This is a genomic window from Pseudoalteromonas sp. MSK9-3, assembly GCF_003590335.1.
Lineage (GTDB): Bacteria > Pseudomonadota > Gammaproteobacteria > Enterobacterales > Alteromonadaceae > Pseudoalteromonas.
In genome coordinates, this window is sequence record NZ_MIET01000032.1 from 173,015 (window position 1) to 230,685 (window position 57,671).

The window sequence follows — 57,671 nt, forward strand, 5'->3', positions numbered from 1 at the left end:
TGTGTGGAGTCTTTAACAGACGCGATTGCCATTTATGACCGACATTTTAACTTGGTCGATTTAAACCCAAGCTATTTAAAGCTATTTGGGGGTATACGAGTTCAATATATTGGTCGACCATTTACGCTATCAGGTTATGACAATCGCTATATGAGCGAGATAAAAGCGTGCTTAAAAGACACTGAACATTGGCAAGAGGAGCTTAAATTACGTAATCACAAAGATATTCTGCTCCCTATAGAAATTACCATCGATGAAATTAAGAATAACCAAGGTCAAATAACTAACTATGTTGTGGTCTTTTCAGATTTAACAGAGCGTAAGAAAGCAGAGTCTCAGTTACATAACCTCTCAAATCGAGACCGTACAACTGGCTTGCCAAATCGAAATCTATTTTTTACTAATCTAAAAAAGCTGGCACAACAAAAAACCCACCACGCACTACTCGTATTTGACTTGGATAATTTTAAGAAAATTAATGACTCATTGGGCCACCAGCTCGGCGATAGCTTACTTGCTAAGCTCGCAATGCGCCTCAATAAGCTTGCGCGTCAACAAGACACGTTTTATCGATTAGGCGGTGATGAGTTTGCGTTAGTTATGTCTGGTACTAATGATATTCACACCATCACGCGTACCGCGAAGCAATTTCTTGCTGCGATAGCCACCCCATTCAAAATGGCAAACCATGAGTTAGTCATCACTTCATCCGTAGGTATTGTGCTTTTCCCTGAAGATGGCGCTACGCCAGAAATATTATTAAAAAATGCAGATACTGCGATGTACCATGCAAAGCAAAAAGGCAATCATTACTTGTTCTTTAATGACTCAATGAACGAGCAAGCCGTGAAGCGCCTACAAATTGAAAACCTGATGCGCTATGGGCTTAAAGAAGACCACTTTGTTGTGTACTATCAACCCAAAATGGATATAAAAACCGGTAAGCTCGTTGGTATGGAAGCCCTCGTACGCTTTATCACCCCCAAAAAAGGGATCATCAGCCCAGGTGTGTTTATTCCCATTGCGGAAGAAACAGGGCAAATCATCGAAATTGGAGAGGTCGTTCTAGATAAGGCTTGTAAAGACGTAAAAAACTGGATAGACCAAGACTTATTTAATGGTCGTGTCGCGGTAAATTTATCGGCAAAGCAGTTTAGCCTCCCAGACCTTACCACTCGAATTGATGTGATCTTGCAGAAAAATCAACTTCCGTCTTATTTCCTTGAACTAGAGATAACCGAAGGCACGGTGATGGATGATCCAAAAGAAGCGATTTCGATCATGCGTTCCCTCAGTGCCAGAGGGATCCACCTCGCCATTGATGACTTCGGCACCGGGTATTCGTCTTTAGCATATTTAAAGCAGTTTCCACTTAATACGTTAAAAGTAGATAAAGCCTTTGTTGACGACATGAATACTGAAAGAGGCCGTAATATGGTCGACTCGATTGTCACCATTGCGCACAACCTTGATTTACATGTCGTTGCTGAAGGCGTTGAACAGGCTGAGCAACTGGTCATTCTCGAAGATTTAAACTGTGAAACCGTTCAAGGATATTATTACTCTAAGCCTTTATCTCCCGATGAGTTTAGTGAATTCCTTAAAAGCCAGAAGCAACGTGAGCGAAACGAACAGCCTAGTTTGAAAGTCGTTAATTAATTTGCGCTAAAATCACGCCAACCAACAACATAGAGAACCGGCCGTTAAACGCCACATAGCCCTTCTGTAGTGAACTCTCATAAGCAAGATAGCTACAGGTCCAAAAACGCCACCACGGAACACCCAGCGTCTGATAGGCATACCTGAGCGTGTCGTTTCAAAAAACATGGTGCAAGCTCCTATCAATGACAACACTATAAACCACATATTACCCCCTGTTTACTGCGAGCGACGAGTGTACCCCAGGTCTTTTTTTTGTACAAAAAAACTTTAATTGTTGCAAAATATGGCATTATTTAATTTAATAGCAGCTCAATTAAACAGGGTGTTTTATTCCAACTGCTTAAATTTCATGTTAACACCATGAAAACATTAAAGTAATTGTCAACATGTAAAATTTTACAGGTTTAATTGAAGCAATAGTTATGGTTTGAAAGGTCATACTTTTTAAGTTTTAGTAGTGAAGTTTACCTGTAGAGTAGGTATTACCTGCTTTACAGCAATATGATTAAGTTTTGTAATAAAGAACACAAGCAAACAGAACCTTATATCGGTACAGGTGAGTTCGAGCGGTTACGCTCATTGAAATATCTTAAATTCAATACTCTAGATAGAAGACATTTATTTGCTTTAGTACATATTGGTCTAAACTATCTGATAGTTTTTACCGATACTGAATTACAGTATTATCACAATAGCTGCTAAAATTAAGCCATGTAGTTTTTAATTTATTAGTTACTTCAAGGACACGAGCTATGGATCAAAAGAGCGTACATAAATATTTGCAGGATAAGCCTGCAACTTTTATTACCCAGCCGTTTGCGCAAGATGTCGATGTCTACAAAGTACAGCACAAGATGTTTGCAACACTTTCGGAAGGGAAAGAAGGGCAAGTCAATGAGAGCGGAGAGCCAATTTGGTGGTTAAACCTAAAGTGCGATCCGGATGAAGCATTAGTGCTTCGGGAGCAATACCCATCGATTGTACCGGGTTATCATATGAATAAACGACTTTGGAATACCATTATACTTGATGGCTCCGTTCCTGAAATCGAAATAATTCGCATGATAAACACCTCGTATGACATTGTGGTAGATAACCTACCAACAGCTCAGAAAGAAGCGTTACAAAAGATGGCTCAATCTTAAGTTACTTTTATAACGTTGTGGTTTCCCTCGCATTCACTGCGAGGGCCATTTTCAAAACGGGTATAAATGCCTGTTAGCAATATCTATCTCGCCGTTCTCTTCAATAAAATTCACCATTAACTGTTCGCACCCATTAGGCATTCGAGTGGCATCTACTTCATAGTTCAATTGTGCTGCCTGCTTACTCGATAGCTCACACATTGCCAACTTACTGGGATCTCGCACATTGCGATTTATCTGTGCAAGACTTACCACACAGTGGCTTTTACTAAAGCGTGCGATCCCTCTGAATTTAAAGTTCTCTGCAATATATTGCTTGGATATTTTTAAAAGCCCTTCCATAAGGTCATAGTAAAAAGCATTTTCATCTTGCACCGAGCAAACAAGATGCACAGATGTGCTCTTGAACTCAGGCAGCTCATCATCACGGCTTGATAACGCTAGGCTTATCAATACTTTCTCATCGTCAACTTCGATATAGTTTTCTAGAATGAATGCTTGATCTAAAAAGCGTACTTTTTCCAATATCCGCTCAACGCTAGCTTTCGTTAAAGGATTTGCGTTACGAGAGAGTAGATGCGGAACTTTGACAATCAGCGGAAAATCTTGATGGTTATTCAATGGCGTAGTAACCGCCCCATCTACGCTAAGCGTGAAGCGCTCACGGATCTCATGTTCACGAGCAACGTATAATGCAAGTAATGCTGTTTGTAGTAATTCTGACGTAGGTAAATTTACCTCTATTGGCCAGCTCCGACCAAACAGCAGCTTTTTGTTTCCTGATTGATAATTGTCACTACTGAGCATCGCGACCTGCATGCGCAGCAACCCGTTATGCTCACTCGCCACCAACCGGTAACTGGTTTCAAACTCTATGTCGGCTAGCAACTCACGTACACTATCAAGGGTGTGATGATATTTAAAAAAGTGCTGTGGTGTAACCTCTATATTATCTGTCAGTAAAACTTTAGGCGCATTACTTATCGGTTGTTCATATGCGCTGTCTTCCTGATATTGTAAATTCGCAATCCCCATACTCTCCGACTCATTCAGTTTAGCTAACGACTAAAGTACGCAAATGTTCAGATAAAAAGATCAGTTCAAATGCGTTATTTTCAAACTTATTTTAAGTATTAACCGTCTAAATGACTGTTTCATTTCAAATGATACTTATGCATCATATTTTTTAAAGTGACAAAGCTACAGATCCAATGAACTTGGTAAGTAACCTCAGCTCTGGATAAGCGAATTTGCCCAATAAAGCTATTTTTCTCACTCTCGGCGTTGCTTTCATTTGTAATAGCCCGCTATTACTGCATAAAAGCGCCTTGATATTGAGCAAAATATCATCATTGGATTGTAGCTAAGTTTGTTTTCAAAACATTTTCTATTCCAAAGCCCTTATCCAAATCTGAGGTTAAGTAGATAGGAAAAACCTGTGACAGAAAAATATCGAGCAAGCAAGATCACAAGGGGCCTATTGCCCCCTTGTCTATGAGACTAAAAAAGCTCTGCGTTTAACCATAAATGCATGGCAATGCTAGCGGCGTAACCAAGTGCAATAACAGGCGCCCATTTCAAGTGACCAAAAAAGGTGTAATACCCTCTTGCCTGCCCCATCAATGCAACGCCCGCCGCTGAACCGATAGAAAGTAAACTCCCACCAACTCCAGCTGTCAGTGTAATTAACAACCACTGCCCATGGGACATATCTGGCTGCATAGATAAAACAGCAAACATCACGGGGATATTATCTATTACCGCTGAGATCACCCCAAGAAATATATTGGCTGCAGTTGCTGACCAACCGCCATACAATACTTCGGACATCAGACCCAAATAACCTAAAAAGCCTAAGCCACCAACGCACATGACAATGCCATAAAAAAATAACAAGGTATCCCATTCAGCCCGAGATACTTTACTGAATACATCAAATGGAACAACACTGCCTAATCTAACCAAGCGTTCTTTGTCACCAACTTGTTCAGCAATTGCCTTTTTCCGCGCCAAAGAGCCAGGCAATGTTACGCGCAAAAAATAGCCGAAAAATTGTAAATACCCAAGTCCCATCATCATGCCTAACACCGGGGGAAGATGTATAAACGTATGACACGCAACTGCGGTTGCAACCGTTAATAAAAATAACGTTAAAATGCGCAATGCTCCGCGTTTCAATTCAATCTCTTCGTACACTGCACTCGGTTGCTTATCTTCAACGTAAAAGCTCATGATTGCCGCAGGTACAATGTAATTGACCAATGATGGGAAAAACAAAACTAAAAACTCATTAAACTGCACCAAACCCGCTTGCCACACCATCAGTGTCGTGATGTCGCCAAATGGGCTAAATGCTCCGCCAGCATTAGCCGCAATAACAATATTAATACAGCTTAAATTAATAAAATGTTTATCACCTTGTGCAACTTTCATCACGACAGCGCACATCAATAAGGCTGTTGTTAAGTTATCGGCAATGGGAGAGATAAAAAATGCTAAAAAACCAGATATCCAAAATAGATTTTTATAACTAAAGCCTTTGCGGATCATCCATGCACGTAAAGCATCAAAAACTCTGCGCTCTTCTAACGCATTAATGTAGGTCATCGCAACTAACAAAAAGAGCATCAATTCAGCAAATTCAAGTAAGTTATGACGAAACGCTTCTTCTGTAATGTATGGACTTCCTTGCTCTACATAAAATGCACCTATTAAGATCCAAATTAGGCCAGCTGCAACCAACACCGGCTTTGATTTACGTAAATGTAATTTTTCTTCTAGCATGACTAACGTATATGCCGCCACAAAAATGACAATACACACGATCCCAATGTTCGAAGTCGTTAAATCAATTCTTCCATCGACTGCCCAAGCTGAGCTACAAAGCCCCAAGCTTACTGCAAGCATAATACTCAGTTTTAATCCCCAAATCCCCATCTATGTACCCATTATATTAATATTGAAAATATGTTAAATTTTGGAAACAAGAAGATAGCATAAATTTTAAACTAGCCAATTGTACACAAGTCTAAAGTTGGCTGTTTTTGAGAATAAAATGGGAATGAGTATTAAAAATAGCGGGCTTACTGAACAGCCCGCTCACACTATTTAGCGCTCAGCTTTTCAATACCTAATATAAGTAGTAAACCAAATAAAGCGAGTCCAATACAAAGCAGAGTTTGTGGATCATGACCGACTAAATTTGCATATTCCGCAGGCAAAATATTTTTTTGCATTAAGGGTTTCTCTACACCACTTGAACTGACATAAGTTGAAACCACCAACTTCCATGGCCATAGTAAGTTCAATGACCCCAATAAAAAGCCTGCCAACAGTGCAAATGTTATTTGTTGATATTGATTTAGCAACCATGAAAGAAAACGAGAAAACAGCATCAACCCAACGACACAGCCCAGTAAAAACAATGCAATTAACGACAGCTCTTTGTCAGTTATTGCTGTTAAAACATGACTATACATACCCAATAATAATAAAATAAAGCTTCCAGAGATCCCTGGAAGGATCATCGCACAAACGGCGATAGCGCCCGATACAAAATATAACCAAGTATGAGGCTCAGCCTCAGCGGGTGCCAATGACGTGATCAAATACGCGATAACAACGCCTATTAAACAACTGATCATGGTATGTAATCGCCATTGCTCTATTTGTTTCGCAATATAGATAAATGAGGCCAGAATCAAGCCAAAAAAGAACGACCAAACAAGTAATTGATGGTTAGCCAGTAAGTATGTAATAACTTTAGCTAAAGAAACTGCACTGGTTATAAGCCCAGCAAATACCGTTAATAAAAAAGTGCCGTCGATATACTGCCAACTTGCTTTACAACCCGACTTTCTCAGCAAGCGTAAAGCCTCTAAATTGACACTTTTAATTGCAGCTAAAAAGCGGGTATAAATCCCTGTTATAAAAGCAATAGTACCGCCTGAAACGCCAGGCACAACATCCGCGGCGCCCATACCAGCACCTTTAAGAAATAAAAATACATAGTCTTTTATTGAATCAGACTTTTTCGTCACAAATAGTACTCCATATCAAGTGAAAGGCGAGTGTATCCTAGAAAGTGTGATTGTGTTAGATCTCACAAAGATACTCAACTAATGAATAACAGGATGGAAGACATTCTTGGTATTTATTGTGTACTTAAGATAGAGGCTAGATTAAACACCAAGCTAGGATAGAGTTAAACCTTAAAACGGTTAACAGTTCATATTCTTATCTCAATGGTCAAAGATTTTAACCTGAGCTCCACCACGTTGCTTAGCGAAAGATAACGCCTCATCAACTAACACAAGAAGTTGTTGATGATCAGCCTGTGCATCTCCCCATACCGCGCCCATACTAATGCTCACAGTATGAGTGGATAGCGTAATATGCGTCGTTATACTGCTATACAATTCATCGACAAAACTTGGGAGTGTATGACGGTTAATATTTGGCACAATCATCATGAGCTCTTCACCCGCCCAGCGTGATAATAAACTATGCTCATAGCCTTTCAGTAATTCACTGGCGGCTCGCTTTAAGATTTCATCCCCCACTTCATAACCATATAACTGGTTTATTTGTTTAAAATTATCGAAATCGATAAAAACAACAGCTGATCCAGCATACTCCGCAGGTAAATGCGCCATTTTTAACTGTGCACCTCTTCGATTTAACAAGCCAGTCATACTATCGTGAAACGATAAATACTCTACTTCGGTATAAAATAACTGTGCCTCTTTCCAACGTCGAAAAGAAAATAGGGCAAAAGTAATCGTCAGCGAAAATAATAACGGTACAAACTCATCCAACTCATAGTGTTCATGATCGCGAGAAAAATGATATAGCCACTCCAAAGTGTCATAACTAGAAAAAACCAAAAAACACACGACATTTACACCAAAAAGCGCAAACAATTCTTGTCGATAATTCATTTTCAATGGCTTAATATGACCAGGCAACATAGAGTAACTCTCTCACGGTACGGCAATAGACTGGATGTGCATATAACATCTTAGACCCGCTAATAGAAACACACAAGTTATATAGATACAATGAATCATGTGGTTATTTTTATGCACTCGCGGGTAAATATTCAGTTACTTCTGCCGATATCTATAATCAGACCCGATGAGAGCTGTAAACTTATGAGAACTTTTTCCTATTTTCTATTCCTTTGGTCGCTGCTACTTAGTCCATGTTTAGCGGCTGCTGACTTTGTCATGCCTGAATCACGATTAGAAATAGAGAAACGAGACTTATCTAAATATTTCAATACCGAAATGCTCATTGATATTGAAACCGAAGAAGGAAAAAGCTTCGCCGTTTTTTCTCAGTATATGGCTCCACAAAAGCGCGGAGTGGTAATTTTACTCCCTGATATAGGCCATTCGCCCTTATCTTATAATGGCTTTAATTATCTATACCAAGCCTTAACGGATGACGGTTTTGACACCTACGCTCTACAAATACCAGAAATTACATATGAAAAGCCAAAAAATGCTGATGATGACCAAGGGGCTGAAAAAGAAAGTGAAGCAGATGACAGTGGTTCAATGGATGACAAAATGATGCCAGCAATGCAATCTGTTGTTATTGGCCTCCCAGAAACCGCGCTTGATGACTATAAGACACAGCTGGTTGCCATATTTAAGGCATTATATTCTCAGTTAACCATGCGACAACAAGAAAAGTTAGTTGTGATTGCGCAAGGTACCAGCGCCGGTATTTTTGGAGAATATTTGGCTGAGCTACCCAATATCAAACTAGATGCTTTTATTGCCATCAGTGCGCAATTGCCACACAGCGATAGGCAACGTCACTTACCCGCTAACTTCTCACTGATTAGTCCACCTTTGCTTGATGTATTTTATAGTAATGACAGCCCAATTGTGACCCGTAATATGGCCGAAAGGATACGCTGGGTAAAGCGTAATAGTAAATTCGATTACCGTCAGCGCCAATTATTTGGACTAACAACTGAAATTCGCCAACACCAAAGGTTACGTAAAGAAGTTGACGGTTTTTTGCGACAGCTGTAACCCCAAGCATGTATTGAAAGCAAGTATTGAAAGCAAGCATCTATATTAGACAGGTTTAACGCGCGTTATTTTAAAAACTCATAAGCGGCCTGAATTTCCTGACTTTTCTTTTTAGCTACTTCCATCATATGCTGTGGTAATCCTTGCGAAACTAACTTATCTGGGTGATGTTGCGCCATTAACTTTCGGTACGCCCGTTTAACCTCTTTTTCATTTGCAGGCTCAGCTAACCCTAATACAGCCAATGCTTGTTCCTTTGATATCCCAGCGTTGGCTTGTGGCGCACGATACTGATGTTCTCCACCTTGTCGAGCTCGTTGCTGACGAAATTTAAACTCAGCTTGGTAACGCTTTAAAATAAAATTAAAGTGTGTGTTAGACACTCCTAATAATTGACTCACCCTTTTTAATAGTTGTATCTCTTGAGGTGCCAAATGCCCATCTGAAAACGCCATCTGAATTTGGATTTCTAAAAAGAGCTGTAACAAGTCATAACGCCGAGAGAAAACCTCTTTGAAATCCTGCACTGCTTGTTTTAATTCAAAGTCGCTTTCTTTGCCTGCCCTAAACGCATTTTGGGCTTCTTGACGCTCTTCGCCATGCAGCCCCATTTCATCCATAAATAATGACGCAGCTTTGATATGAATTTCGCTTACCCTGCCATTCGATTTTGCAATATGACCCATAACGGCAAAACAACTAGAGAAAAATAGCGCTTGGCGCTGATGCAAATCATCTCCTTTGAAAAAACCTTGAAAACCACCTACTTTATCAAAATCTTGCTTTAAACTTTTATCAAATAAATGGCCTAGCCAAAAACCAAATATTGCTCCAACCCACCGCCCGAACATAAATCCGAAGCATACACCGAGTAATTTACCCCACATTATTCAACTCCTGCTGCGCATTAATATCTAATAGCCGCTGCGGCGTACCAATATCTGACCACTGCCCTAGGTATAACTCAGTAGACACCACACCAGCGGTTAAGCCATTTCTTAATAACGGTCCCAATGCAACAACCCCAGCGGCTTGCATGTCAAAAAAGCCTCTATTATACAAACCAATACCAGAAAATGTATATTTTTGAGTATTAACAACTTGATGAGCAAGACAAAAATCGCCATCTTCGTTATGTGGTGGATTTTCTACAAGCACAAGATGTGCTTCCCCTGCGTTGAGTTGAAGTTGCTTGAGTGCACTTACATCATAATCAGTAAATATATCACCGTTGATCACAATGAATTCTTCATATTGCTCAGTTAGGTAAGGTAGAGCGTTGATGATGCCTCCAGCGGTTTCTAGCCCACCTTCCTGCTCATGGCAATATTGAATATTAACGCCAAAGTCACGACCATCAGCAAAATGTTCAATAATTACCTCACCGCACCAAGCTAAGTTAATCACAATATCTATAATTCCCGCAGCCTTTAAACGCGCAATATGGTATGCCAGCAAAGGTTTGCCATGCACTTTTAACATCGGTTTTGGTAATTTTTCAGTAAGTGGCATCATACGTTTACCACGTCCAGCGGCGAGGATCATAGCTTTCATTTTAACGAGTTCAATTTATTATCAATAAGAGGCATTATCTCATTCACCAACCAAGTTGCAAGCCACTGCAATTCGTCATAACATTGTGCAACTTCAATAACATAGTTTAAAGTCGGTATTATGTTATTTAAATATCCAGCCTTATTATCTCGTAATAATAATCTGACAAATATTCCCGCAGCTTTTAAATGGCGCTGTAACCCAGTTAAATCAAAGCACTGTTGATACTCAGGATAAGACATACCATTAAGTAAATCAGCCCTTGTTAGCACGTGATAACTTTCATTTTGCAAAAGTGAAAATTCATCACCTGGCAACCTAAAGTAACAATCCCGCAGCAGCGACACCACATCATAAGTTACAGGTCCTTGCACGGCATCTTGATAATCAATTAATACCCATCCACATTCGTCTCGCATGATGTTACGGCTATGAAAATCACGGTGCATGGTACAATGCGGTTGCGATTGTATATTCTCGACTAACCGACGTTTACAAAGCTGCCATAGCCCCTTTTTATCGTTGTCAAACTCATAACCTAACCAACTGCCAAGCAACCACTGCTCAAATATCTCAATTTCTTGTTGAATGAATACGCCATCATAAGGCTTCATATGAGGTGAATTTTTAACTGCTGCTATAGAGGGAATAAGCGCTAAAATCGACTGATAATGCGCAAGCCTGTGGGGACTTTGTAACAGATCAGCCAAATGTTCGGAACCTAAATCATTTAGCAATAATAAGCCATACGCCATATCTGTTGCTAATATTTCAGGGACTCTCAAGCCTGCTTGACTAAAGCAAGCATTCAGTTCAACAAAAGGATCATTGTTCACTTTACTCGGATCAGAGTCCATCAAAATATAACTCGTCCCCCCTTGGTAAACCCTTAAGTAACGGCGAAAACTCGCATCCCCCGTCACTACATCAACTTGATATGGTCGCCCATTAAAAAACTGTGTTAAAAACCTAGCGATGTAGGTTTTTCTTTCTTTATTATTTGTCACAAAAATCCATTCTTAATTACTGTATTTAACTGAGTTTTACTTTATTATGTCGTGCTTAGATAAATATACTAGGCCAACAAGGTTATTAAATGAGAAAAACTTGGGGGGTCGCCTTACTGACACTCAGTAGCGCACCAGCACTAGCCACATCAGAGTCTACACCAATGCAGTGCAGTCAGTATTTTCAACCGAAAAACTGGCTACCTCTCAGTTCATTGCCAAAAAACGCCATTGATATTCAAGCAGATAACGTTGAAATGCAAGGTACCGCCAGTGCCGAATTCTCTGGTAATGTAGACATTAACACCACGAAAATGCGCCTCTCAGCAAGCTCAGCATTAATTGACAAAGAGCGCGGTTTACTCAACGCAACCGGGCCATTAACATACCAAGATGCATTTACGGTAGTAAAGAGTAGTGGTCTATATGCCGATTTAAATAATAATGATATCAGCTTACTCGGCGCTGACTACCAACTTACTCAACAAGTAGGCCGCGGTGGTGCAGAAAAATTATACGCCTCAGAAAAAGAAATTAGCTTATATAATTCCAGTTTCACGACCTGCCCTGTCGAAGCCCCTTTTTGGCAGCTTGAAGCCAGTACCATTACTTTGTCGAAACAAGATGGATGGGGAGAGTCTTACAACGCTGTACTTAAAGTCCTTGATACGCCTATTATTTACATTCCTTACTTTACGTTTCCCATCGATGACAGAAGAAAGTCAGGATTGCTAGCCCCTGTTCTATCGAGCTCAAGTAGTAAATATGGCTTCGGTATGGCCCTGCCTTTTTACTGGAATATTGCACCAAATTATGATGCGACAATTACGCCACGGTATATGTCGAAAAAAGGACTGCAGTTAATTTCCGAATTCCGTTATTTAACTGCGCAGCATCAAGGTCTAATTGGTGTTGAGTATTTGAATAAAGATGATGCTGAGCCGCAATTAGATAGCCGCTACCTTGTTCATTGGCAACAGCAGAGTTATTTTAATGAACAATGGCGTTTAAGCATTGATGTTACTAATGTCAGTGATGATGCATACTTAACAGATTTAGACTCAAAATATGGTAATCAGACTGAAACCCAATTAAATCGAACCGGTATTTTAAGTTACCTTGGTGACGATTGGTTAACAGATATAAAGTTACAAAACTTTGAAGTATTAGGTGACCATACAGAGTCCTATGCCGCACTGCCTCAGATTTCGTGGCGCAATCGCACACCTTATCAATGGCAAAATTTGTCTTTTTCGTTTTTAGGTGACTTAAGTCACTTCCGTAACGATAACTTGGTCATTACAGAAGCATCGCGATTGCATATTGAGCCAAGTGTTCACTTTTCAGTGGAAGACTATGCTTGGTCTTTTCTTGCCGAAACTAGCTTATTACACACCCACTACGAACAAGACGGTGATTTCAGCAATACGTCATACGAAAAAAGCGTATCAAGAACAATGCCTAAAGTCAGGATGCATACGCAGCTTAACTTTGAACGAAAGACCAAGCTATTTAACAACGCAGGTATCCAAACTTTAGAACCGCAGATACAGTATTTATACGCCCCCAAAAGAGAGCAAAACAATATAGGTTTGTATGATACAACAAGGTTGCAAGATGACTTTGCAGGGTTATTCAGAGAACAACGCTTTTCAGGTGTGGATAGAATTGCACAAGCAAACCAATTTACATTAGGTGCGACAACTCGTGTTTTTGATAACGATAGCACCGAGCGCTTTAACTTTAGCATCGGGCAAATCATTTACTTAAGTGATGATGTAAAGCCAAGTGCACAAGCGTCTAATGTAGAAACTAATTACAATGCATTGTTTGCAGCTGAAACCATGGTACATTGGCATCGACGTTGGTACTTTTCAGCCGGAATGCAATATGATGCCGATTCAAAAGATTTGATACAGTCTCATACCACCCTGAACTACAGAGGAGACAATAATAAACTCGTGCAATTGAACCATCGCTATGCAAATAGTGTCTCAGGATATGAGATTGACCAAATAGGTATTTTTAGTAGTCTACCTATTAACCAAAACTGGCAGTTTGTCGCGAGATACCATAGAGATTTAAATGCCTCACGAAGCGTGGAAGTTTTTGCCGGTATTCAATACGACAGTTGTTGTTGGGCAATTCAAATTACCGGTGGTAGACACATAGAAACAGATTTAAACCAAACCATTAATCATGATAATGCACAGTTTGATACCAGTATTGGTTTTAACTTTGTGTTTAAAGGATTAGGTGGTAAATCAAACAATGGTGCTAGCCAACTATTGCAACAAGGTATCTTCGGCTACCGTCGACCTTATTTTTTAAATAATTAATAAATATTAGAATACTATGAATTTTAAAAAGTTATTATTAGCCGCCCTTTTGGGATTAAGTGTTAGTCAAGTAGTACACGCCGAACGAGTGCAGATAGATAAAATTGTCGCCACCGTGAATGAAGGCGTTGTGCTACAAAGTGAAGTTGAACAAATTATTAACCGTGTTAAAGAGCAGGCAAAACAGCAAAGCACCGAATTACCATCAGATAGAACACTCAGGGTGCAGGCTATTGACCGGTTAGTAGATCAATCATTGGTGTTGCAGCTTGCTGAGCGCATGGGTATGGAAATTTCAGACTCTCAATTAGATCAAACAATCGCAAATATCGCTAAAGATCAAAACATGACGATTGCGGATCTAAGACGTTCTGTAGAGTCTAGCGGTGAAAGCTACCAAGCTTATAGAGAAGAGATCCGTAAAGAAATTACCATTAGCCAAGTACGACGTGCCAGTGTAGATCGTCGTGTTTATATTAGTACGCAAGAAGTGGCTAATTTACAAAAAATATTAGAACAGCAAACCGGAAACCCAGAAGAGTATGATATTGGTCATATCCTAATAAAGATCCCAAGCAAAGCATCACCTCAAGAGATTCAAGATGCTAGAGAACGCGCAGATAATGTTATTGATTTTTTAAATGACGGTAAAGAGTTTAAGCGTATCGCAATCGCTTCATCGAGCGGTGCAAAAGCATTAGAAGGTGGTCAGCTAGGCTGGATGAGTATTAATGAAATGCCGTCATTATTTGCTGAAGCTGTTAAAGGTAAGAAGAAAGATAATATTGTTGGTCCAGTTCGCTCAGGTGCAGGCTTTCACATATTAAAAATACAAGATATTCGTGGTCGCCAAGTGGTAGAGACTACAGAAGTACGTTCTCGCCATATTCTCATCAAACCTTCAATCATTCTGAGTGAAGAAAAAGCGCGTGATATGTTAGCGGGCTTCGCAAAAGACCTGCGCACTGGAGAAGCTGACTTTGCAGAATTAGCAAAAGAACATTCAGAAGATCCAGGCTCAGCACTTAAGGGTGGAGAATACGATTGGACTGATCCAACAACCTATGTACCAGCGTTTAAAAATACACTACTGTCATTAGAGCAAAATGAGATCAGTGAACCATTTAGAAGTACATTTGGTTGGCACATAGTTCAACTGTTAGACAAGCGAACAGCGGATAAAACGGATCAAGCGAAAATAAATCGTGCCCATGGACTACTATTTAACCGTAAGTTCAAAGAAGAAAGCTTTAAATGGCAACGAGAGATCCGTGAACAAGCCCATATTGACATTTTCCCAACAGAATAAATGGATCTAACATGTGTCTAAGAATAGCAATTACCCCGGGTGAGCCCGCCGGCATCGGCCCAGATCTCGTTATTAAATTGGCACAACAAATGTGGTCTGCACAATTGGTTGCAGTAGTCGATCGCACAATTATTGAAAAACGTGCGATCGAATTAGGTGAATCAATCACGTTACTCCCATTTGAGGCGAAAACTGAAGCAAAGCCAGCGTCTGCAGGCTGTTTGTATTACTTGCAAGTTGATAAAGGCACCCATGTACAAGCTGGACAGCTTGACGAGAAAAATGGCCAGTATGTACTTGAAACATTGCGCATCGCATCTGAAAAAAATATGGATGGTACATTTGATGCTGTCGTGACCGGTCCTGTGCATAAGGGAATAATCAACCGAGCGGGTATTTCATTCAGTGGGCATACGGAATATTTTGCTCTGCAATCTAATACATCTGATGTTGTTATGATGCTCGCAACTGAGGGATTAAGGGTCGCCCTCGTTACGACACATATTCCACTGGCTTATGTATCACGCGCGGTCACAACTGAGCGATTAACTAAAGTCGTCAACATTCTATATGATGATTTACAAAGTAAGTTTGGTATTGAAAAGCCTCGCGTACTCGTTTGTGGTTTAAACCCTCATGCTGGAGAAGATGGGCATCTTGGTAGAGAAGAGATTGAGACGATTACACCGGCACTGAGCGCACTGAATGCGCAAGGAATGAATCTTATTGGCCCACTACCCGCAGATACCTTATTTCAAGCAAAGTATTTGGATAATGCAGATGCTGTGCTTGCAATGTATCACGATCAGGGGTTACCTGTGTTAAAATATAAAGGATTTGGTAATTCGGTTAATATTACCCTTGGGCTACCCTTTATAAGAACCTCTGTTGACCATGGCACCGCGCTAGATTTGGCGGCTACAGGTAACATTGAGGTAGGTAGTTTTGACTTAGCTATCCGCGAAGCGATAAAGCTCGCCAACAAAAAAGCACTGAATTAATGACTGATAAAGTACACTTAGGGCATCGAGCCCGTAAACGTTTTGGCCAAAACTTCCTAAATGATGACATGATCATCGATAAAATTGTGACTGCAATTGACCCAAAACCAGCTGATAACCTTGTGGAAATCGGTCCAGGTTTGGGTGCTATCACTGAACCTGTAGTTGATCTAAGTGAAAAGTTAACGGTTGTAGAGCTTGATAAAGATCTCGCAGAACGACTGATTAAGCATCCTTTTATGGGCCCCAAATTGACGGTGCACCAAGGTGATGCCATGAAGTTTGATTTTGCCTCTTTAATTAAGGATGGTGAGAAGCTAAAAATATTTGGTAACTTACCTTACAACGTATCAACGCCTCTTTTATTTCACCTTTTTGAGTTTGCAGATCATGTTGAACACATGCATTTTATGCTTCAAAAAGAAGTTGTCAAACGCATGGTAGCAAACCCGGATTCTAAAGCATTTGGTCGATTAAGCGTCATGACCCAGTACTATTGCAACGCGATGCCCGTGATTGAAGTGCCGCCAGAGTGCTTCAAGCCGGCACCAAAAGTAGACTCAGCGGTTATTCGCTTGATCCCAAAAAAGCCAGAGCAACGTTCCGCAAAAAGTACAAAAATACTAAATACTGTATGTTTAGAAGCCTTTAATCAACGCCGAAAGACATTGCGTAATAGTCTTTCTAACTTGTTAACAAGTGAAGAAATGGCTGAAATTGGTATCGATGCGACAAAACGTGCTGAAAACCTCTCTCTTTCTCAATTTATAGATATAGCAAACTGGATTTATGACAATAAGCAGTAATATTGGCTCACCAATAAAAGTCTCTGTTGAAACTTTTTATGTAGAAGCGCAATCTCAGCCAGAAAAAGACAAATACGTATTTGCATATACTGTGACAATAAAAAATCACAGCCTGTGCAGTGCCAAGTTGGAAAGCCGTTATTGGCTTATCACAGATGCAAATGGTAAAGAGTCAGAAATAGAAGGCGAAGGGGTCATTGGTGAAAAACCATCAATTGCACCTGGTGAAAGCTATAAATATACCAGCGGTGCTGTCCTTGATACGCCATTAGGCACCATGCAAGGCCATTATCTTATGCGTAATGAGTTTGGTACTGAATTTGAAGCACCAATCCCTGTATTTAGCCTCAAAAGCTTAACCACGTTACACTAACGATATATGGCTCAGTACGCAATAGGTGATCTGCAAGGCTGCTTTAAGCCTTTTACTCAATTACTAGATATGGTGAACTTTAATTCTAGTAAAGATCACCTTTATCTAGTGGGTGATGTGATAGCCAGAGGGCCAGACTCTCTGGCCTGTCTTGATTGGCTATACATGCATCAAGATTCGATTACCATCACACTTGGCAACCATGATCTACACTTACTCGCCTGTGCTGAATTGAATCGTCGACCTAACCCAAAAGATAAATTAGAAAACGTATTTCAAAGCCCTCGCTTCTCAAAATATCTCTCTCTATTAAAGCAGCAGCCTTTAGCTATTTTTTTACCTGAACATAGAACATTTATATCTCACGCAGGTATTCATCCCACTTGGAGCATTAATACTGCATTGGAATACGCTCAATATGTTGAGCAACGTTATCGCGGTCATAGTGCCAAAGATCTCTTTAGTTCTATGTACTCAGAGCACCCAACAGAGTGCATTAATGCATTAAGCGAAGCTGAAAAATTTAGAGCAATTATTAACGTTTTCACACGAATGCGCTACCTCACAGCTGATAATGAACTAGACTTAACGAATAAAGGAGGTGTGGGTAGTTCTTCGACGCTGACACCTTGGTTTCATCGCGAACGCTTTCAAAAGTCAAAAACTTCCTTTATATTTGGCCATTGGGCTGCGCTAAAAGGCGTAACAAAAATGCAAAACGTCATTGCATTAGACACTGGATGTGTCTGGGGTGGGCCGATGACTATGATGAATATTGCAACGAAAGAACAATATTTAAGCAAATAATCTATTCTCGCCCCTTTTTACTGAATTTTTTAGTCACATCTGCTATAAAATACTTAACTTATCCGCAATAAAACCGATAAGTATTGAATCCTGCTAGTAAAATTGATGGAAATTGTATGAACTTGACTGTAAGCCAACGAATTTGGGGTGGTTTTATTCTTATCACCTTACTGCTCCTAATGATAGGTGGAAACTCTTTGCTAAGGATTGCAAATATAGATAGCTCAACACAACAAGTGAATAGCTTATCTCTCCCTGCGCTTGATAAAAGTTCAGAGTTACAAGTTGAGTTTTCATTAATGAGCAAAGTTGCTCAAGGCAGCTTTTATGCACAAACTCCCGCCGAGCTGAATGCACTGAAAGCAGAGTTTAATCAGCGCCAAACTGTTTTTAGCAATACGCATGCTGAATTAGAAAATGTCGTAAGTAGCAACCAGAATTTATCGCGTAGCGCTCAAGATGTGGGCAATACATATGAAGACTTCGTGAGCTCAGTAAATAACTTATTAAAAGATAAAGCGCTCGAGCTGCAATTAAGAAAGTCTATCACTACTCAACTAGAAAATATTGAATTAAATGCTGAAGATGCGACAACCGTTGTGCTTGATATTATTGATTTGGATGGATTAAAAGAATCCAGCAACCGTGCTTATCAAGCAGCTAATAGTATGGAAAATAACTTTTCGGGTATCGTCACTAACAGTGCCGATATGTTAACTGTTGATGACTTAAACACCCTTGAGATTGTAAAGAAAGATCAAACTTACTTGCTTGAAGAGCTAGAGCGAAATATCGGATTAATGAAAGCGCCTGTCGTCGCACTTGATAGTGATTTGTTTGCAGATCTAGAGTCTTACTTTACTGCATTAAAGCAAGATACAACCGGCACACAAAGCTTGTCAGAAAATAAAAAGCGCTTGATCAATGCGATTAATATGACTAAGTCGGAACTGGCAGAAGCAGAACAAGCTACTAAAGCAGCTTTAAAACAGCTTGATCAGCTATTAGATGAAGCAAGCAAAGTGGCATTCGATTTACAAAAGGGCGTAAGCCAAGATGTCAGTGCTGCAAACTTATGGACATGGATTGGTATGGTCATTGCGACATTGATTGCGATCGTAGTCGCCTTTGTGACGGTAAACCTTATTACCAAACCCCTTGCAGAAGTTAATCGTGTACTCACAATCGTTGCTCGTGGTGACATGACGCAGCGTTTGGACGATACAGCGCAGGATGAGTTCGGTGAGCTGTCTCGCAGTTGTAACGCATTAATTAGCAGCTTACGAGAGCTGATCACTGGTATCGTTTCTCGCTCTACACAGCTGGCAGCCGCGTCAGAGCAAACATCAACCATTACCACAGAATCAAGCCAAGCGATTCGAAATCAACAAGCTCAAGTAGAGCAAGCAGCTACTGCAACAACAGAAATGAGCAGTACATCTCATGGTGTAAGCAATAGCGCAAACCAAGCATTACTTGAAATTAAAAATGCTGACAAAGAAGCCGAGCGTGTGAAAGGTATTTCTCATGATAACAAGCACACTATTGAGCAGCTCGCTCGCGAGGTTGATGAAGCATCAAGAGTTATTAATAAACTACACCAAGACAGTGCGTCAATTGGTGGGATCTTAGATGTTATTCGTGGGATCGCAGAGCAAACCAACCTACTTGCCTTAAATGCTGCCATTGAGGCTGCCCGAGCTGGTGAGCAAGGTCGAGGTTTTGCTGTCGTTGCTGATGAAGTGAGATCACTGGCAAGTAAGACTCAGGAATCGACACAAGAAATCCAGTCAATGATTGAATCTTTACAAGCCGGCGCCGAAGAGGCTGTAACTGCGATGTCAAAAGGTAAGCAGCAAGCGGAGTCCTGTGTTGATAAAAGTGATTTGGCTAACGAAGCACTCAATAGTATTACCCAAGCTGTATCGCAAGCGCATGATGTGAGTGAAGAGATCTCGACTGCGGCAAATGAGCAGCAGCAGGTTTCTCAAGAGATCAGTGAGCGCTTAGAGTCTATTGTGTCTATTGCAGAACAAACTGCAGAAGGCGCAAATCAAACCTCAATATCAAGCACTGAAGTTGCAAAACTGGCTGAAGAGCTGCGCTTATCCGTAGAGCAGTTCAAGGTTTAAATTAGCAAAATTGAGATGAGATAGCTCTAAAAGTGATGAAACTGTATTTTACTCTCCTTTGGTAACTCATTTTAAAACACAGAAAAGCCTGCATTTGCAGGCTTTTTTATCTATTACTCCCCTAAATTAAGGTTGGCACACTTCCAACTCAATTTAGGTGAGTATCATTAATTCAGTAGCAAGCCCTAATAAGCAAAAGTCGCACAGTGCCTTAAAATACAAAGCGCCCGATGAAATACACCGGGCGCTTTAATTAAAATAGTACCAACCTATGCTAGGCTGGGTAATCGCTTCAAGCGATTAAAACAACGCTTTTGCCTTCTTCACTATATTATCAACCGTAAAGCCAAAGTGTTCGAACAACTCATTTGCTGGTGCTGATTCACCAAAAGTCGTCATGCCTACCACTACGCCATTTAAGCCAACATATTTGTACCAATAATCTGCAATTCCAGCTTCTACCGCAACACGGCGAGTAACAGATGCCGGTAAAACGCTTTCTTTATATTCAGCTGACTGGGCATCGAATACATCCGTTGATGGCATAGAAACAACACGAACTTTTTTGCCATCTAAACGTAATGATTTTGCTGAGTCGACAGCCAATTGTACTTCGGAACCTGTTGCTATAATGATTAACTCAGGATTACCGTCACAGCTTAGAACATAGCCGCCTTGCTTGATTGCTTGTACTTGTGCATCATCTCGCCCTTGCTGCTCTAAACCTTGACGAGTAAAGATGAGAGAAGTTGGTCCATCTTTGCGCTCAACCGCTTGCTGCCATGCAACTGCAGACTCAACTTGGTCACATGGACGCCAGTTAACTAAGTTCGGCGTTAGACGCATGCTTGCTATTTGTTCAACGGGTTGGTGAGTTGGCCCGTCTTCACCTAATCCAATTGAATCATGTGTATACACAAAGATACTAGGTTGCTTCATTAATGCAGCCATACGCACCGCATTTCGAGCATATTCCATAAACATTAAGAATGTGGCACCGTAAGGGATAAAGCCTTTGTGCAACACAATACCATTCATAATGGCTGACATACCAAATTCACGCACACCATAATAAATATAGTTACCAGAGGCATCATCAGCAGTTAGGCCTTTTGAACCATTCCAAATGGTTAGGTTTGAGCCAGCCAAATCAGCTGAGCCGCCCATAAACTCGGGTAACAATGGACCATATGCATTTAATGCATTTTGTGATGCTTTACGTGTTGCTGGGTTTGCAGGATTTGCCTGCAGCTGTGCAATATACGCTTCAGATTGCTCAGCCCATGTATCTGGTAACTCACCTTTCATACGGCGCTCAAATTCAGCAGCTAATTCTGGGTACTCAATTTGGTACTCAGTAAATTTAATCAACCAATGGCTTTGCGCCTGTTGACCGCGTGCTGAAGCATCCCATTTAGCATAAATTTCATCAGGCACTTCAAACGCATCATGATCCCAGCCGAGAAATTCACGTGCAGCCTTGATCTCTTCGTCACCCAGTGGTGCGCCATGACAATCATGACTACCTGATTTATTTGGTGAGCCGTAGCCAATCACTGTTTTACAACAAATTAAGGTTGGTTTATTCGTTTCAGCGCGCGCGGCATCTATTGCGGCTTTAATCGCTTCACTATCGTGGCCATCGACATCTGCAATCACATGCCAGCCATATGCTTCGAAACGCTTAGGCGTATCATCACTGAACCAGCCTTCAACTTCACCATCTATTGAAATGCCATTATCATCCCAAAATGCAACCAGCTTACCTAAGCCAAGTGTGCCGGCTAAAGAACAAGCTTCATGGGAAATACCTTCCATTAGGCAGCCATCACCTAAGAACGCATAAGTAAAGTGGTTTACAATATCATGTTCATCACGATTAAATTGTGCAGCCAGTGACTTTTCAGCAATTGCCATACCAACCGCATTGGTAATGCCCTGGCCTAGTGGGCCCGTGGTAGTTTCAATACCAGGCGCATAACCATATTCAGGGTGCCCTGGTGTTTTAGAGTGCATTTGACGAAAGTTTTTCAAATCATCAATAGATAATTCATAACCACTTAAATGTAACAAAGAATAAATAAGCATTGAACCATGACCATTTGATAGCACAAAACGGTCACGATCAGCCCATTCAGGGTTACTTGGATTATGTTTTAAATAATCGCGCCATAGTACTTCGGCAATGTCCGCCATACCCATAGGGGCACCTGGGTGGCCTGATTTAGCCTGTTGTACTGCATCCATTGACAGAGCGCGGATTGCGTTTGCTAGTTCTTTGCGAGATGGCATGAATTCTCCTACCTTAAAATTCGCGGGTATAATTTGAAGTACCCCATTCTTACTCATTTCAATACCCTACTGCAACGATATTCCATAGAAAAAACAGGTACAAGCAGGATTTTATATTCCAGCTCAATTTATAAAAGCTATTTAGACGTCTAGGCGTAAAAAAACTATGCAGAGCTGTTTGTTTTGGTTAGAATGTTCCTCATACTTTTTTCATTCCTGCGCTATCCTGTTTGTTTGTGAAGCGCATATTTGTGAGCATACATACAATGGCAAAACATTTATTTACTTCTGAGTCTGTTTCTGAAGGCCATCCGGATAAAATCGCGGATCAAATTTCAGATGCGGTACTTGATGCAATCCTAGAACAAGATCCAAAAGCGCGTGTAGCATGTGAAACATATGTTAAAACAGGTATGGTTATGGTTGGTGGTGAAGTAACCACTAGCGCATGGGTAGACATCGAAGAACTAACACGTAAAACCGTACGTGATATCGGCTATACACATTCTGACATGGGCTTTGACGCTGATTCATGTGCGATTTTAAACACTATCGGCAAACAATCTCCAGATATTAACCAAGGTGTAGACCGTGCTAGAGCTGAAGAACAAGGCGCTGGCGACCAAGGTTTAATGTTTGGTTATGCATGTAATGAAACAGACGTATTAATGCCTGCACCAATCACTTACTCTCACCGTTTAGTACAACGCCAAGCGCAAGTACGAAAAAGCGGAGAGCTTAGCTGGTTGCGTCCAGATGCAAAATCACAAGTAACATTTGCTTATGAAAATGGTAAAGCAGTGGGTATTGATGCGGTTGTTCTTTCAACTCAACATTGCGACTCTGTTTCACAAGATGACTTAGTTGAAGCCGTGATGGAAACCATCATCAAGCCGGTATTACCAGCGGAGCTTATTTCTAAAGCAACTAAGTTTTTCATCAACCCGACTGGTCGTTTTGTGATTGGTGGCCCAATGGGTGACTGTGGTTTAACTGGTCGTAAGATCATCGTAGATACTTATGGTGGCATGGCACGTCACGGTGGTGGCGCATTCTCTGGTAAAGATCCATCAAAAGTTGATCGTTCAGCAGCCTATGCTGCACGTTACGTTGCTAAAAACATTGTTGCAGCTGGTCTTGCTGATAAATGTGAATTGCAGGTATCTTATGCGATTGGTGTTGCAGAGCCAACATCGATTAGCATTGAAACATTTGGTACAGGTAAACTGGAAGAATCTCGTTTAGTAGAGTTGGTACGTGAACATTTTGACCTTCGCCCATATGGTCTTCTTACTATGCTAGATTTAGAACGCCCAATTTATCAGCCTACTGCTGCATACGGCCACTTCGGACGTGAAGAATTCCCTTGGGAAGCAACTGACAAAGCAGAGGCTTTACGAGCTGCCGCTGGATTATAATTTATCTAGTACAGAACCAAATAAAAAAAGCGCTGCCTACTGGTAGCGCTTTTTTTTGGTGACCTAAATAGTGTAAGTTTTGCTAAAAACCTTACTTTATCTTCTGACTTTTATAATTTAAAAGATAAACCGCCGACAATGCTAATACCCCGCCGCTACCCACAATCAATGATAGCGATTCACCAAAATACCAAGCAGAGAGACCCATTGCAGATACAGGTACTACCAATACAAACGAACTAGAACGACTTGAACCTAACTTTTGAGTCGCTAAAAAAAACACACTGGTTGCGATACTCACCACAACGGTTGATAAAAATAGCATATGTTGCCAATACTCAATCGGATAGGTCGTTATTGACGTCAGTGGAGCATATTCAAATGCCAACCAGTAGCTGATAATGCTAGCACTTCCATACATCAAGGTACTAAACAGTAAAAAATCTGCATATCGGCCTCCAACCTGACTCACCAGAGTAAGAATGGCCCAAGTCAGTGCAGCTAAAATAAAATACAGATTTCCCGATACCATTAGCTGTTCAAGATTGAAGTACCATATTTCAATCATCATTAACCCACCGACCAGTCCAAGCGTTAAGCCTGCGATCTGTAATCTGCTTAATTTCTGTTTAAATACGATGACAGTTAATAAACAGGTAAACAATGGGTTGAGCGTTGTTACCAACATTCCCCCTTTACCAGGTAATCCATCATTAAGGCCCAAAAAAAATAACTGATTATATGCAGCCAGCAGCAAACCAGCCGGCACAGACCACATTACCGCTTGACGCGTAAACCTCAGTTGAAACCACTTAAATAGGTGCATGACGAATAAAATAGGTAACATGCTAATAGTTGCAATGGCTAAGCGATAAAAGGTGGTCACCTTAGCTGGGGCCATATCTGCAATTATTTTCCCCGAAACCCAGCTAGTGCCCCATATCAGCATAGCCAAAATAAGTACGGTAACTAGTGTAGCCTCTGTCGTATCATTTTCTCTGTTGGCAACGTCCACTCAATTTCCTTGCTTGCTCATAAAATTTACTCCCTAGAGTGTACAGGATTGTTTTACATGGTACTTCGTTACAGGGCGAACTATTTTGAGACATGCGTTTTTCTGATTTAAGGCATGACAATTGTTACCCGTTCTAAATACCTTGCGGTACAATATTACGATAGATTATTTTTAGTAATATTAAAGGAACACTTATGAGTATCGAACGTAGGCATACTAATCAAAGAATGAGTCGGATTGTCACGCATAACAATACTATCTATTTATGCGGTCAAGTATGTAGTGACGCAACAAAAGATATTACTGAGCAAACCCAAACCATGCTTGATAAAGTAGATGCGCTGTTACTAGAAGCAAATAGTGATAAAGAACATGTATTAAGCGCAACCGTTTATATCAGCGATATGGCTAACTTTAAAGCAATGAATGACGTATGGGATGCTTGGGTGCCTGAAGGTCATGCGCCAGCAAGAGCATGTGTACAGGCCGCAATGGCTAGGCCAGAGCTACTTGTTGAAGTCTCTATTATCGCAGCTTTAAAAAACACTTAAACGATAATATATTGATGGTGGCTGAATCAACTTTAGCCGCCTCTCAGGTTCTTAAGCTCTAGTTCTTATATGCATACTTCATTTGATATATTTGAGTTTTACACCATCAATCAATAAGGTAGAAATGAGTTATACGACGAAGTGGTTATATCAGTAATAACATAATGAAAAACTGCGTAATAAGTACAGTATTCGCTAAGTGATTAAACATTCTATTATCACGCCAATATCCTTTGGCATTGTGATAATTGAAACAGGTAAAAAGTATTAATAAAGGGGACTAACCTTTTTTAAAAAAACCTCAGGTTACCTAAGGTTTTTTGCTCTTTCAACTTAGTACGCGATACACGCCTTTAAGTTGTAAATAAATTATAAGCCCGCTCGTGCTTTAATAACAGCAATCAATGGCGAACCACTATGCCCATTACCTTCAGCCCATGAAATGTCAGCACCATCTTTTAATGCACTTTTTGGCAGGTTTTTAACAATATACTCACCAGCCCCTGCAGCATTGCTTGCAATTGCGTGACGTAATAAGTTATTACCATTACACTGAATTGCATCATAAATATTGCGAATTTTCACTCGTGAACTTTTTAGTTTTTTGCGTAGACGGCCTTTATCGTCTGCTGCAACATATTCACATAAAGACGCAGCAAGTTGTGCATCAGCGTTGGCATTGTGGCTAAAAGACAAAGACGCAATACACAAAGAAGCTGATACAAGCACGGTAGTTAATTTCATTTTAAACCCTTTAATAATACTTTATTCGTATACAAATACTTATATAATTGTAGCAACCAATATAATTGTTAGCAACAAACTCATAATTTTTTCTGCAAGGTTACGAATTTATAACTACATTTGTTTTTTTCATTAGGTTCATGACTTTGCGTGTCAACTACAGCCCAATCGGCAACTTCTTCATAATCGGGGAAACGAGTATCGCCTTCAACGTGTAAGTCAATAAAGGTAAGATATAATCGTTCGCATAGAGGAAGAAACTGCTCGTAAACTAATCCACCACCAATAATCATAACTTCTTCAGTGCCAGCAGCAAGTTCAAGCGCAGCATCTGCAGAAGTGACGACCTCAATGCCTTCAGCATAGTAATCACTATTGCGACTAATAATGATATTACGCCTATTAGGTAATGGCCTACCAATTGATTCGAATGTTTTTCTACCCATGATCACAGGTTTATTTAAAGTGATCCGTTTGAAATGCTGAAGGTCTGCGGGCAAGTGCCAAGGCATTTTATTATCTTGTCCAATTACACGATTGTGTGCCATGGCTGCGATCATTGAAATTATCACATGAGCTCCTGTTATTCTTTAGTATTAAAAAAGGGCCCGAAAGCCCTTTATCATTATTTGTTACTACCTTTCGTAGACCACTTCTACGTCGTAGTCGTCTTCGTCCCAGTCATCATCCCAATCATCATCATCTTGTGCTTCTTGGGCTGCCTTACGGTGGTATGTATCCCACTTAAACTCGACTTCTTCTTGCTCTTGTTCAGCCTCAAACTTATCTTTAGGCATACTGTCTAGCAATGTCATAATATCGTAGCATAATGGCTGTGTATTTAGCTTGTTAATCGCAGAGACTTGATAAACCTTTTCTGCATCAAGCTCTTGTGCAATACGCTCACAAATGGCCTCAGCTTCATCTTCAGGTAATAAATCAATCTTATTCAACACTAACCAGCGAGGCTTCTCTGCAAGCTTAGGGCTATACTGATGTAGTTCATTGATGATAGAAAATGCATTATCAACCGGATCTGTCCCATCAACTGGCATAACATCAATGATATGTAGTAACACTCGACAGCGTTCTAAGTGTTTCAAAAAGCGAATACCTAGGCCAGCACCATCCGATGCACCTTCGATCAAGCCTGGAATATCAGCGATTACAAATGACTTACTCGCTTCTGGGCGAACAACGCCTAAATTAGGGATAAGCGTTGTAAATGGGTAATCTGCAACTTTTGGCTTAGCCGCCGATACACTGCGGATAAAGGTCGATTTACCTGCATTAGGCAAACCAAGTAAACCAACGTCGGCAAGAAGTAATAATTCTAGTTTTAAATTACGAACTTCCCCTTTTGTACCTAACGTTTTTTGTCTCGGAGCACGGTTAACACTTGATTTAAAACGTGCATTCCCCAAACCATGAAATCCCCCTTTCGCGACAAGTAACTTTTGTCCATGTTGTGTTAGGTCACCTAGTGACTCTTCAGTATCTACATCACTAACACGTGTGCCTACAGGCACTTTTAAGTAAAGGTCTACCCCTTTCTTACCGGTACAGTTGCGCGACTGACCATTTGTGCCACGTTCAGCACGGTGAAAACGTTCAAATTGATAATCAACTAACGTATTCCAGTTTTCGTCTGCTAGTAAGTATACACTTGCACCATCACCACCGTCACCGCCATCAGGGCCGCCATCAGGGACATACTTTTCACGACGAAATGACACAATGCCACTCCCGCCATCGCCCGCTTCTGCACGAATTTCAACTTCATCGACAAACTTCATGGTTACTCTCTTTTGACTGGGGGGTTCTGATCCCGAAGTATAATACTAATAAGACAAAATCTTTAGTCATTATTGCAGTTTGCTTAACTTACACTGCTAATTACTTCGCTGGGGGGTTCTATAAAAACAAAAAACCCCGCCGTAGCGGGGTTTTTTTAATCTTTACCGATTACTCAGCAACGATGCTAACGTATTTACGGTTTAAAGGACCTTTTTGTTCAAAAACAACTTTACCGTCTGCTTTTGCAAAAATTGTATGGTCTTTACCGATACCTGCGTTAGAACCAGCGTGGAAACGAGTACCACGTTGACGTACGATGATGTTACCCGCTAAAACTGATTCGCCACCAAAACGTTTCACACCTAAGCGTTTACTTTCTGAATCGCGACCGTTACGAGTACTACCAGCTGCCTTCTTATGTGCCATCTTTCTGTACCTCTAAATTAAGCGCTAATGCCAGTGATTTTAACTTCAGTGAACCATTGACGATGGCCCATCTGCTTACGAGAATGCTTACGACGTCTAAATTTAACGACCTTAATCTTCTCACCGCGACCGTGTGAAACAACCTCAGCTGTCACTTTACCACCGTTTACGAACGGGGCACCGATCTCGATTTTCTCACCATCAGCAACTAGAAGTACTGAATCGAATTCAACTGCTGCACCAGTCTCAACGTCTAGTTTTTCTAGACGAATCGTTTGACCTTCAGTCACACGGTGCTGTTTACCACCACTTTGGAAAACCGCGTACATAATTAACTCCGCTTGTGCGCCCTCAAATCGACGCAACTTAATATTCTTCAATAGGGCGCGAAGTTTACGCTAATGCGAATCTACGTGCAAGCCCAATTTTATTTAAACTGAATAAAAAATAGCGGCTAAGAGAGCGAATCATTATTTTTTGCTAGTTTATCCAAAAAAGCGCATAAACCAAAGCGCTTTTTTACACTTTTGCGACTACAGCAAACTCATCAAAAAAACACCTTTATTTGGCTATATATTCAACAGCATGGCACTTGATTGTGTTTTTTTTTACTGTTATTTGACAAAATATCGAGCTTAGTGAAAAAGTGTAGTACACTCGCCTCGTTTATCTATTTTAACCTGGCTTGGAGTACAATGGATATCAAAACGATCCAGACGTTGATCGAAACCGATATGCAAAACGTCAATGAACTAATACACGCACAAATGCAATCTGACGTTGCACTAGTTAACCAGCTTGGTCTGTATATTGTTAACAGTGGTGGCAAAAGAATTAGACCGATGCTTACTTTATTGGCAGCAAAGGCGCTCGCACATCAAGGTGATAAACACGTTACTTTGGCTACAATTGTCGAGTTTATTCACACCGCAACGCTTTTACACGATGACGTAGTAGATGAATCTGCATTACGTCGTGGCGAACCGACTGCAAATGCAGAGTTTGGCAACGCTGCCAGCGTATTGGTCGGTGACTTTATATACACCCGCTCATTTCAATTGATGGTTGGTTTGCAAAACATGCAGGTAATGCAAATTTTAGCCGATGCAACCAATATTATCGCCGAAGGTGAAGTATTGCAGTTAATGAACTGTAATGATCCTGACACGACTGAAGAAAGCTATATGCAGGTAATATATAGTAAAACGGCTAAGTTATTCGAAGCAGCGACTTTACTTCCGGCTGTTGTTCTTGAACAATCAAACGAAATACAAGACGCTTTAAAGCTTTATGGCATGCATTTAGGCACAGCCTTCCAACTGGTTGACGATGTTCTCGATTACAGCGCTAATGCAGAACAAATGGGCAAAAACCTTGGTGATGATCTCGCTGAAGGCAAACCAACGCTTCCTCTTATATATGCAATGCGCCATGGCAGACCTGAACAGGTCAAGCAGATCCGTACAGCAATAGAGCAAGGTAATGGGCTGGAATATTTAGCCGATATACTTGTTACATTACGTGAAACAAAAGCACTTGATTTTGCAATGGATAAGGCAAAGGATGAAGCAAACAAAGCCATTAATATGTTATCCATACTCCCTGATTCAGACTATAAACAAGCACTGATCGCATTAGCTGAATTATCGGTATCGCGAGATCACTAGACAATTCAAAGCTGTTGTTGATATTAAAAAAGCCGCTATCAAGCGGCTTTTTTAATGGTAGTAATCTAAATAATGAAGGGTTATAGAGTATTATTTTTGCTCTGGAGGTCGATACCCTTCAATTTCTACTTCTTTATTTTCAAACAAAAATCCAACCATTTGCTCTTCAAGTAACTCTCTATGTGCTGGATCCATCATATTTAAATGCTTTTCATTTATTAACATGGTTTGCTTGTGTTGCCATTGTTGCCACACTTCTTTTGAAATGTTATTGAAGATCTTTTCACCAAGTTCACCTGGATAGAGCTGAAAATCCAATCCAGGAGCATCTTTTTGTAATTTTTGACAAAATATAGTTCGGGCCATAATTCATTACCTAATTAAGGAAGATACTTATAGTTTAACTCATTGCGCTTATGACTTTAACTAACTTTTTAGTCGGTGCCGCTAAACCAACTTGGGCTGGATCATTTAAGTCATACCATAACAATGGCTGTTCGTGCACACAGTCAGGTATGCTATCTAAATGCAGAATTATTGGATTAATAGTAAGCTCAAAATGAGTAAATATGTGTACAAAAGGTGCTAAAGATTGAACCTTACCCTCAACGCCCTGCTGCGCCGAGAATAGTTCAACTTGCTCCAATGTTTCAAATTCAAAAAAGCCAAATAACCCACCCCATATGCCCGAACTCGGCCTTTTTTCCATCAACAGTTTATTTTCTGCCTTTATCATTAAATGATACGCAGATTTTTTGGGTTTCTCTTTTTTTGGTTTTGAATTAGGAAAAGCTTTTACTTGGTTATGTTTATGCGCAAGGCAGTCAGTCACGAGTGGGCAAGCCTGACAATCAAAGTTAGCTCTTGAACACACACTCGCCCCGAGATCCATCATAGCTTGATTAAACTCAGTCACATTACTTTGTGGGGTTATTTTTTCCGTCAATGCCCACAAGGCATTTTCTACTTTCTTAACGCCATACCACCCTTCTACCATAAAAAACCGCGCTAAAACCCGCTTTACATTACCATCTAAAATAGAATGATGCTGCCCCAACGCTAATGATAAAATTGCGCCTGCAGTAGAACGACCTATACCCGGTAAAGCAACGACTTGTTCCATTGTCTGAGGAAATTGGCCTTGATAGTCATCACGTACAATTTTCGCCGTTTTATGTAAATTCCTCGCTCTCGCGTAATACCCTAAACCTGTCCAGTGATGTAGCACTTCATCCTCTGGTGCATCAGCTAAATCAATGATGCTCGGAAACCGCGCCATAAAGCGATTAAAATAAGGAATAACAGTCACAACTTGAGTTTGTTGCAGCATCACTTCTGACACCCATACTTTGTAGGGGGTTTTTTCTAATTGCCAAGGCAATGTTTTTCTACCATGAAGGTGATACCAGCTAACAACTTGGTCAGCAAACCATTTAGCCTGACTATTTGATACTTGCATTGACGGTGCACTTTACTAATTCTACTTGGCCGCCAGTGTAAGGGGCTTTTAAAAACAGTCAAGCTATTGTACTTATCGCGCCGAACAGGGATAATATGCGCCCACTTTTCACTGTGCAGAATGACTATGAACGATTCGAGTAAAACTAGGCTTGAGCAAGCTCAGCAAGAAGGCAAATATATCCGCAGAATACGCAGCTTTGTAAAGCGCGAAGGTCGCTTAACCAAAGGCCAAGCGGCGGCCATTGAGAAATGCTGGCCAACCATGGGCCTCGAGCACAGCCAAGGTTTACTAAATTTATCAGAAGTCTTTGGCAATGATAACGATGTGGTGCTGGAAATTGGCTTTGGTATGGGTAAATCATTGGTTGAGATGGCTAAGAATGCGCCTCATCTAAACTTTATTGGCATTGAAGTACATAAACCTGGTGTAGGGGCATGTCTTATGGAAGCCGACGAAGCTGGAATTACCAACTTACGTGTATTTGAGCATGACGCGGTAGAAGTACTAGCAGACTGCATTAAAGATGCAGGCTTGAGCACGATGCAACTATTTTTCCCAGATCCTTGGCATAAAAAACGCCACCATAAGCGCCGTATTGTGCAACTGGAGTTTGTTGAAAGCCTGCGTAGTAAGTTAAAAATCGGTGGGGTATTTCACATGGCGACTGACTGGGAAAACTATGCCGAGCATATGCTTGAAGTCATGAACGCGGCCCCCGGCTATGACAATCTATCAGAAACATCTGATTACATGCCCCGCCCCGACAATCGTCCTCTGACTAAATTTGAGCAACGCGGCCATCGCCTCGGACATGGTGTTTGGGATTTAATGTTTAAACGCTGCAATTAAGGGCATGTGCCCTTTCTAACTTAAGAGATCTTATGAGCCAATTATCAAACCCTAGTTTATTGTTAATGCGCAATGAAGAAGAATTGCACGCAAACAAGGTTTTAGTTATAAATGCCAATAGAGACGGGTTTTTATCACAACTAAAGCAGTTAAACCCAAACGGAGATGTTCACGCATTTAGTTATAACATTGCAGATCATCAAACTGCTGAGCAGTACTCAGGGGTTTTAAGTTCGGTTGACCATAGTTTACCTGCGATAGACGATTTAGACCTTATCATCTACTTTTATCCAAAATCAAAACCTGAAGCGATGATGATGCTCGATAATATTAGGGCGATTGCAACCAGCAAAACTCGATTGCTTGTCGTTGGGCATAATAAAGGTGGCGTGAAATCAGTAGAAAAGCAACTCAAACCGCATGCTGAACTGTTTTGTAAACTAGATAGTGCAAAACATTGTGTTTTATATGAGTTTTCAGAACTACACCTGCTGACTGAATTTGACATTGAACACTATAAAACTGAGTTTAAAGTCACTGTAGGGGATCTTGAGTTTAGTGCGATTAGCGTACCAGGAGTATTCAACCACGGAAAACTTGATGTCGGTACCAAATTACTATTAGAGAACATTGAAGTGCCGTATAAAGGGTCTGTACTGGATTTTGGCTGTGGTGCAGGCTTAATTGCTACTTTCATGGGCTCTAAGCAAGCAGCTTTAAAATTACATTGCTTAGATGTAAACGCACTCGCATTGTATGCGACAGAGCAAACACTTCAACTAAATGGTTTATCTGCAGAGCTAATTCTCAGCGATGGCCTCAACAATGTACCAGGGCAATATAATTTACTTATTAGCAACCCGCCATTCCATACCGGTATTGCAACCGACTATGGCATTGCAGACCGATTCTTGAGCGATAGTAGACAATTTTTAAAGTCTAAAGGGAAGGTTCAAATCGTAGCCAATAACTTTTTAAAATACCCGCCTATACTTGAGCAGCAATTTGGCACCTACACAACACTTGCTAGGAACACTAAATTTACCGTTTATCAAGCGGAAAAAAGCTAGTACACCCTCTCTGTCGCTTATCTTGTAGGATAAAATAACATGAAGAATCAGGGATTTTTTGTTATTTTATCCATTCTCTTTGCTACACTTGTGAATAGTTTACAGTCATTGAATCAAATCTAGATGTTGTATATGTTCCGAGAACGGTTAGTGGCATACTACTCGCTCTACAAGCACAGCACAGTCATAACAACACATTTGGATCACATTTCTAAAACGTTGAATAAAGGTCCGTAATGGCTAAGCAGGCACCAAAAACAAGTATAAGAAAGGTTCTAGTTAGTGCAGTAATGTTGGTTACTGCTCTGTGTTTATCGTTATCTATCTCAATCTCTACCTATCTTGATGTCAAAGAACAAAAACAATTAATTATTAATAAGTTAGATATGATAGCGGAGATCATCGCATTTAATGCACAGATCACGTTAATTTTTGAAGATCGAAAAACAGAAGAAAAGCGTCTAAAATCATTTAATAAAGTTGAATTAGTCAAAAACATTCACATTTATGACATTGATGACGTCACGAATAAACCTGTCTTTTTCACCAGCTATAACGCCAGTAAAACCCCACCCGTACCATTAAAAGTTAATAGTGTTAATGAATTAAAAGTACCTAAAATAACTGCAGATTATATTGAGTTAATTAAGCCTGTTGTTTATGAAGGAAAAATAGAAGGTTATGTATATATCAGAGGTGGGTTAGAAAGGTTAAATAAGTATATTAATACAAAAATAATAGTTGATATAATGTTAACTGCATTTGTTTTAGTGTTAGTTTTATTAGTTGCTAGAGGCATACAAAAAAGAATAGCAACACCAATCGAAGCGCTTTCTCTTTTACTTCAAGATGTTTCTAAAAACCATAATTATAACGCCAGAGCAGAAAGAAGTAATATTGAAGAAATAAATATACTTGCCACTAACTTAAACCTCATGCTGGCTCGAACCCAAAACCAATTAGAACGCCATAAAGCTGATAAGCAAGAAATTAAACAACTTAACCAAAGTTTAGAAGAAAAGGTTAACCAACGCACTATCGCCCTCAGAGAGGCAAACCAAGAGCTTCTTAATACGCTCGAACGTATGCACCAATATCAGAACCAAATTGTAGAAAATGAAAAAATGGCCTCACTAGGCCAAATGGTTGCTGGTGTCGCGCATGAGGTTAATACCCCAATAGGGTTAGGTGTAACAGGCTCTACTCTATTGAGAGACAAACTTTCAGACATTAAAACCGCATTCGAACAAAAGAGTCTCACATCAAAGCAACTGGAGCGCTTTATTGGCGATGGTATTGAGAATCTAGATTTGATATACCGAAACCTTAACCGTGCAGCCGATCTCATATCAAGCTTCAAGCGAGTTGCCGTCAGTCAAGACTTAGAGCTTAGTTCAGATGTCAATATCACTAATTTACTAACAAACATCATCACCGCGATGAAGGCTGACATTGCTGTAAAGCAACCTGAAATAGATATTCAATGTGCCGACGGCTTAACTATCAGTAGTAAGGCAGGACCCTTGCAGCAAGTCTTTGAGCAACTTATTTCTAACTCTTTACTCCATGCGTTTAAAGGCATTGAAAATAATAGCATCGACATCAATATTTCCCGATCGAACAATCAACTTTCGATTTTTTATACCGATAACGGCTGTGGCGTGCCAACTTCTATTCGCAAACGAATTTTTGATCCCTTTGTGACGACAAAGCGTGGGGAAGGTGGCAGTGGCCTAGGTATGCACTTGGTCTACAACTTGGTAACACAAGCACTCAATGGCAATATTGCTTTAGATGAGGATTATGACAACGGGACTCGATTTATTATTAGCCTACCATTAGTTGAGATTGGGTGATGCGAGGCATAATCATTATACTCATCGTATTTGCTAACTACGCAAACGCGAAAAGTCCAAATGAGGTACGGTCCGCTTTTTTATATCAAATGGCAAAGTTTATTGAATTCCCGAATCAACAAACAAAAGCGACAACACGCTTCTGTTTTTACAGTATTAATAAAGGCCCTGGTGCTATTTTATCAGAGAATAAAAACCTAACTGTACGTAACCGCCCTATAGAAGTTATTAAAATAGATAAAAATACAAATATAATGGAACTTTCTCAGCAGTGTGATATCACATACATTGATGAACTGAGTGAAAATGATATACTGTCTACTTGGACCGATACAACCTCTTTAAATATGGTTTTGGTTGGAGACAGCATTAAGTTCCTTGAAGGCGGTGGTATAGCCTCATTGGTCCAAGAAGGGAGTAAAATCCGGTTGTATATAAATAGGCGACAGATCGCTCAGCATAATTTTACTGTGTTATCGAGATTGCTTGCAGTTTCTAAGTTTCATCCCAACTGATTTTACTTGTTAACAATTGAATATACTCCTATAATCGTAAATATTCGGTTTTATTAGATAGTACCGAATTACATGTAAATAATATATTCCGAAAAGGTTAATTTATAATGCAAACGCCAGTCATTCTGATTGTAGAGGATGAAGACGTAACTCGCCTGAACCTCGTTAGTTTATTTGAAGCAGAAGGTTACAAAGTAATTGAAGCCATTGATGGCGATGACATGCATGACAAACTGACAACGCATGACGACGTCAACCTTGTTGTTATGGACATCAATCTTCCAGGCAAAAACGGCTTGATCTTAGCGCGTGAATTACGCCAGAAGAGAAACATAGGTCTAATTTTCCTAACCGGTCGCGATAATGATGTTGACCGTATTTTAGGGCTAGAAATTGGTGCCGATGACTATATTACAAAACCATTTAATCCACGTGAGTTGACCATTCGTGCTCGCAACTTAATTTCTAGAACCGGTTCTTCAGGTGAAGAGTCAGCAATAGAAACTAACGGTGTGATCACATTCAACGGCTGGGAACTAGATGAAAACAGCCGCTGTTTAACATCACCAGCTGGTGAAGCTAAACGCTTGCCAAAAGGTGAATACAGAGCACTTCGTTTAATGCTAGATTCTCCAGGGCGCATATTCAGCCGTGAGCAACTAATCAAGCATATGACAGGTCGTGAACTGCGTGCCAATGACCGAACTGTTGACGTTACGATCCGTCGTATTCGTAAGCACTTTGAAAGTGACACCAATACAAGCGAGCTGATCAGTACAATTCATGGTGAAGGTTATCGATTCATCGGTAAAATTGACGGCTAACCATAACACTTATGGTTTAAGCGAGTTTTGCAAATATATAAGTATAAGGGGGCTATTTAGCCCCTTTGTTTTGTCTGACAGGACAGACATAGAACTAACATTATCAATGAATGTTCATCACAACCTAGTCACAGACCTAGTGACCCTACACATACTCGAGTTCACATTCACTATAAGCCTAGACCTAACACAAAAAGCATAGTTGGCAAGCGACGACAGCTTTAATTTTCGCCACCATTTAGCTCTTATAACGGTCAATTAATGAGTAACAAATCACACGTTTTCAAACAGATATTGTACATCACTAATTTTTGCACACAGCTAAGTAACAAGGCCTTTAGCCAGAATTTCCTTATCCCCTCAATTACCCTGTTACTGTGCTTGCTCACTTATCGCAAGTTTGTCTATCGCACTTTTTAGTGAGCGTAGGCCCAATTCAATTTTCTCTTCAAGCTCTACAATCCAACTTTCCAGTACACCGCCTTCAACTTTGTCTGCATCAAGTTCCATCACTTTTGCATGCAACTGAACGTCTTGGAGCCCGACAGAACCCGCAGCGCCTTTGAGCTTATGCGCTACAGAGCTATACTCGGCGATATCATCCTGCTTCAAAGCCACTCTCAGCTCTGTGCAGTATTTAGGGCTTAGTGTCTCAAATAGATCACTACTGCGCTTAAATGGTGTAACCCCCATAGATGATACAAAGTCGATAATGGTTTCAACATCCAATAATTCATATTGCACGTGATCTAACACATTGATAGGTTGCTCTGAGTTACTTTGGCCTTTTTGTGAATCAATACCAAACAGTTCAGCTAACATTTTATCTAAACGTGTTGTATTGATCGGTTTAGCCAATGCACCTTGAATACTGATCCCTTGTAATTCTTTTTCTGCACTTCGTACATTCGCTGTCAATGCAACGATAGGGAGATTGTCATAGTGACTATCCGCTCTCACTTCTCGCGCAACAACATCACCATTTATATCTGGAAGCTGCATATCAAGCAAAATTAAATCTAGCTCATCTTCGGTTGCAACTAGAGACAAAGCATCCTCCCCGGTTTCGGCCCAAATCACTTCATGCCCACGTTGTTCCAATAAATTGGTGGCTATTTCAGCGTTGAGCGGCACATCCTCCACCAGCAGGATATATAAACTTCTACCTGCATAGCTTTGTTCCTTTGGTGCACTACACAGAGACAATGGGATTTCAACATCAAATCGACTACCTTGACCTTCAATACTACTGACATGAACTTGCCCATGCATAGCACTTACCAATGCTTTAGTCACAGCAAGTCCAATCCCCGAACCTATGGCATTTGCACCCGTTGAATCAGGCGCTTTGTAATACATATCAAAAATACGCGCTTGTTGATCGCTTGGGATCCCCATACCGGTATCTATCACACTAAACGATAACCATTGCCCGCTTTCTCTATTTTCGCGTTTAAACTCAAGCGTAACACTGCCACGATGAGTAAACTTCACCGCATTGTTAATTAAATTCCAAAGAACCTGTCGTAAGCGCGTCGGATCCAATAACGCGTAAACATCGAGTATACCTGTGCGGTTAATCACAAACTCGAGCCCTTTTTGATCTGCTATCAGGCCTGTAAAGTTAACAACATCATTAATAAAGTCAGAGACATTAATACTATCGGTTGCAATATCGAGTTGTTCACGGTCTATTTTATCTAAATCTATAATGTCGTTGAAGATGTTGCCAAGCGTTTCGGCACTAGAGAAAATCGTATTACACCAGCTTTTTTGTTGTTGTGACAGTTCAGAATCCAGCATCATACGCGTCAAACCCACGATCCCATTCAAAGGTGTTCTTAGCTCATGACTCAGTGTCGCGATAAACTTACCTTTATCTTTATACGCAGTTTCTAACGCTTGTTCAGCCTCTTTACGGCTGGTTATATCACGCCCAAAGGCCAGTAGCCCAATGTACTCCCCTTTGTCATTGATAAAGGGTAACTTTCTCATTTCAAACCAGCGATGTTCGCCATCCACTGGATACTCAACATCTAAAGTTATCGGCTGCTGCGTCGTGGCAACTTCAGTGTCTGTGCGCAAAACTTCAGGTAAATAACTACGAGGGTAGATATCCTCAACTGATCTGCCTATCAATTCAGTGCTATTTTTACCCATAACTAACTCAAACATTTTATTACACCCAGCAAAAATGCCATGCTGATCACGGTAATAAAATAAGTCAGGGGAAGAGTCGACAATAGAACGTAATAACATGCTTTGTTGGGCCAGCTCTTGCTGCGTTTTTTTACGCTCTGCGATTTCTTTACGTAGCTCTTCAATCGCACGATGCTTAGCATGAAGCGCCATTTTTCGCTCATCAACTTCATTATTAAGGCGATTAATGTTGTCTTTAAGCGTTTGGTTTAATAATTTTTCTTGTTGCGTGGCGGACTCAAGATAAGTTTTAGATGCTTCCAATTGCCGCATAGCAAGAATTGTCATCGAAATAAGTACAGGTGAGGTCAGTGCAGCAAAAAAGAGTACAGCTAACACGTCAACAATTATTATTTCACCTAGCGCAATGTAATAGAACATACACGACAAAATAAGTGATACTAATAACGTAAATGCATAGCAAAGTAATCCGGCAATTTTATCACCAAATTTATTGATTAAGTTTACTAATACTCGGGCCCAAGGGCCAAATGAAGATTCAATCATAGTTACCACATAGTCTGTTAACCCGTTTATTATACCTAAGCGCTAATAAGAAGCGAATTATCCCTTATATTCGTACCACATGTTTGTTCTGTGTATCGTCAACTGCACAAAATGAAACTTTATCAATCCCATTTATTTTACATTCATAGGCAAGTGACTGGGTTTTAGTGTAATATGCGCGACTTTAATTGTCGTGACTATGAGGGTATAAATGCAAACAACAATGCCAGACATTGCACACTCAGCCGATGCTTTGCAAACAGGCAAGCTAGACTGGGTAGGCATGGGAAACATCGAACTACCACTACTATTTGCCAGTAAAGGTCTTAGCGATACGCATGTTACAGCAAAAGCCGATGCATTTGTTAACTTACAAAAAGAAGATGCAAAAGGCATTCATATGTCACGGCTATTTTTGGCACTTGATACCCTATCTTGTGAACAAAGCCTCACGCCTAAAACGTTAACCCAAGTATTAGATAGCTTTATCTCAAGCCATCAAGATTTAAGCAATGCGGCAAAGGTCTCAATTACTTTTGAATTACCATTAAGACGCCCTTCACTTTTAAGTAAAAAACAAGGCTGGAAAAGCTACCCAATTACAATAACAGCAATTTTGGTCGATGGCGTTGCTCAAATCGAGCTTGGAGTAGACGTAACTTATTCTTCGACTTGTCCGTGCTCAGCGGCATTAGCAAGACAACTTATTCAAAATGCATTTGCAGATAAATTTCAACAAGCAACCGTTGATACCGAGCAAGTACACGCTTGGCTTGGCACGACTGAGGGAGTGCTTGCAACACCTCACTCACAAAGAAGTATCGCCAATATAAAAGTATTATTACCAGCCGATAGCGAAGAATTCGACATACTTGCGCTAATTGATCAGGTAGAGGATGAGTTGAAAACCCCCGTTCAAGCAGCCGTAAAACGTGAAGATGAGCAAGAGTTTGCTCGTTTGAATGGGCAAAATTTAATGTTCTGTGAAGATGCGGCTAGAAAACTCAAAGCGCTATTTGAACACACCGCATATCAAGATTTCTATATTAAAATAAATCACTATGAATCACTCCATGCTCATGATGCTGTCGCTTATGCAGTAAAAGGTATAGAGAATGGCTATAAAGCATAACATAAGCGTATAATCAGCTAAATACTTTACGCTCCACAAACAGGCACGACAATTGCTTAATTAAACCAACTGTCAAAATGTCGTTGTGGAGTGTTTTATGGAATTCGCTTTATTATCTATCTTAGCCTTAGTTGTAGTTGCTTCTGTCGTCGCGGCAAAATATAACGATGTAGGAGGCAACCCTTATCCGTTTAGTCGAAAAGAATCTGTATTTAGCACCGTAGAAGCCTCATTTTTAACTCTCCTTGAACGTGCTGTCGGTGATAAATTTAAAATTGTTAGCCGAGTCAAACTCATTGACCTTATTGAGTGTAAACCTGGTTTATCAAAAAAAGCCCGTCGCGCAGCCATAACGAAAGCAAAAAACAAACAACTTGACTACGTACTGGTAGATAAAGAAACACTAACCATTGTTGCTGCGGTAGATTTGGTTAATAATAGTAATAAAGGTGGCCACAAGGCTCAGCGTGATTGGTTTGTTAATGGCGCCCTTGAATCAGCGAATATTCCTCACATACGTATGAAGGTGAAGGCGGGCTACAAGGCAAGCGAAGTTCGCAACGCCATTTTATTCAAATTGGGTAAAACACCTCAACCACCTAAAAAACTAAGAACCCGTGTGGAAAAACCCGCAGTAATGTCGCCCTCACAAGCAAAAGCGCACTCCACCAGCTTGGCAGAAATTTGACATAGTTAACAATAGCAGGTCTCATACCTGCTATTTTCATTTACTTTAAAGCCCATTTTACAAACTCGCATTTAAGCCAACCTTAGGTATAATAATCAGCAACTTTGTTTAGGAATTTAATCATGAAAATAGGTATTATTGGTGCCATGGAGCCGGAAGTAGCGATTTTGCGAGACGCTATTGCCAACAAGACAGAAACCAGCAAAGGTGGCTTTACATTTTATACGGGCGAATTGGCTGGCCATACTGTTACTCTCGTTCAATCAGGGATTGGTAAAGTTGCTGCGACGGTGGCAACCACGTTACTCATCGACAACTTCCAACCCGACTGCGTTATTAACACAGGCTCTGCAGGCGGTTTCGAACCATCGCTAAATGTTGGTGATGTGGTTATTTCAAATGAAGTACGTCACCACGATGTAGACGTAACTGCTTTTGGGTACGAAATTGGCCAAGTACCGCAAATGCCAGCAGGCTTTGCTGCACATCCAGCACTTATCACTGCAGCACAAAAAAGTGTCGCAATACTTTCTGATACACAAACAATGGTTGGCCTAATTTGTACAGGTGATTCATTCATGTGTGATCCAGTTCGCATTGATCAAGCACGTAAAGATTTCCCAACCATGCTCGCGGTAGAAATGGAAGGTGCGGCAATAGCACAAGCGTGCCACGTGCTAGATACCCCTTTTGTTGTGATCCGTTCACTCTCTGATATCGCTGGTAAAGAGTCACCGCAGTCGTTTGAAGAGTACTTAGAAGTAGCATCTATTAACTCATCAAAGCTTGTTAACGAGTTACTAGAGCAACTGAAAACCGTTACACTTTAATAAAAGTGATAAGCGAACTATTGCAAGCCCAACAGGGCTTGCTTATCTTTGCGGTAGCACTACTGTGTGCCCATAGTTTTCCCTTATTAAGTAGTTACCACCCTTTTACACTGTTTGAATTAACGCTTAAAGGCGTCGCACAACGCGTTTATCGGCCTAAACATACTAAAAATTACCAATTTTTATCGGGTATTTTAGCCTTTAGCTTACCTATACTGACCTTACTTGCCCTCGCTTTGGGATTGAGTATGTTGGCATTTCACCCACAATGGCTTGGCGGTTTAGTACTCTATTTATGCCTAGATACTCAAACTGCAATTCGAACAAAGCGTATTGCAACGCTCCTTAAGCAAGGTCAAAAAGCGACTGCGAGACAGTTATTGTCAACCATAGTGGCCAGAGAGGTCGATACCTTATCTAGCATCGGAATAGCTAAAGCATGTATAGATAGCACGGCTATGCGTACTATACGCCATTACTACTTAGTCATCCTATTCTATTTAATTGCAGGCCCCATCGCTGCGCTAACTTACAAACTGTTATTGCTCTGCAATCATGCTTGGCGAAGCGAGCTCAAACCAAACTCAGCCTTTATCAAACCGCTTTCTGGACTGCTTAGCATATTAGAGTGGCTGCCCGTACGCTGCTTTATCATAGTGATGGCATTCAGCTTAAACTACAAAAAAGTCCATCACTATTTAAAACACTACGCTCGATTTTTTTATCAGAAAAATTCTGGTTGGATTTTATGCTTATTTGCAGCAAACCTGCACATTCAATTAGGTGGGCCGTGTTTGTACCATGGTGAACGGTTTAAAAAGATGCGTGTAGGCAGTGAGCGCCATCCAGAACCCAATGATCTCATTGCATTGCTAGCATTGCTCCAGCGTATTCAGCTCTTCAGTGGGTTGCTTCTTGTATTAACTTGGGTGCTGTCACTCATAGTGATGCAATTACTTAGCATTAAATAATAAACCTAAGCTCTGGATAAACGAATTTGCCCAATAAAGCTATTTTTATCACTCTCGGCGTTGCTTTCATTTGTAATAGCCTGCTATTACTGCATAAAAGCGCCTTGATATTGAACAAAATATCATCATTGGATTGTACGTATGTTTGCTTTCAAAACACTTTCTATTCCAAAACCCTTATCCAAACCTGAGGTTAATAACGTTCTACAACTCATAATAAGAGTAACAAAAATGGCCAGCAATGCTGACCATTTTATATTAAATCGTACTCTAGTAACGAGCTAAAAAATTAACTTAGCTAACTGTGATCTTTGCAAATTTACGTTTACCAACTTGGTAAATCGCCGTTGTGCCTTTTTCAATAGCAAGCTTAGTGTCAGTCACCTTCTCTTCGCCATTTAACTTAACAGCACCTTGCTTGATCATACGCATGGCTTCCGAGGTACTCGCCACTAACCCAGCTTCTTTTAGTAAAGCGGTGATAAACGTCGTCTGCTCAGCAATTTCGATTGTCATCTCGGGGATGTCATCTGGTAGTGCATTTTTTTGAAAACGCTGAATAAAATCTTGATGTGCCGCTTGTGCATCTTCTTCACTATGAAAACGCGCGATCATTTCTTTCGCAAAATCAATTTTAATATCACGAGGGTTACGCCCATTGGCGACTTCTTGCTTTAAAGCAGCAATGTCGTCAAGTGATAACGCACTTAATAGCTCGTAATAACGCCACATAAGATCATCAGAGATAGACATCACTTTACCAAACATATCTGTTGGTGCATCGGTGATCCCAATATAATTCCCTAAAGACTTAGACATTTTTTGAACACCGTCAGTCCCTTCTAGTAGCGGCATCATCAGTACTGTTTGTGGTTTTTGTCCTTCAGATTTTTGTAGCTCACGACCCATTAGCAAATTAAAGCGTTGGTCAGTACCACCTAGTTCAACATCGGCCTCAAGCGCAACTGAATCCCAGCCTTGCACTAATGGATATAAGAACTCATGAATGGCAATTGATTGGCCATTAGCATAACGCTTTTTAAAATCATCACGTTCAAGCATACGAGCAACAGTTTGGTTAGCTGCAAGCTTGATCATACCTGCACTGCCTAATTGTTCCATCCAAGTAGAATTGAACGCAACCGTGGTTTTAGCCGGATCTAAGATCTTAAACACTTGCTCTTTATACGTTTCTGCATTGGCAAGAACATCTTCACGCGTTAACGGCTTACGCGTTACATTTTTTCCTGTTGGGTCACCAATCATTCCTGTGAAATCACCAATCAAGAAAATCACTTCATGGCCTAGGTCTTGAAAGGTCTTAAGTTTATTGATCAGAACAGTGTGGCCTAAATGTAAATCAGGGGCTGTTGGATCAAAACCAGCTTTGATCTTCAGCTTTTTACCTGACTTTAGCCTTTCTTGTAATTCGTCCTCAATCAGGATCTCCTCTGCACCGCGTTTTATCTCTGCAAATGCAGTATCTAAGTCCACCATTCATCACTCCAAAAAATTCAGTTTATTGGTCGATTCTAGCCTATATTTGGATCAGTTTAAATGCACAAAATACTGGTATTAACGCTTTATTGCGTATATCCTGCAATAATATTTATTATATTTCTTGACATCAGAAAAGGCGCTTTATGGTGAACGTGGTGCACAAGCTCCCTAAAAAACACAAACTGCTAATTCTGGGCGTTGCGTCAGCAATGGCTATTGTTGCTTTAATTCCGTCAGAAAAAGCCACTGCATCCAAAGACCACGATAAAAAAGCATTAGAAGTCGGCAAGCGGTATGAACTCCCCGTTAAAGTCAGTGAGCAGCCTGAACAACTTACTGAACTAAGTGCTATCGATAGCAAAAGTACAGTGCCTCAAGCGCATATTGAGTACCACTTTGAAGATCATCAAGTGAAATCGGGTGATAGCCTAGCCAGCATATTCAAGCGAGCTGGCTTTTCGGCAAAAACGCTTCATACATTGGTTAATACTAATGAAGAAACACGTAAGCTCACTAAAATTCACCCTGGCGAAACACTCAGTTTTGCGAGTGATCAAAGTGGTGCACTCGCACAACTCAAATACGTTCTGTCAAAAACAGACACGTTATTAGTAACGCTCAATGACCAAGGTCGCTATGACACAGCGATTGAAAGTAAAGAAATTGACACCATCGAAAAGTCGGCCAGTGGTGAAATTGCATCAAGCTTTTGGACTGCGGGCATCGCTGCGGGCTTAAGCGAAAGACAAATTATGAACTTTGCCGATATATTTGGTTGGGATGTGGATTTTGCCAATGATATTCGTAAAGGTGATCAGTTTGCTATTATCTATGAATCTCACTATGTCGAAGGTGAAGAGATTGGCAATGGCAAAATTATCGCCGCTGAGTTTATTAACCAAGGCGAGCGCTATACCGCAATAAGGCATACAGACAATAACTTTTATACCGCGCAAGGCCGCAGTATGAAAAAGGCTTTCTTACGCGCGCCGGTTAACTTCAAATATATAAGCTCTAACTTTAACCCTCGACGTTTACACCCAGTCACGGGACGCCGCTCTGCGCACAGAGGTATTGATTACGCAGCAAGAACGGGAACACCTGTCGTTTCATCTGGTAATGGTAAAGTAATAAAATCGGCCTATAACCGGTTAAACGGTAACTACGTATTCATACAACATGGTAGTAAATACGTTACCAAATATCTGCACCTCAATAAGCGTCATGTAAAAAATGGTCAAAAGGTTAAGCAGGGTCAAAAAATTGGGACTGTCGGTGCGACGGGCCGTGTTACTGGCGCACATTTACACTATGAGTTTTTGGTAAATGGTGTGCATAGAAACCCTAGAACAGTGACGTTGCCAAAGTCACAGCCACTGCCTAAAGCGGAACTGGCCAAATTTAAGCCAATCGCAAAAACGTTATTGGCTCAGCTGCAAAAGCATAGAGAATTGCAGTTGGCACTCAACAAATAAACGTAGTAGCTATATTCGAGTTAGAGTCACTAGCTAATACTAATAGCTAACCTTAGCATATAAAAAAACCTCATCTAGATGAGGTTTTTTTATTTCGCAATTGGACGTTTTATATCAATCGTAGTTAGTGGCGAGCTTCATTAAGGTTAACAGTGGAAAGTCGTTAATTAACAGAGCAGAAATTTACTAGCAAAGTTAAAAGTTACGTTACCGTAGTTAATACTCAATTTAAACCTCAAAGAGTGAGCGTACTTAGACTGAAAGCACCGCCCACCCCGTTCAAAGTACAACCAATGAACCTAAGCCTATGCTTCGTTGCTACTAGTTTGGTTTATGCGTTTTTAAAAAAGCCATTAACTCATTGCTAGGCATCGGTTTTGCGTACATAAAACCTTGTACTTCATCACACCCTAGCTGTTTCAACAAATCGGCCTGAGCTTGTGTTTCAACCCCTTCAGCAATAGTTTTCAAACCCAAGTGACGACCCAATGACACCACCAAATCGGCAATAGCACCGCTGTCATTATCTGGAATATCTTTTACAAATGCTCGGTCAATTTTCAACCTTGCTAACGGAAGCTTTTGCAAGTAACTTAATGAAGAGAACCCTGTGCCAAAATCATCAATCGCCACTTCAACACCAAATTCTTGTAACTCTTGTAAGGTATCAATCACCACACCGATTTCATCCATAACGACACTTTCGGTTACTTCCAGCTCAATCTTTTTAGGGTCAACCTTGTGGGCTAACAAGGTGTCTTTAACGCCCTGTGCATAATTGGCGACTTTAAATTGTGGCACAGATACATTCACCGCCACACTAATGTTCATACCAATGTCCACTAGCTTCTTTTGTTGTAAACAAGCTTGCTCTAACACCCATTGCCCAATATCAACTATTAAACCTGCGTCTTCCGCCAGCGGTACAAAAATAGCAGGAGAAATATAATGGCCATTGTCAGATGGCCAACGCAGTAAAGCCTCACAACCTATCACCTCTAGGGTATCGAGTGATAATTGTGGTTGATACCACACTTCCAACTTTCCATACTCAAAATCTTGTCTTAATTGGCGAATTAAGCCCAATCGCCACGCCATTTTCTCTTCTAAATCTGGTGAATACCAATCTAAAAACTTTTTACCTTGTTTGGCTTGATTTAAAGCAATATACGCCAGCTTTAAAGTATCTAACCCCTGCTGGCTGAAGTCACTTTGCTCACAAACACCAACATGAAAATGCATCGTTAAAATGTGTTCATTAACTTGATACGGTATCATTAACGCGTCAATGAAATGCTGCTCATCGAAACTACTTTTAGGTAATAACAAACCAAATACATCTGCGCCAATTCTGGCGATCAGCTCTGAATCAATAAACTCTTGCTGTAATCGCTGCATAACAACCAAAAGTAACTGATTACCTACTTCTTGACCTAAACCATTATTAATATCCGAAAACTGAGCTATGTCTATCAGTACAAATAGCAATTCATTGTGGTTTTCAGGCGCTTTACCATTGCCTTCAATGTAATAGCGTTCAACCTGCTGCGCAAAGCTGCTTCTATTTGGTAGTTTCGTGAGGGGATCTTTATAAGCAACATCCCGAAGTTCATTAAACAACTTGATGTTGTCTAAACCCACACTGACATTGGCTAAAAATATTTCCATAAACTGTAACTGAGCAGGGTTAGGCTTTACATCCAATTCGAGATATACCGCTGCACGACGGCTTTTACCTTGTAGCAATACTGTAATGTCATGCTCTGTTTGTTGATGTTTTTCATAATCAAAACAGTTTTGTACTTGCATGATCACTCGGCCGTTATCCAACTGCTCAAGACCTTGACCAAAGAATGCCTGATAGTCCGAGGTTCCCCCTAAAACGAGAATTCGTTTATCGTCACCGTGAATGCCACTGACAATTCCATTGGGTTCGCTGCCTAAAATTTTGGCCAGCTGCATAACCACAGCCAACCCAAACGTTTTCATGTCACTGTGACCTAAAATCGCATGTGATGCTTCAAGAATACGTGTCAATGCGGTGCTTTGTGCTTCTAGTTCACAAATTTGCTGATAAGATCGGATCGCCGTCATTAATGACGTCACCAACTTACTGCGGGTGAGCTCCGTTTTCATTTTATAATCGTTAATGTCGTATTCGCGTATAACTTGTTCTTCAGGGGCATAACCAGGTTGCCCTGTTCTTAAAATAATACGTACATTATGATTTTGTAGTTCATCGCGTACACGCTTAACAACCGTTAAACCTGCGTCATCACTTTCCATTACTACATCGAGTAATAAAATACATATCTCAGGATTATGAATTAGCGCTTCAATCGCCTCTTTCCCCGAGTACGCATGATGAAATCGTAGCGAACGCCCCCAAAATTCGACCCCAGAAAGCGCCAGCTTAGTCACAGAATGAATTTCAGGATCGTCATCTACTACAAGCACATCCCAAAAATCATTGGTAGCCGCTTGTTCATGCGTTTCTTCATCATGATCTAAAAACAAAAAATCATCTTGCTCAGACGCCATTCTCTATCCTTCAACCCACTTACCGCTTTAAAGTTAAAGCTTTGCGCTTAATCGCATGTTTACCATACTACGAAATGTGGTACATTTTTACTACCACGTTCGAAATTTATTAACACCCAAGAAATATTATAGACGATGTTCAAACACTTGCGTGAAGTATGTTGATAAATAAAACTAGGAGCAACTTATTAAACTTTTTATATCCAGTGCTAAAGCTCTTTTATTTGTGGGGTTATTGTTCATCACACTTGGCTTATTGCTATCTCATCAGTATCAAGTGCATCGAAGTCAAACAATCACTACAACGCAGCCTTATGCATTTAATCTCTTGTTAGATCTTAAAAACTGGCCAAGCATCATGGCTTGGCACCGATTAGCTGGTGTAAAAAACATTAATGTATCCACGCCGAGTAGCGGGGTTGGTGCACATATTGAGCTTGCCCATACATTAGGGCATTTAGAAATAACAATTGTAAAACAAAGCGACAACAATTTAGAATTCTCATTGCTTATAAACGATGAGCATATCGGGGCTGGTCGATTGACAAGCACACAATCAGCCAATGAAACAAAAATTGAATGGCACCTTAGTGGCATGATCCACTCTAGCTTATTCGGTGGCTATATGGCGCTCTATTGTGAGTTTTACCTAGAACAAATGGTAATATCAGCAATCAACAACATGAATACCCAAGTAAAGTTACAGGCAACGCAATGACCGTAAAAAATGCACAAGTAAAATCAAGCTTAGCGCTTCTTATTGAAGAGAAGCTTGGCGTCACTATGATAAAAAAAGTCCATAGAGGCGCACATACAGGCTCTGATGATAGCTACAGTGCGCAAGGAAAGACACCCATTGACTATGTTGTGCAGAGTAACGATAGCCCGTTAAAAAGAGCGTTAAAACGTCAGCAACTCACCAAAATACAGCGCCAACTCAACATTGAAGCGATTATGGCAAACGCGTTGGCTCTGTGCCCTGATGTTACTAGTCGCGGCCGACCAGATCCTGACTGGTTAGAACACTTTATCGACTTAGCAGAAGACATTGCAAATCAGTCTATGCAAAAGCTGTGGGCAAAAATTTTAGTGGGTGAAACCGTCTCCCCAGGTACCTTTTCAATTAAAAGCTTACAAACCCTCAAGCAAATGACACAGCGAGAAGCAACCGCTTTACAAAAGTGTGCCCCGTTATGCGGGTATCTAGCAAAAGAAGACAGCTATATTATTTTAATTGGATATTACAAAAAGCCATCATTTTTCGACTTATTGCGTAAGGGCAACAAAGAATCTATTAACCTCAGTAAAGCGGGGCTCAGCTTTCCTAATGTATTAACTTTAATGGATATTGGGCTACTGTATAGACAAGAAATAGAGTCATCTAATTTAAAACCTGAACAGCCGTTCTCTTTGTCATTTCAAGGGAAAACACTCTCATTAACAGCAAAAAGTAATGATTTGGTGTTGAGCTATTACAAACTAACGCAAACAGGAGATGAATTAAAAAAGCTCATTACCGTTCCAATAAACAAACAATATAAAGGGCAATTAGAACAGGCTTTTAATGAAGAATTTGACTGTAATTGGGGGTAAATCCCTCTCTTAAATACCGGAGTGATTGATGAAATTAACATAAAAAAAACCCTGAATTATCAGGGTTTAAGTAAATTATTAAGTGATGTACACATCAGTATTAAAAATGCAGTTGAATACCAGCAAATGGACCAGATGTATCAATGTCCGTGCTAATATCATCAACGTCATCGAGTTCTAATTTCATTGAGCGGTAACCAGCACGAATTGCCACATCAACAGCCAAGTTATCAATCACTTCCCACGCAATACCTACCTGGTAATCACTGATCTTACTATCATCAATTGCCAGCATGCTACCCTCAGCAAAGACACTCAACCCTGTCATAGGTAAGCCAACTTCAGCACGTAAATAGCCAAGAGGTACCACACCAGAGAAATCTCTGGTTTCAGTGATTGATTGCCCCTCTGCTGTGCCCGCTAACTGAATTGAACCGTCAAACTGTTTAAAATTCAAACCAAAGTCAAACGACACTAAATCATTGTCAAATAGCTCATAGTATAATGTGTAATCAATATGGTTTAAGTCTGTCACTGTATTTGCTTGCGTGCCAACCGTGTAGTTCTTACCATTAAACTCAAACGTTTCAGATAAAGTAGCAGAGCCATTCAATTCCAATTCAGTGTATTTCAACTTAATATTAGGTACTAATGGAATTGGATGTTCAAGGGCAGCATAAAAACTGCTAAACGTTTCGTCTTTAAAATCAAACGATTGGGCATTGCCTTTTTCTTGATAGCTCCCCGAGCTATCAGCTTGCCAGCCTTCTGCTCCTAAATATAAACCAAGTAGAGTATCGGCATGTGCTACCGGGGCCAAACTTGCCATAGACAAAGCTGCAACTAGACAGTACTTTTTCATTTTTTATCCTTGCGCTAAAAGTTCACTAAGTTCAATAAGAGCTGCATTAGCTCGTGAAATATAATTTGCCATAACCAACGAGTGATTAGCAACAAAACCAAAACCACTGCCGTTGAGGATCATCGGGCTCCAAACGGTTTCTTGAGTTGCCTCTAATTCACGAATGATTTGTTGTAAGCTCACCCGCGCATTTTTCTTTTCTAATACGTCAGCAAAATCATGCTCTACGGCTTTCAAAAAATGTAGCAGCGCCCAACTTGCGCCACGTGACTCGTAAAATACGTCGTCGATTTTCCACCAAGACGTTTTCACTTGCGCGCTACTTGGTGCATAAGTCGCTTGCTCTGCAGCACTGTCACCCGCCAAGTCAGTGTTGACTCTATCTTGGCCTACGCTTGCGCTTAAACGTTGGCTCAAGCTACCTAAGCGCTTCTCAGCTTCTTTTAACCAGCCCCTTAGATTATCGGCTCTAGCATAAAATTGGCTATCGCGATTGTTGGGATCGGCAATCTGGTCTCGATACGCTATCAAGTGTTCAATACCCACGCGGTACTCACCCTCAGCGCTTGGCCAAGCCCATGCTGTTGAACTAATGTTAAACTGAGGTTGTGCCTTTTTAAGTGCCAAATGTTCTGTGGACTGTGATTGAGAGCGGCTAAAATCTTTACGCATAGACAACGCAAGATCTCGTACCATTTCTAAAGCACCATACTCCCATGCAGGCATGTTATCCATAAACACGCTGGGCGGAAGCATATCATTTGATAAATACCCTCCCGGCTTATCAAGTAACGTTGCGCTCACTTCAACTAAAGTATTAGCAGTGACATAACCAATCACTGGCTTCTTTGTAGTTTGCTGCTGCGCAACAGCGACCACATCGAAAACATCGGGCTCCGAGCTCCAATATACGGCTAAAATATAGCCCAACAATACCAAGCCAACTAAGCCTGCTATTATTTTATTTAAATATTGCTGCATTATTAATCCTCATGATGGTGATGTGCTTTTTCTACCTTTTTAAATGAATCTTTCAATGAAACAACATCTATCATTGTAAAAACGTGGCTGCCATTTGCAAAATGTAGCGTTAATTTTCGCTTTTCGCCCGCCTTCAAAGCATACTCAGGTTCAAAGGCCATTAAATGGTAACCGCCCGGCTGAAATTTTACTTGTTCATTCGCAGCCACTGTTAACTTGTTTACTTGCTGCATTTTCATCATACCATTGTGGTGAACATGCTCATGGATCTCGACCCGCCCTAATCCTTTAATCGTGGCTTTAACCAGTTCAAGGTCATTGTGAGAGCGGTTATTTAAAGTAAAGTAGGCGGCTGTAGAGCGAGAGGCTGGCAGGAAAGCCCGAACTTTAGCATCCGTTATGACAATATGAGCTTCATTTTGAACCTGACCGCTGCTTTCGTGTGTTGAGTGTTCATTATGTTGATGAGAAAGTGCAAAAGTCGAAACAGCAAGGCCGCTGGCCAACGCCATAAATTTAGCAAACATATGCTTTCCTTAAATAAAATAGCAACTATTTAAATCATACCATGAAGTCAGTAATTTGAAGTAAATAGTTTACGCATATGAAGTCTAAAATCATGTAGATAAACCCTCGCTTAACAGCCAGCCTAATGCCACTAACATTAATAACGGAACAGCGATAATAATAGAATTAAAAAGCAGCGCTAACACCACCCCAATTAACAAAACCAGTGCTAGCCCCACTACGCCAATGCTAAGCAATGCAAGCAGCGCAATCACCAGTACTATGCCGACTAACAAACCTGCGAGTTCCATACCTACCCAGCTTAGTTCATTAAAAAAGTTTGGAATGCTTATCCAAGCAAGCGGTGCATTCAACCACGAAATTGTAGAAAATAAAAACAGGGCAGCCAATATTAAAAATACAGTTTTCATCGCTTGCTCCTTAGCCTTATTTAGTTGGCATCGTATAATAAGCGACGCCATACGCGATAACGGTTAAAAGAGGAAATTTCAAAAATACAAAGAGCGCCAACACCCGAGTTAACCAACGAGGTAAATTAAACCGCTCCGCAAGGCCGGCGCAAACACCGCCCAACTTTTTATTTTTGATGTGACGAAAACATTGCTGCTTAAAATTAGATTTAGATTGTGTATACATAACGCCTCCAAAATACCGACTTATATTGGTGAGCCTAGCTTTGGTTTTAAAAAAGAGTTTAAAGCTCACCGGTAAAACGCGTGTTCAAGGTTTAGTACCGAGCTTAATTTGCAGCTTGTTGAGACTTCTCTGCGACTTGCTGCTTTAATTTTGCCAGCTCACTCGACAGCTGCTCTTCTTTTTCTAATGCATCAAACTGCGCCTGTGTGCTTTGCTGACCTAAATCATAGCTATCTACTTCCGATTCAATACGATCTACTTTACGCTCTAGCTGTGTAAATCGCGTCAGTACACTTTCAACTTCGTCACAAGCCAGAGTTTGCCTAATACGCGCTCGTGCCGACACAACTCTCTCATGCCTTGATAACTGCTGCTCTTTTACATTCAATGCCGTTATTTTAGCCACAATACGGTCTGCATCGTCATTCAGCTTAGCAAGCGCATCTGACAATGAAACAAGCTGAGGCTGAGCCGCCTCAATGTGCGCTTGTGCTGTATGCTTATGACTGAGTGCAGCCTTGGCCAGATCTTCTCTGTCTTTACTTAACGCATGTTCCGCTTTTTGTTGCCAATCATTCACTTGCTTTTGATGAGCAGCAATTTTTCGTGAAAGTGACTTTTGTTCACACATAACCGTGGCTGCAGTCGCACGGCACTGTGCTAACGTGTCTTGCAATTCAATTTTAATTTGTGCAGTCATCTTTTTTGGGTCTTCAGCTTTATCTAAAAAAGCTGACACTTCTGATTTAATGAGATCTTCAATTCGATTGATTAAGGCCATGATCTGCTCCTTTGCATTGGCGTAAACATAACTAATAAAACTTGATATAAACAATATGTTCCAAGCTTTATGCCAAAGATTAAAAGCAAATTAAATTCAATAACTTAAGAGTATAACGAGTATTTCATAGAGGGAATATAATGAAGGTTTTGACTAAAAAGTGGTGATTTAAACTAAAAAAGCCACACAATAAAATTGTATGGCTTTTTTAAATTCAGTGTTTATGCAAATATTTACTCAGGAACACACTTCAGTGCTTTTTCCATCACGCTTATATCAGCGCCCTGTTTGTGACCATTCTCTGACAAGTGGCGTCTAAACGCACGCCCACCTGGCTGACTTTGAAAAATACCCAACATATGACGTGCAATATGCCAAAAGTTAGCACCTTGTGTCATTTGCGCTTCAAAGTAGTCATACATACTGCGCACTACCTCATGACGGCTTTGCGTAAAGGCAGGCTCACCATATAAAAGTTCATCGACTTGACTCAACATATAAGGGTTGCTGTAGGCTTCACGACCGATCATCACACCATCTAAATGCGCCAAGTGTTGCTGACAATCATCCAGGGTTTTAACTCCGCCATTAATGCTGATGTGCAGATCTGCGAAGTCTTTTTTCAGTTGATATACTCGCGGGTAGTCAAGCGGAGGCACTTCGCGGTTTTCTTTCGGGCTTAATCCTTTTAACCACGCTTTTCGCGCGTGAATAATAAAGTCATCACAGCCAACTTGTTGCGATGCCTCAATTAGCGCCGTTAAAAATTCATATGAATCTTGCTCATCTATACCAATACGCGTTTTAACCGTAACAGGAATATCAACCTCAGCTTTCATCGCCGCAACACACTCTGCCACCAGCTGGGGTTCAGCCATTAAGCAAGCGCCAAATCGACCGTTTTGAACTCGGTCTGAGGGGCAACCAACATTTAAATTAATTTCATTGTAACCATATTCGCCAGCACGTTTAGCGCATTCGGCTAACGCTTTAGGGTCAGAGCCACCCAGCTGCAATGCCACAGGCATTTCATGATCGCCAAACGCCAAGTAATCCCCTTTACCAAATAAAATGGCACCGGTTGTGATCATTTCGGTATACAGCACCGCATGTTTAGTCAATTTGCGGTGAAAGGTCCTGCAATGTTTGTCAGTCCAATCCAACATAGGTGCTACGGAGAAACGCCTAAAATCACCACCTTGTGTAATTAGATGATCATTTTTAATTATTTTTTCGATTTGGCTCATTATCAACTCCGCAACGCAAAACATTAGACAGTCATAAATTAGGTCGCGCAGTATACACGATACACAGTAAAACTGCATGCATTAGGTAGGAGAGTGTTTACCGTTCGCTTAAACCCTCAATTTAAAAGCGCGGCGTAAAGCCCCGCCAATAACCCAAATAAAACCACCCCATCGTAGGCGAACGTTTACCGTTCGCTTTAAACCCTCAAATCAAAAAAGCGCGGCATAAAGCCCCACCAACGTCCGAATTAAAACCAACCACCGTAGGCGAACGTTTATAGTTCGCTTAAACTATCAATGAACGCATTTACCTACTACCTTTTACCAACACACACGCTAATTTTCATGGATGAAATATGCATAAATCACACTTGCTGAGGAAAGGTCGAGTTTCAATACCACACCACTATTACTCCATCACCCTCGTCACATATAAAAGAACACCCTACTTCTCGTCTTTAGCAATAAACCGACTCGTGACAAAACAGCTAGTTGAGCGCTGTGAAAAACTATTAATCGATTTAATTGCCTTTGTGATCATGCCAGATCATATTCACCTACTTATTCAACTATCCACGACAACGACCTTGAGTGACTTCATACGTTCATTTAAAGGCACATTGACGAGCATACTTCGCCCGTTAATAAACAATCAACGACTATGGCAACGCGATTACTATGACCATATGATCCGAAACGAAACAGAACTACTGCATAATGCCAGGTGCATCGTTGCAAACCCTCTACGCGCGAAACTCGTACAGAAAATTGGTCAATACCCCTATTGGTGGTGCAAATACTTATAAAAAGTGCGGCGTAGGCGAACGTTTACCGCTAGCTTAGACCCCCAATTCAAAAAAGCGCGGAGTAAAGACCCGCCAACGTCCGAATTAAAACCAACCCACCGTAGGCGAACGTTTAACGTTCGCTTTAAACCCCCAATAAAAAAAGCGCGGCGTAAAGCCCCGCCAACGACCAAATTAAAACCAACCCATCGTAGGCGAACGTTTACCGTTCGCTTTAAACCCCCAATTTAAAAAGCGCGGCGTAAAGCCCCGTCAACGACCGAGAAAAACCAACCCATCGTAGGCGAGCGTTTACCGCTCGCTCAAACCCCCAATTTAAAAAGCGCGGCGTAAAGCCCCGTCAACGTCCGAATTAAAACCAACCCACCGTAGGCGAGCGTTTACCGCGCGCAAAAAAGCTCTTTTCTCCCCATAAACACAACATGTCTTTTCCATACTCCAAATACAATATAAACTAGGCACTTAAGTATAAAGTAGGTATTTAGTTCACCATGAAGTCCCATTTAGGTCGTCGAGCATTTTCAGCCATGGAGCTACACACATTGTTTAATGGCTATATTTATGGCGATGAACGGCAAAAACGTGAACAACCTAAACATTGGCATTTTTGGCTACCCTTAATTGCTTACTACACAGGCGCTTATAGCGATGAAGTTGGCAGCCTCAAACTCACAGACATAATAAAAAAAGATGGGGTACACTGCTTTAGCTTTACAACACACGGAAAGATACGCCACAGACTTATTCCGATTCATACCGCATTATGGCAAGCAGGTTTAGAAGACTATATTGAGCACGTAAAAAAAGAACAGCATTCACGTTTACTTTATGACTTACCAAGTAAATCAGGGCGTTATAGCGAAAAAGTCAGGATCTGGTTTTCTGGCGAGGGTGAGCGTTTAGGGTATTTACAAAAATGTGACTTACCTTCTATTGACCAGCAAGGTCACAAAACAGCCATCAGCAGTTTGCGTTTAAATTTCGAACAACAAATTCGCATTGCTGCATTACAACGCGCCAACAAAGCTGCATTTTACTATTTGTTAGGATTAAAAGATGAGACAACTGCCGTTCCTCTTCCGTTGAGTGCATTAAAGCAAGTGATAGCACCACTGCGCGTGATCAATAACAATGTGCACTGGGTGAGGTTTTTGGATAGGCATAATTAATTCGTAATTACTTCTTTCTGCGTAGCGCGGCATAAAGCCCCGCCAACGACCAAATTAAAACCAACCCATCGTAGTCGAACATTTACCGCTCGCTTAAACCCTAAATTCAAAAAAGCGCGGCGTAAAGCCCCGCCAACGGCCGAATAAAACCAACCATCGTAGGCGAACGTTTATCGTTCTCTTGAATACCTAAATTTCTTTATTCGTCGATAACTTTATATCTATCAACTTTCGATCGCGCACAAAAAAGCCGCTTTACAGCGGCTTTTTTTGTAACCAATATCTAACTAATTAGATTAGTTACCACCTGTAGTTGTGCTACAAGTTACATCTACATTGCCATTCTCATCAGTACCATCAGCAGTCACGGTGAAAGACGTTGTCGCACCAGCTGCTAAAGTTACGCCGCGAGGAATAACATTTACAGTATATTGTTGACCTTCAACAATATCTGCTAAAGCATAAGTACCCGCTGTTGTTTCTGAAGCAACTGCAGGCGCTTTACCTGATTGAGCATAAGATACAACCGCGCCACCTAGTGCTGCGCTTACATTTTC

54 protein-coding genes (2 of these 54 running past the window's edge) are annotated in these 57,671 nt (G+C 40.7%); 27 read left to right on the forward strand and 27 right to left on the reverse strand.

Annotated elements, in window-relative coordinates; translation table 11 throughout:
• Both BGP78_RS14850 and BGP78_RS14855 read left to right on the forward strand, forming a co-directional pair.
• A protein-coding gene (locus BGP78_RS14850; RefSeq protein WP_404936051.1) for a putative bifunctional diguanylate cyclase/phosphodiesterase crosses the window boundary here: on the forward strand, positions 1 to 1,659 show its 3' portion. 480 nt of this gene lie to the left of the window's left edge; only the last 1,659 of its 2,139 coding nucleotides appear in the window; its start codon lies off the left edge, out of view; it ends in the stop codon at positions 1,657 to 1,659.
• 755 nt (positions 1,660 to 2,414) lie between these two features.
• Positions 2,415 to 2,807, forward strand: coding sequence for an MmcQ/YjbR family DNA-binding protein (locus BGP78_RS14855; RefSeq protein ID WP_119862105.1), 393 nt, complete (start codon positions 2,415 to 2,417; stop codon positions 2,805 to 2,807).
• 51 nt (positions 2,808 to 2,858) lie between these two features.
• Here the strand turns inward: BGP78_RS14855 and BGP78_RS14860 are convergent, their stop codons facing one another.
• The 4 genes from BGP78_RS14860 to BGP78_RS14875 all read right to left on the reverse strand — a co-directional run bounded on the left by BGP78_RS14860 (position 2,859) and on the right by BGP78_RS14875 (position 7,777).
• A complete protein-coding gene (locus tag BGP78_RS14860; protein ID WP_119862106.1) occupies positions 2,859 to 3,842 on the reverse strand; it encodes a hypothetical protein in 984 nt (327 codons plus the stop codon).
• Positions 3,843 to 4,307: 465 nt separating this feature from the next.
• Positions 4,308 to 5,744: a sodium:proton antiporter NhaD gene (gene nhaD / locus BGP78_RS14865; RefSeq protein ID WP_404936050.1), complete on the reverse strand. Its 1,437-nt coding sequence runs from the start codon at positions 5,742 to 5,744 to the stop codon at positions 4,308 to 4,310.
• Positions 5,745 to 5,911: 167 nt separating this feature from the next.
• Positions 5,912 to 6,847 carry a DUF368 domain-containing protein gene (locus BGP78_RS14870; protein ID WP_259386325.1) on the reverse strand — a complete coding sequence of 312 codons (936 nt, stop codon included), beginning with the start codon at positions 6,845 to 6,847 and terminating at the stop codon, positions 5,912 to 5,914.
• A gap of 201 nt (positions 6,848 to 7,048) precedes the next feature.
• Positions 7,049 to 7,777: a GGDEF domain-containing protein gene (locus tag BGP78_RS14875; RefSeq protein WP_119862107.1), complete on the reverse strand. Its 729-nt coding sequence runs from the start codon at positions 7,775 to 7,777 to the stop codon at positions 7,049 to 7,051.
• Between the two features lie 183 nt (positions 7,778 to 7,960).
• On the opposite strand from BGP78_RS14875, the gene BGP78_RS14880 reads away from it, so the two are divergent.
• A complete protein-coding gene (locus BGP78_RS14880; protein ID WP_182912293.1) occupies positions 7,961 to 8,854 on the forward strand; it encodes a DUF3530 family protein in 894 nt (297 codons plus the stop codon).
• A gap of 65 nt (positions 8,855 to 8,919) precedes the next feature.
• On the opposite strand, the gene djlA is transcribed toward BGP78_RS14880, so the two are convergent.
• From djlA to BGP78_RS14895, 3 genes are read right to left on the reverse strand one after another with little or no spacing between them, the layout of a single operon-like run.
• Complete coding sequence (djlA, locus tag BGP78_RS14885; protein ID WP_119862109.1) at positions 8,920 to 9,741, reverse strand: co-chaperone DjlA; 822 nt, start codon at positions 9,739 to 9,741, stop codon at positions 8,920 to 8,922.
• Entirely contained in the window at positions 9,731 to 10,408 is a 678-nt protein-coding gene (gene murU, locus BGP78_RS14890) for an N-acetylmuramate alpha-1-phosphate uridylyltransferase MurU (RefSeq protein ID WP_119862110.1), read from the reverse strand. The genes djlA and murU overlap by 11 nt, the downstream gene beginning before the upstream one ends.
• Entirely contained in the window at positions 10,405 to 11,415 is a 1,011-nt protein-coding gene (locus BGP78_RS14895) for an aminoglycoside phosphotransferase family protein (RefSeq protein ID WP_259386327.1), read from the reverse strand. Before BGP78_RS14895 ends, murU begins: the two co-directional genes overlap by 4 nt.
• A gap of 89 nt (positions 11,416 to 11,504) precedes the next feature.
• Here BGP78_RS14895 and lptD point away from each other — a divergent pair, with 89 nt between their 5' ends.
• The 7 genes from lptD to BGP78_RS14930 all read left to right on the forward strand — a co-directional run bounded on the left by lptD (position 11,505) and on the right by BGP78_RS14930 (position 20,182).
• Positions 11,505 to 13,754 (forward strand): LPS assembly protein LptD, encoded by a 2,250-nt coding sequence (gene lptD / locus BGP78_RS14900; protein WP_119862111.1) that lies wholly within the window; start codon positions 11,505 to 11,507, stop codon positions 13,752 to 13,754.
• A gap of 16 nt (positions 13,755 to 13,770) precedes the next feature.
• Complete coding sequence (gene surA, locus BGP78_RS14905) at positions 13,771 to 15,063, forward strand: peptidylprolyl isomerase SurA (RefSeq protein ID WP_119862112.1); 1,293 nt, start codon at positions 13,771 to 13,773, stop codon at positions 15,061 to 15,063.
• 11 nt (positions 15,064 to 15,074) lie between these two features.
• Positions 15,075 to 16,064: a 4-hydroxythreonine-4-phosphate dehydrogenase PdxA gene (gene pdxA / locus BGP78_RS14910; RefSeq protein WP_119862113.1), complete on the forward strand. Its 990-nt coding sequence runs from the start codon at positions 15,075 to 15,077 to the stop codon at positions 16,062 to 16,064.
• Positions 16,064 to 16,870, forward strand: coding sequence for a 16S rRNA (adenine(1518)-N(6)/adenine(1519)-N(6))-dimethyltransferase RsmA (gene rsmA / locus BGP78_RS14915; RefSeq protein ID WP_119862114.1), 807 nt, complete (start codon positions 16,064 to 16,066; stop codon positions 16,868 to 16,870). The genes pdxA and rsmA overlap by 1 nt, the downstream gene beginning before the upstream one ends.
• Complete coding sequence (gene apaG, locus BGP78_RS14920) at positions 16,854 to 17,243, forward strand: Co2+/Mg2+ efflux protein ApaG (protein ID WP_119862115.1); 390 nt, start codon at positions 16,854 to 16,856, stop codon at positions 17,241 to 17,243. Before rsmA ends, apaG begins: the two co-directional genes overlap by 17 nt.
• A gap of 6 nt (positions 17,244 to 17,249) precedes the next feature.
• The gene (locus BGP78_RS14925; protein WP_119862116.1) at positions 17,250 to 18,050 is read left to right on the forward strand and encodes a symmetrical bis(5'-nucleosyl)-tetraphosphatase; all 801 of its coding nucleotides are present in this window, start codon (positions 17,250 to 17,252) and stop codon (positions 18,048 to 18,050) included.
• 116 nt (positions 18,051 to 18,166) lie between these two features.
• Positions 18,167 to 20,182, forward strand: coding sequence for a methyl-accepting chemotaxis protein (locus tag BGP78_RS14930; RefSeq protein WP_119862117.1), 2,016 nt, complete (start codon positions 18,167 to 18,169; stop codon positions 20,180 to 20,182).
• 300 nt (positions 20,183 to 20,482) lie between these two features.
• Here BGP78_RS14930 and tkt read toward each other — a convergent pair whose 3' ends face one another.
• Positions 20,483 to 22,474, reverse strand: coding sequence for a transketolase (tkt, locus tag BGP78_RS14935; protein ID WP_119862118.1), 1,992 nt, complete (start codon positions 22,472 to 22,474; stop codon positions 20,483 to 20,485).
• Between the two features lie 266 nt (positions 22,475 to 22,740).
• Between tkt and metK the strand changes: the two genes are divergently transcribed.
• Complete coding sequence (gene metK, locus BGP78_RS14940; protein WP_119862119.1) at positions 22,741 to 23,892, forward strand: methionine adenosyltransferase; 1,152 nt, start codon at positions 22,741 to 22,743, stop codon at positions 23,890 to 23,892.
• A 91-nt stretch (positions 23,893 to 23,983) separates the two neighbouring features.
• Here metK and BGP78_RS14945 read toward each other — a convergent pair whose 3' ends face one another.
• Positions 23,984 to 24,907, reverse strand: coding sequence for a DMT family transporter (locus BGP78_RS14945; protein ID WP_119862120.1), 924 nt, complete (start codon positions 24,905 to 24,907; stop codon positions 23,984 to 23,986).
• A 194-nt stretch (positions 24,908 to 25,101) separates the two neighbouring features.
• Between BGP78_RS14945 and BGP78_RS14950 the strand changes: the two genes are divergently transcribed.
• Positions 25,102 to 25,458, forward strand: a complete 357-nt coding sequence (locus BGP78_RS14950; protein WP_119862121.1) for a RidA family protein — start codon at positions 25,102 to 25,104, stop codon at positions 25,456 to 25,458.
• 369 nt (positions 25,459 to 25,827) lie between these two features.
• Here the strand turns inward: BGP78_RS14950 and BGP78_RS14955 are convergent, their stop codons facing one another.
• The 5 genes from BGP78_RS14955 to rplU all read right to left on the reverse strand — a co-directional run bounded on the left by BGP78_RS14955 (position 25,828) and on the right by rplU (position 28,754).
• On the reverse strand, positions 25,828 to 26,202 hold the full coding sequence (locus BGP78_RS14955) for a DUF3718 domain-containing protein (RefSeq protein WP_010361520.1): 375 nt from the start codon (positions 26,200 to 26,202) through the stop codon (positions 25,828 to 25,830).
• An 80-nt stretch (positions 26,203 to 26,282) separates the two neighbouring features.
• A complete protein-coding gene (gene folA, locus BGP78_RS14960) occupies positions 26,283 to 26,774 on the reverse strand; it encodes a type 3 dihydrofolate reductase (RefSeq protein WP_259386329.1) in 492 nt (163 codons plus the stop codon).
• Positions 26,775 to 26,837: 63 nt separating this feature from the next.
• Positions 26,838 to 27,998 carry an Obg family GTPase CgtA gene (gene cgtA, locus BGP78_RS14965; RefSeq protein ID WP_119862123.1) on the reverse strand — a complete coding sequence of 387 codons (1,161 nt, stop codon included), beginning with the start codon at positions 27,996 to 27,998 and terminating at the stop codon, positions 26,838 to 26,840.
• A 169-nt stretch (positions 27,999 to 28,167) separates the two neighbouring features.
• Positions 28,168 to 28,425, reverse strand: a complete 258-nt coding sequence (rpmA, locus tag BGP78_RS14970) for a 50S ribosomal protein L27 (protein ID WP_010361516.1) — start codon at positions 28,423 to 28,425, stop codon at positions 28,168 to 28,170.
• Positions 28,426 to 28,442: 17 nt separating this feature from the next.
• Positions 28,443 to 28,754, reverse strand: a complete 312-nt coding sequence (rplU, locus tag BGP78_RS14975) for a 50S ribosomal protein L21 (protein ID WP_010361515.1) — start codon at positions 28,752 to 28,754, stop codon at positions 28,443 to 28,445.
• A 366-nt stretch (positions 28,755 to 29,120) separates the two neighbouring features.
• Here rplU and ispB point away from each other — a divergent pair, with 366 nt between their 5' ends.
• Entirely contained in the window at positions 29,121 to 30,092 is a 972-nt protein-coding gene (gene ispB, locus BGP78_RS14980; RefSeq protein ID WP_119862124.1) for an octaprenyl diphosphate synthase, read from the forward strand.
• A 90-nt stretch (positions 30,093 to 30,182) separates the two neighbouring features.
• On the opposite strand, the gene BGP78_RS14985 is transcribed toward ispB, so the two are convergent.
• Together BGP78_RS14985 and mutY are read right to left on the reverse strand one after the other, a co-directional pair.
• Positions 30,183 to 30,458, reverse strand: a complete 276-nt coding sequence (locus BGP78_RS14985; RefSeq protein ID WP_119862125.1) for an oxidative damage protection protein — start codon at positions 30,456 to 30,458, stop codon at positions 30,183 to 30,185.
• A gap of 34 nt (positions 30,459 to 30,492) precedes the next feature.
• Positions 30,493 to 31,551, reverse strand: coding sequence for an A/G-specific adenine glycosylase (gene mutY, locus BGP78_RS14990; protein WP_119862126.1), 1,059 nt, complete (start codon positions 31,549 to 31,551; stop codon positions 30,493 to 30,495).
• A gap of 126 nt (positions 31,552 to 31,677) precedes the next feature.
• Here mutY and trmB point away from each other — a divergent pair, with 126 nt between their 5' ends.
• The 5 genes from trmB to arcA all read left to right on the forward strand — a co-directional run bounded on the left by trmB (position 31,678) and on the right by arcA (position 36,668).
• Positions 31,678 to 32,403, forward strand: coding sequence for a tRNA (guanosine(46)-N7)-methyltransferase TrmB (trmB, locus tag BGP78_RS14995; RefSeq protein ID WP_119862171.1), 726 nt, complete (start codon positions 31,678 to 31,680; stop codon positions 32,401 to 32,403).
• A 32-nt stretch (positions 32,404 to 32,435) separates the two neighbouring features.
• Positions 32,436 to 33,473, forward strand: coding sequence for a methyltransferase (locus BGP78_RS15000; protein ID WP_119862127.1), 1,038 nt, complete (start codon positions 32,436 to 32,438; stop codon positions 33,471 to 33,473).
• A 236-nt stretch (positions 33,474 to 33,709) separates the two neighbouring features.
• Positions 33,710 to 35,329, forward strand: a complete 1,620-nt coding sequence (locus BGP78_RS15005) for a sensor histidine kinase (RefSeq protein ID WP_119862128.1) — start codon at positions 33,710 to 33,712, stop codon at positions 35,327 to 35,329.
• Entirely contained in the window at positions 35,329 to 35,844 is a 516-nt protein-coding gene (locus tag BGP78_RS15010) for a YfiR family protein (RefSeq protein WP_119862129.1), read from the forward strand. The genes BGP78_RS15005 and BGP78_RS15010 overlap by 1 nt, the downstream gene beginning before the upstream one ends.
• Before the next feature lie 107 nt (positions 35,845 to 35,951).
• Complete coding sequence (gene arcA, locus BGP78_RS15015; RefSeq protein WP_119862130.1) at positions 35,952 to 36,668, forward strand: two-component system response regulator ArcA; 717 nt, start codon at positions 35,952 to 35,954, stop codon at positions 36,666 to 36,668.
• A 372-nt stretch (positions 36,669 to 37,040) separates the two neighbouring features.
• Here the strand turns inward: arcA and arcB are convergent, their stop codons facing one another.
• On the reverse strand, positions 37,041 to 39,374 hold the full coding sequence (gene arcB / locus BGP78_RS15020) for an aerobic respiration two-component sensor histidine kinase ArcB (protein WP_119862131.1): 2,334 nt from the start codon (positions 39,372 to 39,374) through the stop codon (positions 37,041 to 37,043).
• A 211-nt stretch (positions 39,375 to 39,585) separates the two neighbouring features.
• On the opposite strand from arcB, the gene folE2 reads away from it, so the two are divergent.
• From folE2 to BGP78_RS15040, 4 genes are all read left to right on the forward strand, one after another.
• On the forward strand, positions 39,586 to 40,506 hold the full coding sequence (gene folE2, locus BGP78_RS15025) for a GTP cyclohydrolase FolE2 (RefSeq protein WP_119862132.1): 921 nt from the start codon (positions 39,586 to 39,588) through the stop codon (positions 40,504 to 40,506).
• 97 nt (positions 40,507 to 40,603) lie between these two features.
• Positions 40,604 to 41,194 (forward strand): DUF2726 domain-containing protein, encoded by a 591-nt coding sequence (locus BGP78_RS15030; RefSeq protein WP_119862133.1) that lies wholly within the window; start codon positions 40,604 to 40,606, stop codon positions 41,192 to 41,194.
• 122 nt (positions 41,195 to 41,316) lie between these two features.
• Positions 41,317 to 42,024, forward strand: coding sequence for a 5'-methylthioadenosine/S-adenosylhomocysteine nucleosidase (gene mtnN / locus BGP78_RS15035; protein ID WP_119862134.1), 708 nt, complete (start codon positions 41,317 to 41,319; stop codon positions 42,022 to 42,024).
• Positions 42,025 to 42,044: 20 nt separating this feature from the next.
• Complete coding sequence (locus BGP78_RS15040; protein ID WP_119862135.1) at positions 42,045 to 42,995, forward strand: cobalamin biosynthesis protein; 951 nt, start codon at positions 42,045 to 42,047, stop codon at positions 42,993 to 42,995.
• A gap of 294 nt (positions 42,996 to 43,289) precedes the next feature.
• Here the strand turns inward: BGP78_RS15040 and tyrS are convergent, their stop codons facing one another.
• Positions 43,290 to 44,489, reverse strand: a complete 1,200-nt coding sequence (gene tyrS / locus BGP78_RS15045) for a tyrosine--tRNA ligase (RefSeq protein WP_119862172.1) — start codon at positions 44,487 to 44,489, stop codon at positions 43,290 to 43,292.
• A gap of 149 nt (positions 44,490 to 44,638) precedes the next feature.
• Here tyrS and BGP78_RS15050 point away from each other — a divergent pair, with 149 nt between their 5' ends.
• Positions 44,639 to 45,970 (forward strand): peptidoglycan DD-metalloendopeptidase family protein, encoded by a 1,332-nt coding sequence (locus BGP78_RS15050; protein ID WP_119862136.1) that lies wholly within the window; start codon positions 44,639 to 44,641, stop codon positions 45,968 to 45,970.
• A gap of 321 nt (positions 45,971 to 46,291) precedes the next feature.
• On the opposite strand, the gene BGP78_RS15055 is transcribed toward BGP78_RS15050, so the two are convergent.
• Complete coding sequence (locus BGP78_RS15055; RefSeq protein ID WP_119862137.1) at positions 46,292 to 48,511, reverse strand: EAL domain-containing protein; 2,220 nt, start codon at positions 48,509 to 48,511, stop codon at positions 46,292 to 46,294.
• A 235-nt stretch (positions 48,512 to 48,746) separates the two neighbouring features.
• Here BGP78_RS15055 and BGP78_RS15060 point away from each other — a divergent pair, with 235 nt between their 5' ends.
• On the forward strand, positions 48,747 to 49,229 hold the full coding sequence (locus tag BGP78_RS15060) for a hypothetical protein (RefSeq protein WP_182912294.1): 483 nt from the start codon (positions 48,747 to 48,749) through the stop codon (positions 49,227 to 49,229).
• Positions 49,226 to 50,104 carry a TIGR03899 family protein gene (locus BGP78_RS15065; protein WP_119862139.1) on the forward strand — a complete coding sequence of 293 codons (879 nt, stop codon included), beginning with the start codon at positions 49,226 to 49,228 and terminating at the stop codon, positions 50,102 to 50,104. Before BGP78_RS15060 ends, BGP78_RS15065 begins: the two co-directional genes overlap by 4 nt.
• A 100-nt stretch (positions 50,105 to 50,204) precedes the next feature.
• On the opposite strand, the gene BGP78_RS15070 is transcribed toward BGP78_RS15065, so the two are convergent.
• The 7 genes from BGP78_RS15070 to dusA all read right to left on the reverse strand — a co-directional run bounded on the left by BGP78_RS15070 (position 50,205) and on the right by dusA (position 55,139).
• Positions 50,205 to 50,966, reverse strand: a complete 762-nt coding sequence (locus tag BGP78_RS15070) for a TIGR04219 family outer membrane beta-barrel protein (protein ID WP_119862140.1) — start codon at positions 50,964 to 50,966, stop codon at positions 50,205 to 50,207.
• Between the two features lie 3 nt (positions 50,967 to 50,969).
• Positions 50,970 to 51,947 carry a DUF2333 family protein gene (locus BGP78_RS15075; RefSeq protein WP_119862141.1) on the reverse strand — a complete coding sequence of 326 codons (978 nt, stop codon included), beginning with the start codon at positions 51,945 to 51,947 and terminating at the stop codon, positions 50,970 to 50,972.
• A 2-nt stretch (positions 51,948 to 51,949) separates the two neighbouring features.
• Positions 51,950 to 52,474, reverse strand: a complete 525-nt coding sequence (locus BGP78_RS15080) for a copper chaperone PCu(A)C (protein WP_119862142.1) — start codon at positions 52,472 to 52,474, stop codon at positions 51,950 to 51,952.
• A gap of 90 nt (positions 52,475 to 52,564) precedes the next feature.
• Positions 52,565 to 52,885: a hypothetical protein gene (locus BGP78_RS15085; protein WP_119862143.1), complete on the reverse strand. Its 321-nt coding sequence runs from the start codon at positions 52,883 to 52,885 to the stop codon at positions 52,565 to 52,567.
• Positions 52,886 to 52,901: 16 nt separating this feature from the next.
• Positions 52,902 to 53,111, reverse strand: coding sequence for a PspC domain-containing protein (locus tag BGP78_RS15090; protein WP_010361487.1), 210 nt, complete (start codon positions 53,109 to 53,111; stop codon positions 52,902 to 52,904).
• 103 nt (positions 53,112 to 53,214) lie between these two features.
• Positions 53,215 to 53,892, reverse strand: coding sequence for a PspA/IM30 family protein (locus BGP78_RS15095; RefSeq protein WP_119862144.1), 678 nt, complete (start codon positions 53,890 to 53,892; stop codon positions 53,215 to 53,217).
• A 233-nt stretch (positions 53,893 to 54,125) separates the two neighbouring features.
• Positions 54,126 to 55,139, reverse strand: a complete 1,014-nt coding sequence (dusA, locus tag BGP78_RS15100) for a tRNA dihydrouridine(20/20a) synthase DusA (RefSeq protein WP_119862145.1) — start codon at positions 55,137 to 55,139, stop codon at positions 54,126 to 54,128.
• Positions 55,140 to 55,495: 356 nt separating this feature from the next.
• On the opposite strand from dusA, the gene BGP78_RS15105 reads away from it, so the two are divergent.
• Both BGP78_RS15105 and BGP78_RS15110 read left to right on the forward strand, forming a co-directional pair.
• Entirely contained in the window at positions 55,496 to 55,945 is a 450-nt protein-coding gene (locus BGP78_RS15105; protein WP_119862146.1) for an REP-associated tyrosine transposase, read from the forward strand.
• Between the two features lie 491 nt (positions 55,946 to 56,436).
• On the forward strand, positions 56,437 to 57,114 hold the full coding sequence (locus tag BGP78_RS15110; protein WP_119862147.1) for a hypothetical protein: 678 nt from the start codon (positions 56,437 to 56,439) through the stop codon (positions 57,112 to 57,114).
• A 296-nt stretch (positions 57,115 to 57,410) separates the two neighbouring features.
• Here the strand turns inward: BGP78_RS15110 and BGP78_RS15115 are convergent, their stop codons facing one another.
• On the reverse strand, positions 57,411 to 57,671 hold the 3' end of the coding sequence (locus BGP78_RS15115; protein ID WP_119862148.1) for a hypothetical protein. 1,299 nt of this gene lie beyond the right edge of the window; 261 of the gene's 1,560 nt are visible here — the last part of the coding sequence; its start codon lies beyond the right edge, outside the window; it ends in the stop codon at positions 57,411 to 57,413.

Bases quoted from the DNA above. Each gene is read 5' to 3' on its own strand.
- BGP78_RS14855 (WP_119862105.1), top strand. From the start codon at position 2,415: ATGGATCAAAAGAGCGTACATAAATATTTGCAGGATAAGCCTGCAACT.
- BGP78_RS14860 (WP_119862106.1), bottom strand. From the start codon at position 3,842: ATGGGGATTGCGAATTTACAATATCAGGAAGACAGCGCATATGAACAA.
- nhaD (WP_404936050.1), bottom strand. From the start codon at position 5,744: ATGGGGATTTGGGGATTAAAACTGAGTATTATGCTTGCAGTAAGCTTG.
- BGP78_RS14875 (WP_119862107.1), bottom strand. From the start codon at position 7,777: ATGTTGCCTGGTCATATTAAGCCATTGAAAATGAATTATCGACAAGAA.
- BGP78_RS14880 (WP_182912293.1), top strand. From the start codon at position 7,961: ATGAGAACTTTTTCCTATTTTCTATTCCTTTGGTCGCTGCTACTTAGT.
- djlA (WP_119862109.1), bottom strand. From the start codon at position 9,741: ATGTGGGGTAAATTACTCGGTGTATGCTTCGGATTTATGTTCGGGCGG.
- murU (WP_119862110.1), bottom strand. From the start codon at position 10,408: ATGAAAGCTATGATCCTCGCCGCTGGACGTGGTAAACGTATGATGCCA.
- lptD (WP_119862111.1), top strand. From the start codon at position 11,505: ATGAGAAAAACTTGGGGGGTCGCCTTACTGACACTCAGTAGCGCACCA.
- surA (WP_119862112.1), top strand. From the start codon at position 13,771: ATGAATTTTAAAAAGTTATTATTAGCCGCCCTTTTGGGATTAAGTGTT.
- pdxA (WP_119862113.1), top strand. From the start codon at position 15,075: ATGTGTCTAAGAATAGCAATTACCCCGGGTGAGCCCGCCGGCATCGGC.
- rsmA (WP_119862114.1), top strand. From the start codon at position 16,064: ATGACTGATAAAGTACACTTAGGGCATCGAGCCCGTAAACGTTTTGGC.
- apaG (WP_119862115.1), top strand. From the start codon at position 16,854: ATGACAATAAGCAGTAATATTGGCTCACCAATAAAAGTCTCTGTTGAA.
- BGP78_RS14925 (WP_119862116.1), top strand. From the start codon at position 17,250: ATGGCTCAGTACGCAATAGGTGATCTGCAAGGCTGCTTTAAGCCTTTT.
- BGP78_RS14930 (WP_119862117.1), top strand. From the start codon at position 18,167: ATGAACTTGACTGTAAGCCAACGAATTTGGGGTGGTTTTATTCTTATC.
- tkt (WP_119862118.1), bottom strand. From the start codon at position 22,474: ATGCCATCTCGCAAAGAACTAGCAAACGCAATCCGCGCTCTGTCAATG.
- metK (WP_119862119.1), top strand. From the start codon at position 22,741: ATGGCAAAACATTTATTTACTTCTGAGTCTGTTTCTGAAGGCCATCCG.
- BGP78_RS14950 (WP_119862121.1), top strand. From the start codon at position 25,102: ATGAGTATCGAACGTAGGCATACTAATCAAAGAATGAGTCGGATTGTC.
- BGP78_RS14955 (WP_010361520.1), bottom strand. From the start codon at position 26,202: ATGAAATTAACTACCGTGCTTGTATCAGCTTCTTTGTGTATTGCGTCT.
- cgtA (WP_119862123.1), bottom strand. From the start codon at position 27,998: ATGAAGTTTGTCGATGAAGTTGAAATTCGTGCAGAAGCGGGCGATGGC.
- rpmA (WP_010361516.1), bottom strand. From the start codon at position 28,425: ATGGCACATAAGAAGGCAGCTGGTAGTACTCGTAACGGTCGCGATTCA.
- rplU (WP_010361515.1), bottom strand. From the start codon at position 28,754: ATGTACGCGGTTTTCCAAAGTGGTGGTAAACAGCACCGTGTGACTGAA.
- ispB (WP_119862124.1), top strand. From the start codon at position 29,121: ATGGATATCAAAACGATCCAGACGTTGATCGAAACCGATATGCAAAAC.
- BGP78_RS14985 (WP_119862125.1), bottom strand. From the start codon at position 30,458: ATGGCCCGAACTATATTTTGTCAAAAATTACAAAAAGATGCTCCTGGA.
- mutY (WP_119862126.1), bottom strand. From the start codon at position 31,551: ATGCAAGTATCAAATAGTCAGGCTAAATGGTTTGCTGACCAAGTTGTT.
- trmB (WP_119862171.1), top strand. From the start codon at position 31,678: ATGAACGATTCGAGTAAAACTAGGCTTGAGCAAGCTCAGCAAGAAGGC.
- BGP78_RS15000 (WP_119862127.1), top strand. From the start codon at position 32,436: ATGAGCCAATTATCAAACCCTAGTTTATTGTTAATGCGCAATGAAGAA.
- BGP78_RS15005 (WP_119862128.1), top strand. From the start codon at position 33,710: ATGGCTAAGCAGGCACCAAAAACAAGTATAAGAAAGGTTCTAGTTAGT.
- BGP78_RS15010 (WP_119862129.1), top strand. From the start codon at position 35,329: ATGCGAGGCATAATCATTATACTCATCGTATTTGCTAACTACGCAAAC.
- arcA (WP_119862130.1), top strand. From the start codon at position 35,952: ATGCAAACGCCAGTCATTCTGATTGTAGAGGATGAAGACGTAACTCGC.
- arcB (WP_119862131.1), bottom strand. From the start codon at position 39,374: ATGATTGAATCTTCATTTGGCCCTTGGGCCCGAGTATTAGTAAACTTA.
- folE2 (WP_119862132.1), top strand. From the start codon at position 39,586: ATGCAAACAACAATGCCAGACATTGCACACTCAGCCGATGCTTTGCAA.
- BGP78_RS15030 (WP_119862133.1), top strand. From the start codon at position 40,604: ATGGAATTCGCTTTATTATCTATCTTAGCCTTAGTTGTAGTTGCTTCT.
- mtnN (WP_119862134.1), top strand. From the start codon at position 41,317: ATGAAAATAGGTATTATTGGTGCCATGGAGCCGGAAGTAGCGATTTTG.
- BGP78_RS15050 (WP_119862136.1), top strand. From the start codon at position 44,639: ATGGTGAACGTGGTGCACAAGCTCCCTAAAAAACACAAACTGCTAATT.
- BGP78_RS15055 (WP_119862137.1), bottom strand. From the start codon at position 48,511: ATGGCGTCTGAGCAAGATGATTTTTTGTTTTTAGATCATGATGAAGAA.
- BGP78_RS15065 (WP_119862139.1), top strand. From the start codon at position 49,226: ATGACCGTAAAAAATGCACAAGTAAAATCAAGCTTAGCGCTTCTTATT.
- BGP78_RS15070 (WP_119862140.1), bottom strand. From the start codon at position 50,966: ATGAAAAAGTACTGTCTAGTTGCAGCTTTGTCTATGGCAAGTTTGGCC.
- BGP78_RS15075 (WP_119862141.1), bottom strand. From the start codon at position 51,947: ATGCAGCAATATTTAAATAAAATAATAGCAGGCTTAGTTGGCTTGGTA.
- BGP78_RS15080 (WP_119862142.1), bottom strand. From the start codon at position 52,474: ATGTTTGCTAAATTTATGGCGTTGGCCAGCGGCCTTGCTGTTTCGACT.
- BGP78_RS15085 (WP_119862143.1), bottom strand. From the start codon at position 52,885: ATGAAAACTGTATTTTTAATATTGGCTGCCCTGTTTTTATTTTCTACA.
- BGP78_RS15090 (WP_010361487.1), bottom strand. From the start codon at position 53,111: ATGTATACACAATCTAAATCTAATTTTAAGCAGCAATGTTTTCGTCAC.
- BGP78_RS15095 (WP_119862144.1), bottom strand. From the start codon at position 53,892: ATGGCCTTAATCAATCGAATTGAAGATCTCATTAAATCAGAAGTGTCA.
- dusA (WP_119862145.1), bottom strand. From the start codon at position 55,139: ATGAGCCAAATCGAAAAAATAATTAAAAATGATCATCTAATTACACAA.
- BGP78_RS15105 (WP_119862146.1), top strand. From the start codon at position 55,496: ATGCATAAATCACACTTGCTGAGGAAAGGTCGAGTTTCAATACCACAC.
- BGP78_RS15110 (WP_119862147.1), top strand. From the start codon at position 56,437: ATGAAGTCCCATTTAGGTCGTCGAGCATTTTCAGCCATGGAGCTACAC.